The organism is Lentilactobacillus hilgardii DSM 20176 = ATCC 8290 (assembly GCF_000159315.1).
GTDB classification, from domain to species: Bacteria; Bacillota; Bacilli; order Lactobacillales; family Lactobacillaceae; genus Lentilactobacillus; species Lentilactobacillus hilgardii.
Map to the genome: position 1 here is coordinate 286,684 of NZ_GG669992.1, position 43,650 is coordinate 330,333.

Annotated in this window: 48 protein-coding genes and 2 pseudogenes; 34 read left to right on the plus strand and 16 right to left on the minus strand. The window is 39.0% G+C overall.

The features are described from left to right. The 10 genes from HMPREF0519_RS01365 to HMPREF0519_RS13040 all read left to right on the plus strand — a co-directional run. Positions 1 to 470: SDR family NAD(P)-dependent oxidoreductase (locus tag HMPREF0519_RS01365; protein ID WP_003633991.1), on the plus strand; the 470-nt coding region annotated here is incomplete at its 5' end. A gap of 161 nt (positions 471 to 631) precedes the next feature. Next, positions 632 to 1,324, plus strand: a complete 693-nt coding sequence (locus HMPREF0519_RS01370) for a glycerophosphodiester phosphodiesterase (protein WP_003556711.1) — start codon at positions 632 to 634, stop codon at positions 1,322 to 1,324. 297 nt (positions 1,325 to 1,621) lie between these two features. After that, on the plus strand, positions 1,622 to 2,713 hold the full coding sequence (locus tag HMPREF0519_RS01375) for an ABC transporter ATP-binding protein (protein ID WP_003633994.1): 1,092 nt from the start codon (positions 1,622 to 1,624) through the stop codon (positions 2,711 to 2,713). Continuing rightward, positions 2,706 to 3,668, plus strand: coding sequence for a carbohydrate ABC transporter permease (locus HMPREF0519_RS01380; protein ID WP_003633996.1), 963 nt, complete (start codon positions 2,706 to 2,708; stop codon positions 3,666 to 3,668). The genes HMPREF0519_RS01375 and HMPREF0519_RS01380 overlap by 8 nt, the downstream gene beginning before the upstream one ends. After that, a complete protein-coding gene (locus tag HMPREF0519_RS01385) occupies positions 3,668 to 4,498 on the plus strand; it encodes a carbohydrate ABC transporter permease (RefSeq protein WP_003633998.1) in 831 nt (276 codons plus the stop codon). The genes HMPREF0519_RS01380 and HMPREF0519_RS01385 overlap by 1 nt, the downstream gene beginning before the upstream one ends. Next, a complete protein-coding gene (locus HMPREF0519_RS01390; protein ID WP_003634000.1) occupies positions 4,495 to 5,865 on the plus strand; it encodes an ABC transporter substrate-binding protein in 1,371 nt (456 codons plus the stop codon). Before HMPREF0519_RS01385 ends, HMPREF0519_RS01390 begins: the two co-directional genes overlap by 4 nt. Positions 5,866 to 5,945: 80 nt before the next feature. Then, positions 5,946 to 6,638, plus strand: a complete 693-nt coding sequence (locus HMPREF0519_RS01395) for a glycerophosphodiester phosphodiesterase family protein (RefSeq protein ID WP_003556719.1) — start codon at positions 5,946 to 5,948, stop codon at positions 6,636 to 6,638. Between the two features lie 287 nt (positions 6,639 to 6,925). Continuing rightward, positions 6,926 to 7,165 (plus strand): hypothetical protein, encoded by a 240-nt coding sequence (locus HMPREF0519_RS01400; protein WP_003551075.1) that lies wholly within the window; start codon positions 6,926 to 6,928, stop codon positions 7,163 to 7,165. 47 nt (positions 7,166 to 7,212) lie between these two features. Continuing rightward, a complete protein-coding gene (locus tag HMPREF0519_RS13805) occupies positions 7,213 to 7,359 on the plus strand; it encodes a hypothetical protein (protein WP_162255373.1) in 147 nt (48 codons plus the stop codon). Positions 7,360 to 7,435: 76 nt separating this feature from the next. Next, a complete protein-coding gene (locus tag HMPREF0519_RS13040) occupies positions 7,436 to 8,242 on the plus strand; it encodes a hypothetical protein (RefSeq protein ID WP_003634006.1) in 807 nt (268 codons plus the stop codon). 142 nt (positions 8,243 to 8,384) lie between these two features. Here HMPREF0519_RS13040 and HMPREF0519_RS14550 read toward each other — a convergent pair whose 3' ends face one another. Then, a complete protein-coding gene (locus HMPREF0519_RS14550) occupies positions 8,385 to 8,744 on the minus strand; it encodes a helveticin J family class III bacteriocin (protein WP_003634007.1) in 360 nt (119 codons plus the stop codon). Positions 8,745 to 8,785: 41 nt separating this feature from the next. After that, a complete protein-coding gene (locus HMPREF0519_RS14555; RefSeq protein WP_003634008.1) occupies positions 8,786 to 9,352 on the minus strand; it encodes a helveticin J family class III bacteriocin in 567 nt (188 codons plus the stop codon). Between the two features lie 360 nt (positions 9,353 to 9,712). On the opposite strand from HMPREF0519_RS14555, the gene HMPREF0519_RS01420 reads away from it, so the two are divergent. Continuing rightward, positions 9,713 to 10,117 (plus strand): phage holin, LLH family, encoded by a 405-nt coding sequence (locus HMPREF0519_RS01420; protein WP_040472606.1) that lies wholly within the window; start codon positions 9,713 to 9,715, stop codon positions 10,115 to 10,117. A gap of 207 nt (positions 10,118 to 10,324) precedes the next feature. On the opposite strand, the gene HMPREF0519_RS01425 is transcribed toward HMPREF0519_RS01420, so the two are convergent. Further along, the gene (locus HMPREF0519_RS01425; RefSeq protein ID WP_003634013.1) at positions 10,325 to 11,551 is read right to left on the minus strand and encodes an IS110 family RNA-guided transposase; all 1,227 of its coding nucleotides are present in this window, start codon (positions 11,549 to 11,551) and stop codon (positions 10,325 to 10,327) included. 361 nt (positions 11,552 to 11,912) lie between these two features. Here HMPREF0519_RS01425 and HMPREF0519_RS01430 point away from each other — a divergent pair, with 361 nt between their 5' ends. The 5 genes from HMPREF0519_RS01430 (at position 11,913) to HMPREF0519_RS01445 (ending at position 15,681) form a co-directional block, all read left to right on the plus strand. Continuing rightward, positions 11,913 to 12,332, plus strand: coding sequence for a hypothetical protein (locus HMPREF0519_RS01430; RefSeq protein ID WP_003634015.1), 420 nt, complete (start codon positions 11,913 to 11,915; stop codon positions 12,330 to 12,332). Between the two features lie 229 nt (positions 12,333 to 12,561). Next, positions 12,562 to 13,893 carry a dihydrolipoyl dehydrogenase family protein gene (locus HMPREF0519_RS01435; RefSeq protein WP_003634018.1) on the plus strand — a complete coding sequence of 444 codons (1,332 nt, stop codon included), beginning with the start codon at positions 12,562 to 12,564 and terminating at the stop codon, positions 13,891 to 13,893. 69 nt (positions 13,894 to 13,962) lie between these two features. After that, positions 13,963 to 14,232, plus strand: coding sequence for a hypothetical protein (locus HMPREF0519_RS01440; RefSeq protein ID WP_003634019.1), 270 nt, complete (start codon positions 13,963 to 13,965; stop codon positions 14,230 to 14,232). 270 nt (positions 14,233 to 14,502) lie between these two features. Continuing rightward, positions 14,503 to 14,634, plus strand: coding sequence for a hypothetical protein (locus HMPREF0519_RS14560; RefSeq protein ID WP_003634021.1), 132 nt, complete (start codon positions 14,503 to 14,505; stop codon positions 14,632 to 14,634). Positions 14,635 to 14,898: 264 nt separating this feature from the next. Further along, positions 14,899 to 15,681: a CPBP family intramembrane glutamic endopeptidase gene (locus HMPREF0519_RS01445; protein ID WP_040472607.1), complete on the plus strand. Its 783-nt coding sequence runs from the start codon at positions 14,899 to 14,901 to the stop codon at positions 15,679 to 15,681. On the opposite strand, the gene HMPREF0519_RS01450 is transcribed toward HMPREF0519_RS01445, so the two are convergent. The 4 genes from HMPREF0519_RS01450 to HMPREF0519_RS01465 form a co-directional block, all read right to left on the minus strand. Further along, positions 15,678 to 16,313 (minus strand): SAP domain-containing protein, encoded by a 636-nt coding sequence (locus tag HMPREF0519_RS01450; protein ID WP_003634024.1) that lies wholly within the window; start codon positions 16,311 to 16,313, stop codon positions 15,678 to 15,680. The two genes, HMPREF0519_RS01445 and HMPREF0519_RS01450, sit on opposite strands and share 4 nt — an antisense overlap. A gap of 142 nt (positions 16,314 to 16,455) precedes the next feature. Further along, positions 16,456 to 16,854: a hypothetical protein gene (locus tag HMPREF0519_RS01455; RefSeq protein ID WP_003634026.1), complete on the minus strand. Its 399-nt coding sequence runs from the start codon at positions 16,852 to 16,854 to the stop codon at positions 16,456 to 16,458. 65 nt (positions 16,855 to 16,919) lie between these two features. Then, positions 16,920 to 17,762 carry an aldo/keto reductase gene (locus HMPREF0519_RS01460; protein WP_003551139.1) on the minus strand — a complete coding sequence of 281 codons (843 nt, stop codon included), beginning with the start codon at positions 17,760 to 17,762 and terminating at the stop codon, positions 16,920 to 16,922. Between the two features lie 22 nt (positions 17,763 to 17,784). Beyond that, a complete protein-coding gene (locus HMPREF0519_RS01465; RefSeq protein ID WP_003551141.1) occupies positions 17,785 to 18,102 on the minus strand; it encodes a hypothetical protein in 318 nt (105 codons plus the stop codon). Between the two features lie 223 nt (positions 18,103 to 18,325). Between HMPREF0519_RS01465 and hemH the strand changes: the two genes are divergently transcribed. The 6 genes from hemH (at position 18,326) to HMPREF0519_RS01490 (ending at position 23,734) form a co-directional block, all read left to right on the plus strand. Further along, on the plus strand, positions 18,326 to 19,309 hold the full coding sequence (gene hemH / locus HMPREF0519_RS01470) for a ferrochelatase (RefSeq protein WP_003551143.1): 984 nt from the start codon (positions 18,326 to 18,328) through the stop codon (positions 19,307 to 19,309). Beyond that, positions 19,278 to 20,603, plus strand: a complete 1,326-nt coding sequence (locus HMPREF0519_RS01475; RefSeq protein ID WP_003634029.1) for an Nramp family divalent metal transporter — start codon at positions 19,278 to 19,280, stop codon at positions 20,601 to 20,603. Before hemH ends, HMPREF0519_RS01475 begins: the two co-directional genes overlap by 32 nt. Before the next feature lie 16 nt (positions 20,604 to 20,619). Beyond that, on the plus strand, positions 20,620 to 21,426 hold the full coding sequence (locus HMPREF0519_RS01480) for a flavodoxin family protein (protein ID WP_003634031.1): 807 nt from the start codon (positions 20,620 to 20,622) through the stop codon (positions 21,424 to 21,426). Between the two features lie 179 nt (positions 21,427 to 21,605). After that, positions 21,606 to 22,535 (plus strand): nucleoside hydrolase, encoded by a 930-nt coding sequence (locus HMPREF0519_RS01485; protein ID WP_003634033.1) that lies wholly within the window; start codon positions 21,606 to 21,608, stop codon positions 22,533 to 22,535. A gap of 5 nt (positions 22,536 to 22,540) precedes the next feature. Then, positions 22,541 to 22,849 (plus strand): beta/alpha barrel domain-containing protein, encoded by a 309-nt coding sequence (locus tag HMPREF0519_RS14200; protein WP_225429085.1) that lies wholly within the window; start codon positions 22,541 to 22,543, stop codon positions 22,847 to 22,849. A gap of 30 nt (positions 22,850 to 22,879) precedes the next feature. Next, positions 22,880 to 23,734: an oxidoreductase gene (locus HMPREF0519_RS01490; RefSeq protein WP_003634036.1), complete on the plus strand. Its 855-nt coding sequence runs from the start codon at positions 22,880 to 22,882 to the stop codon at positions 23,732 to 23,734. A 7-nt stretch (positions 23,735 to 23,741) separates the two neighbouring features. On the opposite strand, the gene HMPREF0519_RS01495 is transcribed toward HMPREF0519_RS01490, so the two are convergent. The 6 genes from HMPREF0519_RS01495 to HMPREF0519_RS01520 all read right to left on the minus strand — a co-directional run bounded on the left by HMPREF0519_RS01495 (position 23,742) and on the right by HMPREF0519_RS01520 (position 28,735). Beyond that, the gene (locus HMPREF0519_RS01495) at positions 23,742 to 24,431 is read right to left on the minus strand and encodes a GTP pyrophosphokinase (RefSeq protein ID WP_003551152.1); all 690 of its coding nucleotides are present in this window, start codon (positions 24,429 to 24,431) and stop codon (positions 23,742 to 23,744) included. A 129-nt stretch (positions 24,432 to 24,560) separates the two neighbouring features. Continuing rightward, positions 24,561 to 25,478, minus strand: a complete 918-nt coding sequence (locus HMPREF0519_RS01500; protein WP_003634038.1) for an aldo/keto reductase — start codon at positions 25,476 to 25,478, stop codon at positions 24,561 to 24,563. 145 nt (positions 25,479 to 25,623) lie between these two features. Continuing rightward, positions 25,624 to 26,103, minus strand: a complete 480-nt coding sequence (locus HMPREF0519_RS01505; protein ID WP_003551156.1) for a Dps family protein — start codon at positions 26,101 to 26,103, stop codon at positions 25,624 to 25,626. 149 nt (positions 26,104 to 26,252) lie between these two features. After that, on the minus strand, positions 26,253 to 27,581 hold the full coding sequence (locus HMPREF0519_RS01510) for an MFS transporter (protein WP_003634040.1): 1,329 nt from the start codon (positions 27,579 to 27,581) through the stop codon (positions 26,253 to 26,255). Positions 27,582 to 27,851: 270 nt separating this feature from the next. Further along, positions 27,852 to 28,289 carry a YjjG family noncanonical pyrimidine nucleotidase gene (locus HMPREF0519_RS01515; RefSeq protein ID WP_003634042.1) on the minus strand — a complete coding sequence of 146 codons (438 nt, stop codon included), beginning with the start codon at positions 28,287 to 28,289 and terminating at the stop codon, positions 27,852 to 27,854. Further along, a complete protein-coding gene (locus HMPREF0519_RS01520) occupies positions 28,286 to 28,735 on the minus strand; it encodes a MarR family winged helix-turn-helix transcriptional regulator (RefSeq protein ID WP_003634044.1) in 450 nt (149 codons plus the stop codon). The genes HMPREF0519_RS01515 and HMPREF0519_RS01520 overlap by 4 nt, the downstream gene beginning before the upstream one ends. 116 nt (positions 28,736 to 28,851) lie before the next feature. On the opposite strand from HMPREF0519_RS01520, the gene alsS reads away from it, so the two are divergent. The 3 genes and pseudogenes from alsS to HMPREF0519_RS14205 form a co-directional block, all read left to right on the plus strand. Beyond that, positions 28,852 to 30,528 (plus strand): acetolactate synthase AlsS, encoded by a 1,677-nt coding sequence (gene alsS / locus HMPREF0519_RS01525; RefSeq protein WP_190870478.1) that lies wholly within the window; start codon positions 28,852 to 28,854, stop codon positions 30,526 to 30,528. A gap of 18 nt (positions 30,529 to 30,546) precedes the next feature. Then, complete coding sequence (budA, locus tag HMPREF0519_RS01530) at positions 30,547 to 31,257, plus strand: acetolactate decarboxylase (protein WP_003634048.1); 711 nt, start codon at positions 30,547 to 30,549, stop codon at positions 31,255 to 31,257. 411 nt (positions 31,258 to 31,668) lie between these two features. Next, positions 31,669 to 32,864: pseudogene (locus tag HMPREF0519_RS14205) on the plus strand (sugar porter family MFS transporter); the annotation flags it as partial. 8 nt (positions 32,865 to 32,872) lie between these two features. Here the strand turns inward: HMPREF0519_RS14205 and HMPREF0519_RS01545 are convergent. Together HMPREF0519_RS01545 and HMPREF0519_RS01550 are read right to left on the minus strand one after the other, a co-directional pair. After that, on the minus strand, positions 32,873 to 33,163 hold the full coding sequence (locus tag HMPREF0519_RS01545; RefSeq protein ID WP_003634052.1) for a hypothetical protein: 291 nt from the start codon (positions 33,161 to 33,163) through the stop codon (positions 32,873 to 32,875). A gap of 21 nt (positions 33,164 to 33,184) precedes the next feature. Then, positions 33,185 to 33,871 (minus strand): type 1 glutamine amidotransferase domain-containing protein, encoded by a 687-nt coding sequence (locus HMPREF0519_RS01550; RefSeq protein ID WP_003634053.1) that lies wholly within the window; start codon positions 33,869 to 33,871, stop codon positions 33,185 to 33,187. A gap of 263 nt (positions 33,872 to 34,134) precedes the next feature. Between HMPREF0519_RS01550 and HMPREF0519_RS01555 the strand changes: the two genes are divergently transcribed. The 4 genes from HMPREF0519_RS01555 (at position 34,135) to nrdG (ending at position 38,822) form a co-directional block, all read left to right on the plus strand. Beyond that, positions 34,135 to 35,046 carry an ABC transporter ATP-binding protein gene (locus HMPREF0519_RS01555; RefSeq protein WP_003551181.1) on the plus strand — a complete coding sequence of 304 codons (912 nt, stop codon included), beginning with the start codon at positions 34,135 to 34,137 and terminating at the stop codon, positions 35,044 to 35,046. A 6-nt stretch (positions 35,047 to 35,052) separates the two neighbouring features. After that, positions 35,053 to 35,826 (plus strand): DUF2705 family protein, encoded by a 774-nt coding sequence (locus HMPREF0519_RS01560; RefSeq protein ID WP_003634055.1) that lies wholly within the window; start codon positions 35,053 to 35,055, stop codon positions 35,824 to 35,826. 241 nt (positions 35,827 to 36,067) lie between these two features. Next, positions 36,068 to 38,257: an anaerobic ribonucleoside-triphosphate reductase gene (gene nrdD, locus HMPREF0519_RS01565; RefSeq protein ID WP_003634057.1), complete on the plus strand. Its 2,190-nt coding sequence runs from the start codon at positions 36,068 to 36,070 to the stop codon at positions 38,255 to 38,257. Further along, positions 38,235 to 38,822, plus strand: coding sequence for an anaerobic ribonucleoside-triphosphate reductase activating protein (nrdG, locus tag HMPREF0519_RS01570; RefSeq protein WP_003556786.1), 588 nt, complete (start codon positions 38,235 to 38,237; stop codon positions 38,820 to 38,822). The genes nrdD and nrdG overlap by 23 nt, the downstream gene beginning before the upstream one ends. Positions 38,823 to 38,911: 89 nt before the next feature. Here the strand turns inward: nrdG and HMPREF0519_RS01575 are convergent, their stop codons facing one another. Beyond that, positions 38,912 to 40,615: an MFS transporter gene (locus HMPREF0519_RS01575; protein WP_003634059.1), complete on the minus strand. Its 1,704-nt coding sequence runs from the start codon at positions 40,613 to 40,615 to the stop codon at positions 38,912 to 38,914. Positions 40,616 to 40,796: 181 nt separating this feature from the next. Here HMPREF0519_RS01575 and HMPREF0519_RS01580 point away from each other — a divergent pair, with 181 nt between their 5' ends. From HMPREF0519_RS01580 to HMPREF0519_RS14215, 5 genes and pseudogenes are all read left to right on the plus strand, one after another. Next, positions 40,797 to 41,321, plus strand: coding sequence for a TetR/AcrR family transcriptional regulator (locus tag HMPREF0519_RS01580; protein WP_003556790.1), 525 nt, complete (start codon positions 40,797 to 40,799; stop codon positions 41,319 to 41,321). A 33-nt stretch (positions 41,322 to 41,354) separates the two neighbouring features. Further along, the gene (locus HMPREF0519_RS01585) at positions 41,355 to 41,807 is read left to right on the plus strand and encodes a DUF3290 domain-containing protein (RefSeq protein WP_003556792.1); all 453 of its coding nucleotides are present in this window, start codon (positions 41,355 to 41,357) and stop codon (positions 41,805 to 41,807) included. Continuing rightward, positions 41,807 to 42,451: a DUF421 domain-containing protein gene (locus HMPREF0519_RS01590; protein ID WP_003634062.1), complete on the plus strand. Its 645-nt coding sequence runs from the start codon at positions 41,807 to 41,809 to the stop codon at positions 42,449 to 42,451. Before HMPREF0519_RS01585 ends, HMPREF0519_RS01590 begins: the two co-directional genes overlap by 1 nt. Positions 42,452 to 42,806: 355 nt before the next feature. Beyond that, positions 42,807 to 42,872 (plus strand): annotated as a pseudogene (locus HMPREF0519_RS14210) (XRE family transcriptional regulator); the annotation flags it as partial. A 21-nt stretch (positions 42,873 to 42,893) separates the two neighbouring features. Continuing rightward, on the plus strand, positions 42,894 to 43,313 hold the full coding sequence (locus tag HMPREF0519_RS14215) for a hypothetical protein (protein WP_233419302.1): 420 nt from the start codon (positions 42,894 to 42,896) through the stop codon (positions 43,311 to 43,313). The last annotated feature ends 337 nt before the right edge of the window (positions 43,314 to 43,650 follow it).

Consider the following 43,650-nt stretch of genomic DNA (forward strand, 5'->3'; position numbering starts at 1 on the left):
CCCAATCAAAGGCGGCTGATGCGCTCTTTGCCGTGGAACTTAATAAGCGCGGTCAAAAAAATGGCATACATGCTTTTGCGGTTCACCCAGGACTAGTCCCAGGAACTGAACTCAGTCGATATGTTAATCACGAGCCTTTGAAAAGAGCCTCTTCTTTTGCATTGAATCAACTTGAATTAACACACATTATTAATGCAGGACACTCCATTAAAGCACGTTTTCACCGCCAGTCCGAATATGATTATTTCAAAACGGTTAGTCAGGGCGCCGCAAGTACATTATGGGCAGCCACCAGTGATCAGTTGACTGAGCGGGGCGGCGTCTTCATAGAAGATTGCAATATTAGTCACGCTGTTTCTGCTGACAGTCAATCAAAAGTCGGTGTCCGACCATGGTCGATTGACACCGATGATGCTGCTAAACTCTGGCATTTGGGTGAGAAATTAACCGAAACGGTTTTTCCCATTTAAATCTGTTCATTTGTTATAATTAGTAAACAAAATGTTACAAACAAATGCTTATTTAAACTTGAAACTTTCAGATAAGGTGCTAACATGTACCGTAACAACGTGAAAATCTATGAAAATGATTAATAAAACTTGTTTTTGGAAGGAAGCAAATTATAAATACTATGTTAAAGAAAACATTGATCTTCGGTCACCGTGGCTATCCCCACAAATTCCCGGAAAATTCATTAGCCGGGTTTAAATATGCGATTAACCATGGAATTGATGGGTTGGAATTTGATGTCCATTTAACCAAGGACAACGTTCCTGTCATTATGCACGATGAAAAGATTGACCGGACCACAAACGGTACCGGTGAAATTCGCTCATATACATTCTCTGAATTACGTCAGTTCCAACTTAGTGATGGTCAACGGGTTCCAACTTTAAAAGAGTTGTTGGATATTGCTGATAAGCAACCGGTTCATCTCAACTTGGAATTTAAGACCAATGAAATTCATTATGAAAACATTGAAAAGATCGTGTTGGATATGGTGAAAAACTATGATTTGGTATATCCGGTTATTTATTCATCGTTTAACTTGGATTCACTTAAAATCGCTTATAAGATTGATCCAACTCAGCAGTATTGCTTTTTGTCAGAACATGACATCAAGAATCCTCGTGAGCTGGTCACTAAGGAACACTTGGTGGGTCTTCATTTAAGCCATTATGTGCCAATGAAAAATATTAAAGAGCGGATCTGGACTGTTGATGATCCAAAGATTCAAAAGCATTTGTTCGCGCAAAACGTTGCCGGGATTTTTACCAACAACTTTGAAGCTGCTGAAAAAGTACAATCGGGCTCACTTGCTTAATTGAATAATGATTTTAAAAAAGCTAAGGCAAATTAGATTTTTGCTTTAGCTTTTTTGTGTCATTTGTTTTGCTCCACATACTGGATTAGGACTGCTCCAAAAGACTGATTCCTGCCATACAAGGAGCTAAATCCAAGTTCAGGATTTCCCAATTTGACGCCTTATGCTCCGGATGCTAACCACTTTGATCCGCATACTTGTATATTTACATCACTTTTACACTCCTTCAACACAGGTTTTACATTGAACTGCCACAATAGCTGTGTAGTCAAAATAACTAAGTTGAGGTGAGCGGATGTGTCAATTTCGTTAAGAAATGTTCGAAAGGATTATGATCAACAAACCAAGGTGTTGGAAAATGTTTCAGCTGAAGTACAGACCGGCGAGTTCTTCGTGATCGTTGGTCCCTCCGGCTGTGGTAAAAGTACATTGTTACGGATGGTTGCCGGGTTAACCCCAATCACGGATGGTGAGGTTCGAATAAACGATCAAGTTGTCAATGAATTACCACCGAAGGCTCGTAAATTAACGATGGTTTTTCAAAACTACGCATTATATCCATTTTTGAGTGTCTGGGACAATGTTGCTTTTGGGTTAAAAGCCCGTAAGCTTAGTCAATCCGATATTCAGCATCGAGTCGATAATGCCTTAAAAATGGTTAGTCTATCTGATTTTAGTAAGCGTAAGCCACGTGAATTATCCGGTGGGCAACGACAGCGTGTTGCCTTGGCCCGTGCGGTTGCCAGTGATGCAGATATTTGTTTAATGGATGAACCATTATCAAACTTGGACGCACAACTAAGAATTAAGATGCGTCAGGAAATTTACAATTTACAACGCAAATTAGGTCTCACATTGATCTATGTTACCCATGATCAAGTTGAAGCAATGACCATGGCTGATCACATTATGGTTTTAAACGACCAGCATGTTCAGCAAATTGGTACGCCGTCTGAGATTTATCAACATCCCGCCAATGAATTCGTAGCACAATTTTTTGGAACACCGCAAATTAATATTCTGCCCGCAAAACGTTCCACTCAAAACAATCATATTTTGACCTTTGCGACAAATAATATGCAAGTTGCTTTAAACGAAGAGATCCCGATTGACAGTCTGCGGATCGGTGTTCGCCCTGATGAACTAACCGTTGCGCGAGCAGAATCCGTTGATTCAAATGCAGTTGTTAAAAATACTGAATTTTTGGGTAATGAAACAATTATTTACGCAACTTTAAATAGTGGGGATGATGTTCGAGCCGTCTTGTCCGGGCAGGTTAATTTCAGAGGATATGAACCAATTAAAATTGGGATTGGGTCGCATCTCTTATTCTTTGATAATGATGGGAAACAAATTGCTTTAACAAAGGAGGAAGCTGTCCATGCTTAAATCACCAGCAACGCACTCTTCCACGGCGCCAGTCGCTGCAGATCATACAAAGTCAAAAGCTGAAAAAAGCGAAGCCGGTTTTTGGTTAAATGCAAAAGATAAATACTATGCTTGGATTTTTCTTGGTCCGTCATTATTGATTCTGAGTGTTTTCATTTTTTATCCAATGTTTCGGACACTCTACCTAAGTTTATTTTTAACAAATACGGTCGGTAAGCCAACAGTGTTTGTTGGCTTGTCAAATTATATCAATCTGCTTACTTCAGCTGACTATCTCTCCAGTCTAGGGGTAACGATGGTTTATGTATTAGCAGTGACGGCTATTACCATTGTACTGGGATTGGTTTTAGCTAATTACGCTAGTAAACAATTGGCAGGAATTGGTATTTTTCGAACGTTATTCTCGGCTACAATGGGTGTCTCGGTATCGGTTGCCGCAATCTTTTGGTTGTTTATTTTCAATCCTTCTACTGGATTCCTATCACTTGTCAGCACCTGGCTTCATCTACCACAGATTAATTGGTTGACGGATCCTATTTGGGCCATGCTGGCTGTGATTATTACGACTGTTTGGATGAACCTGGGCTTTACCTTCTTAATTCTACTGGGCGCGATGCAGTCGGTTCCGACAACTTTATATGAAGCGGCCAGCATTGAGGGTGCGACACCTCGCTATCAGCTATTTCACATTACGATTCCAATGATTTCACCAACGCTATTCTTTGTATCAATTATTACTTTAATTGAAGGGTTTAAGAGTTTTGGATTAATTGACTTGATGACTAAAGGTGGTCCAACCAACGCTACCAACATGCTGGTTTACCGAATTTATAAAGATGCCTTTTACAGTGGTAACTATGCACAAGCAAGTGCCGAATCACTCATACTAACGGTTATCATTGCAATTTTCACCTTGATTCAATTTAAAGTATTGGAAAAGCGGGTGAACTACTAATGGAAATTGTTGCCAAACAAAAATTGTCACACAAAATTTTAAATTATGTTTTGCTAATTATTTTGACCGTGGTCGTGTTAGGACCGTTCTTAATCGGGCCTTGGACCAGTCTGCTGCCGACGATGGATATTGCAAAAGGGAATTTCCTAAGCCTACACATTTCCCTGACAAATTACGTTGACGCATTCACACAAACACCGATTTTACAATATTTGGGAAATAGTTTATGGATTTCAATTGTGACAACCATTGCGCAATTAATTTTTTGCTCAATGAGTGCCTATGCTTTTGTTTTTTTGAAATTTAAAGGCCGAAAAGTATTATTTATTCTGTTTTTGGCAACCATGATGCTGCCGTTTGAAGCCGAAATTATTCCTAACTTTATGACCATTAAGGCGATGGGCCTTCTAAATACGTATTCTGCTATGATCGTCCCCTTCCTGACATCGGCATTTGGTACGTTCATGCTTCGCCAATCTTTTATGCAGATGCCTGATGAATTAAAGGAAGCGGCCGACATTGAAGGATTGGGACATTTTCAATTCTATTGGAAAATTGTCATGCCATATAATCGAATCAGTCTCATTACTTTAGGAGCCTATAGCTTTTTGGGAGCTTGGAATCAGTACTTATGGCCAATGTTAACCACGTTCAGCAATGCCTTTCGACCGGTTCAAAATGGGCTTCGGCAGTTGCAATCAGAAGAAACTTTTAATGATTGGGGCATGATTCAGGCAACAGCTGCAATCGTCGTGATTCCAACTTTGATTGTGTTATTTGTTGGTCAACACTACTTCAAATCCGGTATGAATGAAGGTGCTGTTAAATGATTAAGAAACTCGCAGCCTTTTTACGCGCTCACATTTTACCGGTTGTTGCAGTTGTGGTGGTTGTGATTGGCGCAGTTGTTTTCACATCTGCTCATAAACAAACCTCAGCCAAAGCCGGAAGGACCCCCGTTGTTTTATGGCACGAAATGGGCGGGCCTGCAGAGGTTGCTTTGGATCAAATGGTGGATAAGTTTAACAAATCGCAAAGTAAGTACGAAGTTATTCCGCAGTATCAGGGTGCCTATGATGAAGCGGTTCAAAAAATCATTCAAAGTCATGGCTCCAGTGCATCACCCGCGTTGTTCCAGTCCTTTGATATTTCAACCGCTCAGATGATGCACAGCAAGTACACAACACCTGTCCAGAAATTTATCGATGAAGATAACTATGATGTTAGTGATATTTCACCGGTTGCTCGTTCCTTCTATTCTAATAAGGGGAAACAACTGGCAATGCCGTTTAATACATCACAACCGGTTCTTTATTACAATGCCAGTTTGCTGAAGAAATATCATATTACCCCACCTGCCAAATCACCAAGTTATAGTGATGTCACTCGGGTAGCTGAACAGCTATACAAACGATCACATCACCAGGTAAAGGGAATGACAATGGAAATTTATGGCTGGTTAATGGAAGAAGCGTTAGCCAATGCTAAAACGTCATTGGTTAATCACGGGGATGGCCATGTCGGTAACCCAACTAAAATTGATTTAAACAATCCGACAACTGTTAAATATCTAAAATGGATCCGAGCGAATATTAAGTCTGGTGATTTTGTTAACTATGGTTCCGGTGCAAGTGCCGAGACAAATGAGATTGCGGCATTTTTGGCCGGTAAATTGGGTATCTTTGTTCAGTCATCAGCCTATATTGGTCAATTAACAACCGGCAACAAAAATAAGTTGGGTATTTCATACTTCCCACATCCAAATGGTCAAAAAGCCAATGGTGTGGGAATCGGAGGAGCCGCATTATGGATTTCCAATGATAAACCGACAAAAGTCCAAAAGGGCGCATTTGAATTTATTAAATACGCTGAGAGGCCGGATAGCCAGGCCAACTGGCAAAAAGCGACCGGGTATTTAGCGTTGAACAGTCAATCTCAGAGTCAGCCTGCTTTGAAGAGTTTATATGCGAAACAGCCTGAAGCCAAAGTGCCCGGCGAGCAGTTGGCTGCTGCCAAGCCAAATGATACAAACTCGGGAATCTTAATGGAGGGGATGCAACTTACTCGGGAAATGGAAGAAACAGCGATGGAGACGGTTTATGACGGCGGTAGTATTCCAAAGGCTTTATCAACAGCGAGTCAAGGGATGAATACAAACCTGAAGACAACAAATAGAGCAAACGGGGATTATAAGTAGTGTGCGAACCAAAGCGGTTTACGTTCGGAGTGTAAGAGAGAAATTGAGTAAAGGTTGATTAGAAAAGGAGTATCCTCAAAATGACAAACGAAACTTTGATTTTTGGACATCGTGGTTATCCATATAAATTTCCGGAAAATTCGTTGAGTGGTTTTGAATATGCGATCGAACATGGCGTAGATGGACTGGAATTTGATGTTCATTTAACAAAAGACAATGTGCCTGTTGTGATACATGATGAAAAAATTAATCGAACAACTAACGGTCGGGGAAAGATCCGGGAATATACCTACCAAGAATTACAACAGTTCCAATTGGAAAATGGTGAAGCCATTCCTAGTTTGAAAGACTTGTTGTCATTGGCAAGACAGAAACCGGTTTATTTGAATCTGGAATTTAAAACCAACAAGATTCATTATCCAAATATTGAACAAATTGTTTTAGATATGGTCGGTAATTATGACTTGGTCCATCCGGTGATTTATTCCTCCTTTTCTCTACAAACCTTAAAGGACGCTTATCGAATTGATCCCAACCAACAATATTGCCTGCTTTCCAACCATATTCTGAGACATCCAAGGGAACTCATGATTGATGCTCACCTATCAGGCCTGCATCTTAGTCACTACCAACCACTGAGAAATATCAAAGAGCGAATTTGGACGATTGACGATCCTAAAAAGCAGCGTGCGCTTTTAGCGGACCACGTTGCTGGAATTATTACTGATAATTTTGAAATGGCCCGGGATGTTAAATCTAGTGTGTTGGTTTAGAAATTGATAATTAGGTGTTGAGTTTTTGTTAATTTTAAATTCCCTGTCAAAAATCTGATGTAGAAAAACTCATTCTTCTTAGTGTAGGAGGTCTGGACAAAAGTAAAAACAGTATTATAATATTCTTACTCCAAAGCGAAAATCCGATAAAATCAGCGTTCTCTGTAAACTGATTTTATTGGATTTTTTTAAAATAATGTTTTTTCGACTTATATTTCAGTCTGTTTTGCTATACTGTTGAATCTGAGCCATCAAAAGCATATTCTAAAACAAAAGAGCGCTTTTAATTGTATAAAATTAATAAGTTTGACAAAATAAAGGGCTTTTATAGGAGTTCAGAGGATGGAAAGCAATTTTCATACTACCTACAAACGGAACTACAAAAGCAGTTAAAGAAACATGCTACCATGGAGGACAAATCATTTAGCAAAGCTTTAGAAGACCTATTGCTAGATCACTACTTAATTGATCAGGAAATTAAGCAAGCGTACAATGAAGGTTATGATAAACGTAATTTGTTGAAGTGATAAAAACATTGATAACACTGGTGTTTTAGTGGTCAGGGAGAATGAAAATGCCAAATAAAGAACAGTTGAAAACAGTTAGAATTGTCAGTTCTATCCTTAAGGATATCAAGATCATTGCAGTAAATGATCATAAAACAATTCAAGAAGTAGTTGAAAAAGCATTAACTAGATATATTAAAGAGAATGGATATTAAATTTCTAACAAAAATAATCATGAATCTACATTTAAAACACATTAGTCGCTATAGTCCCAAAAGATGGAGAAAAATAATGAAAAAACTTTTTTTGTTAATAATTGGCCTAATTATTGGAAGTGGTATTTACGCTAGTTCTCCTGCGGTTGCAAGTTCTTCATATAAGCTAGTCAATATTAAATATGATAACCAGAAAACGCCAAAACATAACGGCCCGCTATATTATGCCAAAAATCCAAAACATTCAGCTGCGGTTTGGAATTTAAACCATAGTAAAATACGACATCATTTAAAAAATTATCCGAACACGACTTGGCTCAGAAATGCGGTTGCAATTTTTGAACATAATGGCAAAAAGTCCGTTTATTATCATGTGAGTCAAGTTGTTGCTGACAATAAGCCTGTAAAGGCAATTGGCTATGTTTGGCATGGTTACTTGAAACAGGGACATAATCCAAATTTTCAGAGCATCCGTACAGTCGATATTTTGAACTTCTACAATAATCACGAGTATCAGCGATATGTTAAATTATCCCCTTCGCAAGTACTAACTCGCAAAGTAATGGCTCTATTCCCAAATAGTACCGTTTCACTTGATTTAGCCAAAGCTGGTTTAGGGTTAAATTCAGCTACGTATAATATAAGTAATATTGCTTTACCATACGATAAAATAAGTAAGTTAAATGACTTTTTGAATATGCATTCTGATCATCTCTCAATTAATCAAAAATATGTAAGGATTGAGCAACTTCTAAATGCGAATGGTTATGGTGCTGCAACGCGCCGTCATAAACTTATCATCGGGATATACCTATCAAATAAATATCTGCCAATTAGCGATGGGCTTAAAGGGCAGGTGCTTGTCATTGGAAAATCTAAGTAACTAAAAATCTAAGCAATCCTAAAATCAATTACTAAAAGATCTCGTAGCGTTAGTTGTTTTTTCAAAACTAATGCTACGAGATCTTTAATTTACCTGAATAATCCTGGTTTTAATTTTTTAAAGATTAATCTGGATACGCACATCATACCGTAAATTCATTCTTTTTAAATACTTGAACTGTATGCTTAGCTTCACCAGTACCATTTTCGTGAAATTCTACACCAACATATACATTATCTCCATAAAGTTGTACCCCCTCTGTTTCTGCATATTGCACATTATCAACTTGTAAGGCAACCGCTTCATATTTACTCCAGTCCCAATTTCCTTTCAAAATATGAGGTGCTTCAACTTTTCCTCCTGCAGTCCATTGCCCCCCGGTAAGATAAACTTTGAGATCATTTGAGAATTCCATTCCTTGCATAGAATCCCACGGAAAATGGTGTGTAAAATCGACCGAACTGACCAAAGCACCACCATCGGCGCCATGTCTGGTCCGCATTTCGGTTTGTCCACAACTAATATAATTTGTCGTTGATTGATTTAATAACTCATCAATAACATTAGTTTCATAGCATGTAATTTGCCATTTGTCCCCTCTGCAAGGATTGTTAAGTAGCGACCATTACTGGAAAGAGCAGCATCCACTCGCCGTAATGAGAAACGTGCCTTATCTTTATCAGCAAGCTTTCCGGCATGACTGATACTAGCTAATCGTTTTAGAGAAGTAAAACTAACGGGACCACTGTTTGGATCAAATTGTAATTTCCCAATCTGAGTTCCCCAATAATCACCTTTGTAAGTGCTATCTGACGCATGCGTTGTAATCCAGAAAGTTGGATTAACACCACTGTTAGGAATCATATCTAAAGTTTCCCCATGACCAAAATCTGATAGAATCATTTTTTCAGCACCATGTTGAAAATCGATAGTTCCTTCTGAAATATGAGCACGGGAAAGCACTGCTTGCTTTGTTGGACGCTCTCCATATAACTGCAAAGCATATACAAAGTTATTTGGGATATCAAAGTAAGCTTTTTGGACTACATGCGTGCTTGGTAAATTGATAAATGTATACTGCTTTTCAGGTGTTACATTCTTTACTGCCATAATAATTACCTCTTTCTAAATTTAATTTTTTGGATTTAAATCTTCTAATTCCAGAATTAAAAGATTTTCTGTATCAAATCGATTTGACGCTTATAGCTTATCGTGAAATTCAATATAAAAACTGCCACTTAGCTGTCAATTAAGTGCCAATTTACTGACAGGTTGTCAATACAAAAGTCCCATTAATCTTTAACACTAAGATTAATGGGACTCTTGTGTTGTTTTTTGGTGGCTTCTTATGATTAACGATAAATAGGCAGTAATGTGGCAGTGAATTGGCGGTTTTTATCCTTTAATTTGTTTTAGACTAACTCTACAAAATTGATGACCTTGGTCGATTTACAGAAAGAAGAGATAACCGTGTTTAGCCAAGTTTTAAAATGGATCCATTGGGCGGATGCTAATGGACTTTTTACTTTTCTAGCGATGTTGCTACTGGCAATTTATCGATTAATTCGTCCGCTGATTAAGGAAAAAATCAAAACCGAACAAAATCATGAAAAGCTTCAGGCTTTGGCACTAGCTGATCAGTTGGCGGCAACCATTATTCCGGAACTAGTAGTTCTTAGTGAATTAACGGGTGATCAGCGAAAAAAAGAAGCCATTAAGTTTGTTAATAGAAAGTTAAAAGTGCTGGGCCTGTCACTAACCGATGAAACGATTGCGGCAAAAGTTGAGAAGGCTTATTCAGTTTATAAAAATGAGCAGAAAGGCAAGCAAACGTCACGTGTCAAAGAATCTTCAATGATAAATAAACGGCATTAAAGAGTAGTTGTAGTCAAATTATGTGAATCGATAACTATAGTTTTCTACGTAAAGTCAAGTATATTAGGACTCTAAAGTTTTAACTTCTGACATATTTGGCATTATTGCTTTAATTGAGGCGTTTTATTTCTAAATTAGGAGCATCACAAAAGGCTTCAAAGAATTTACTTCTTTGAAGTTAACTTAGGCTATAATGAACCTGATCAATTAATTGCGACAAAAGTCTTTTTGATTATTGTTGGCTACGTTGTAATCATACATTTGATCAGTGATAATCAAAATATAGACCGTTCTAAGCAGTTTATGGATTGAAGCAATGGCAATTTTCTTGAACCCCTTCGTTTGAGAAAATTGCTTTTTTCGTTCATAGTAATCTGCTATATGACATGGACTAGTCTTAGCCGCTAGATCGATTTGTCCAATTGCACGATAAAGAATCTTCCGCGCAACGGCATTGCCGTGCTTAGAGATCCTTAAATTAGAATCTTTTTCCCCTGATTGATATCTACCTGGATCAATACCAACAAAAGCATTTATCTTGTTTGGATTACTGAATCTTCTAATGTCGCCTAATTCGGCTAGAATTCGGACAGCAGTTATTTCAGCGATACCAGGAATGCTCATTAAGATTTCTAGATCGCGATTAGGCAAAGTCTTAGCTAATTTAATCATTGCCTCTGATCTCCGCTCGCGATCAGCTGTAAGCCGTAATAATCTATTGGCGTAATAAACCACTTCATCACGCTCCGGGTCGTCTTGATCAACTGCTGGATAAGCTAAATCCGCGAGATGCTTAAGTTTAATAGCTAGTTTTTGAGCACGGTTAATACCATAACCTTTAAAATCTTTAATTTGCTTAGCGATGGTTGATACTTCAAGATTTCTAACATCTTGGCAGTGCGGAAAGAGCTCAACTAAATACCAGTAATTAACACCTCTAGAGTTATTGAAAATGGTTTCTAATTCTGGAAAAGTTAACTGTAAATATTTATGAAGTCGATTCTTGGAAGAAATAATATCGTGAGTTAATTCCTCATAAGCCCGACTTAAAGACTGCAATTGATGATAAACCTCAGGCTCTTTTCGATTAGGTTGATGCTGATTTCGATCTTGAGCTAGTGCCAAATGGTAAGCATCATTGCGATCGGTTTTATTGCGACGTAAGCCCTGATTAATTTCTTTCTTAGCCTTTAAAGGATTAAGAAGAACATAATCATAATCGTATTCATCTAAAAATCTAGTAATTCTGCGTGAATAAACTCCAGTTGCTTCTAAGATGATTTGTGGATGTTCGGCGTATTCTTTTAGATCTATCAACAGAGTTTTAAAGCCGATAGTATCGTTAGTGATCTTATATTCTCGTGTGGCGCCACTCTGAAGTACACAAACACTGGAATCACGACTACTTACATCTATGCCAAAGACAATGCTCATTTTTAAACCCTCCTAAATAGCTGTTAGTGGTTGGAACGTATTTACTAAGGTAATTATTTCTAATTTTCTAAACTGGACATCAAGTGTCGACATTCTTCGAAGAGAATACTAATTACTAAGTAAAACTGCCTGTTTTAAGGACGACGTCAAGCGTCTAAACTTCTTACGGCATATAGTTTCACCACTATTTAAAGTTTAGAACAAAACTAAAATAGTGAATCAAATATCCCGTCGGATAATCGATTCACTATAAAGCTTAGAATGTTTTAAGGGCTTTATACGGAATTTAACTTGCATAAACGAACGAACGTTTGTACAATCAAAAGCAACGAACAAACGTTCAGAAAAAAGGGGGATTATTTTGAGTACTGAAACAATCAATCATCAGATTAATCAGGGAGCAACTATAAAAAAAGCCAAACAATTTTTGAAAGAGTACGACTCATGGCACTTAACAACCCTTAGATTAAGGCAAGCGTCACAAATCAGAGTTTTAAGTCCTGTAGAGGAAAAACAGTTGGCCAAAGCATCTTTTGAATGCCAAGTTCGTCAGAAGACTTTGGATGTCATGCGTGAAACAGATGATGTCAGTAGTCTTTTGGCAGACTTATTAAGGTGGCGTTATTTATGTCATTGGACAGTTCCTAAAATCTGTCAGCAGTTAGCTGACAAGTATCAATTGGGCTATCTTTCAGAAAGGACATATATGCGTTACCAGAATCATGCGATTCTTAATTTTGCCATTCTTTGTCCAATAGATTTGTTAATACAGAAAAACTAAGCATTCTTTTATATGGTTAATTTAGGGAACTATGGAACCTTCCTCACAAAAACAGTGGTAGGAAATCAAAAAAATCAGAAACGCTGATTTAACATGGATATAATTTAGATATATTTAATTTTTGTATCTTACTCTTCAATAGCTTACAATTAAAGAGTGAATTAATTGTGTGCAATAGAATGGTACTTATATCTGATTGATTTCTAATTTTAAGACTGGAGGCAATTTTATGGCAAATCAATACGATTATGATGTTTTATATCTCGGCAGTGGTCACGGGACTTTTGATGGAGCGATCCCCCTTGCGCATTCCGGTGTCAAGGTTGGTATCATTGAAGAAGATATGATTGGCGGTACCTGTCCGAATTATGGATGTAACGCAAAAATCACATTGGATGCACCTGTGGCATTGACTAGGGAAGTTGAACGGCTTCAGGGCGTTGTTGAAGGACAATTATCCATCAATTGGACCAAGAGTGAGGCTCACAAGCAGGATGTCATTAAGGGCTTGCCAGGAATGATTGGCGGCTTACTTAAGGATTCCGGTATTGACGTGATTCATGGGAAAGGGACCTTTAAGGATAATCATACGGTATTAGTTGACGGGCAACCGAAGACAGCTGAAAAAATTGTCATTTCAACCGGATTGCGTCCACACCGTTTGGATATTCCAGGAACCGAATTGGCTCATGATAGTCGTGCATTTATGAGTTTAACCAAATTGCCGAAACAGATTGCTATTATTGGTTCCGGGTACATTAGTATGGAATTTGCGACTATTGCCAATGCCGCGGGAGCCGATGTTGCAGTTCTCATGCATGGTGACCGAGCACTTCGAAACTTCTATCACCCTTATGTTGCCCAAGTTGTCAAAGATTTGGAGAAACGAGGGGTTAAGTTCGTAAAAAATGCCGGCGTTTCTTCGTTTAAGAAATCCGGTGATCAAGTTGAAGTCCATTACGGGGATGATCATGCCTTAACTGTTGATTGGATTCTGGATGCAACCGGCCGAATGCCAAATGTTGAAAAAATTGGTTTGGACGAAATCGGGGTTAAATACAACCGACACGGAATTGAAGTCAATGATTATTTACAAACCAGCGTTGATAACATCTATGCTTCAGGAGACGTGATTGATAAAGCACAACCTAAGTTAACGCCAACGGCCATTTTTGAATCGACTTACTTATCTAAGCGTTTTTCAGGGCAAAGCAATGATCCGATTAACTATCCGGTTATTCCATCCGTTGTCTTCACGTCACCGCGAATTGCCAAGGCAGGCCTTTCCGTAGAAGATGGTAAGGAAAAGGGTTATCAAATTGAAACTAACTACCTACCGGATGATTGGTATCGTCAAGTTGATAATGAGACCATGGGTGATAATTCATTGGTCTTTGATAAGCAACATCATTTGGTGGGCGTGACAGAGGTTAGCGAACAGGCTGAAAATGTCATTAATACGTTATTGCCGGCAATTGAATTTAAGTTTGGACCGGCAGAACTGGGTAGACTGGTCTACTTGTTCCCATCAATTGGTTCCTCTGCATGGGCACAATTGTAATGAGATTGATGTCAACTACAAGAGGGATTAGTTAGGTCTTTTTCTTAACTTGGAAAGGAAGTTGTGGCGATGGCACTATTTGATAATCGTAGGGTTGATGGGATCATGGCAGATCGTGGATTAAGCGACCTGAGTGAAGAAACTAAAACCCATGTTGAAGCGATTTTAAGCGAACTTGATAGTAAAAAATTATTGCGAGACAGTGACACTGCTAATTTTACCGATCGCTCAAATCAAGAAAAAATTGGTTTTTTACGTGCAATTATGGAACAAAACTGGATTTTGATTGCGCAGAACGAAAAGCTTTTGAAAGTATTGAATAAGGGTAAAACAAGTTAATAAAACCAGAACAAAAAGCTGCCGGTGATTAACGCCAGCAGTTTTTTGATTGAAAGACTGATGATTATAAGAAATAGTGGTTATTAGCGGACTTCTTTAATGACATATAATAGTTTCCGCCCTTTGATAGTAAATTAAACTTAGAGATAAAATATGACGGGCAAAGTAAGGGATTACCCTCAACCTCTTTTCTTTTGTTTAAGCCTATAGGCAGTTCTCGCAATATGCGGTACGCTTCTTTTAACTTATTATAGAGGGAGTTGGCAAGTCTTGGCACAAAAAGTGTGGTTTATAACCGGAACTTCAACCGGTTTTGGAAAGAGTCTGGTGGATGAGTTGATTGCTCAAAATGAATTGGTTGTAGCGACTGCTCGAAATAGTCAAAAAATCGATCAGTGGTAGGGTAATTCAAATGTTTTAATCGCTCAATATGATGTTGAAACGTGGCGACAGTTATCTGCCAGTTTGGATTATGATCACGAGGATGATTGGAAATAAAATTTTTTCGATTCGTGGGTTAATGGGTTACGACTAGAGGCAATTATTTTGCGGCCCTTTTTGTAACCTCAAATCAGTTTGAATAAGAAAATACTGTTATTTGTTTCTTAATTAATCACAAAAGCGATAAAATTTAAGCAAGTAAATTAGAAAAGAATGTGACTCGTAGTGAAAAAGCAGAATTGGGTTAACATCATCATTATAATCGGGTTGACGTCATTAATAATAATCGCTTTACCAATATTAACTCGGCCGTTAATGCACCAACTTCAAGCGTTGGACTGGTTTTGGGTGGTTGGTTTACAGGAGTTACCGACAGTTGTTATTGCGTGGATACTTAACTCCTTCTACATAAAACAGGCTGTTTTTTATCGGCCTTCCGGGTCCTTTAAAAGTCTTGCTTTTATTTCAAGTCCCATTTTGATCCTTCTTCTGGCCATTACTTGGTCAATCACGTTTTTCTATCAAATATCTTTTAAGTCCTTAATAGCATTGTGGCATATTCTAATCGGGACCACCTTTATTGGTATTTCTGAAGAATATCTCTTTAGAGGACTCATTTTTCCCCAAATTCTTAAGGCAATCGGCACTTGGACACATAAGGATCTCTATTCAGCCATTGGTATCTCCAGCCTCTTGTTTGCCCTTATCCACGTTTTGAATTTAACGGGTCAGGATCTAACTGCCACGGTTATTCAGATGGTTAATGTTTTTTCGATAGGGTGTCTGTTTTGTGCCATCTATATTCGATCGGGTTCACTATTATTGCCGATTGTTTTTCACAGTCTTTGGAATTTTGGTATTTTCGGTTTAGACGGCGCGATATTGACACCGAGATCTATTTTCTGGATGATTATCTTTAACACTATTTTATTAGCAATTACGACATATGATTTGCGTGAACAAAAGTTAAGTCAACGTGATATCTGGATTGAAAAACTGGTGAGTTAATGATTCTTTATATGATAAGGCTTAATATCTTCAGAAAACTGATCCAATAAGCGGTCATGATACTGTTTGGACCCTGTAGAATGTTTAACGTGATGCCAAAGAATGGCTGCAACTTTCATTTTTCTATTAAGTTCATGGCTTTTCGGGCTGTTACAGAAGCCCTTAACAAAATTATTCCATTGATAAGTCTGTTCTTCTGGAAGGTCCTTTAACCAAGTTTGTTTTGAATCCGTCATTTCTTTAGCCCGATTAATCAGGTCACCTACTGTGATTGATAAATTCTGATCGGCTTCGGCTTTTCGTTTAATAACAGCCATTTCTTTTGTGAACGAAAATTTTTTGACATTAAAGTAGGTCGCAAAAAATTGTCGAGCCTCATTGTTAAATGAAAATCCGGACCCAACCAGTGGTGTATCCAGGCTGATTTCAGACATTTTAAGCGAAGGCGCTTTTTGATAAGTTCTTGCTGGCTTTATCTGGTTAGCAGGGATGCCGGATAAGAAGCAATCAATGTAGTGATTTAGTTCAGCCTTAGTTCCTTGGGTCGGCAACCCGTAGTTTCGACAGATCTTCACTAAATCAGTTTTATAAAAATAAGTTTCTTTAAATGTTTTTTGTGTGAGTTTGGTCATAATATCCTTTCAACTAATGATTGGCTTAACAGTGTTGATACCCTATTATAGCTTTTTCAACAGCACAAAAAACCAGGAATCCGAATAAAACGGGTCCCTGGTTTTAACACAAACAATAGAGAAGAGAATGGAGTTTCCCTTCTTATTTGGCTCTCGTTAAACTAACTGTTAACACATTATTTTTAGTCGTATTGTAACTTGCCAATATACCGTTAACGACATCGGATGCCGGTCCATGGGTCGAAGTTGAACGGTGATACGTATTAATCCAAGTTCCCAATGCATCAAGTCCAAACTCGAATCCTTCGAAGACCTGCATGTAGGTTGAAGATTGAGGAGCAGGTGTGATAATCGTGATCTTTTCAACCCGTTGTTCTTTAATTTCCATAGTAAGATTGATTTCATCCGTATCAAAGAAAATTATTTCCCCATCACCGGACGTGGTTGGCAATTTATAATTTTCAAGCCGCATGTTTTCATTATAAACACGTGAAACGTAGTCGTAAGTTCCGAGGTCGGTTGTTCCTAATTCCTGTGCCATTATAAAGGCCCCCTTTTGGTGATTATTATAAGGGAGCTAAGACAAATTAAGGGATAAATCGACTTCTATTCAAACTCTTCATAGACATTTGGATCTTGTCCGTCAACTCGACCGTCCTGCTTATTCAGACCATTGATTTCCTTGACTTCTGCAGGTGTTAATTCGAAATCAAAGATAGCCAAATTAGCGCGTTGATGGTTTAAATTTGTTGATTTTGGAATTGGCACAATTCCCCGCTGAACGTGCCATCTTAAAATGATTTGACCAACATTTTTATTGTATTTTTGAGCTAATTTTTGAATGATTGGTTCCTTTAGAGCGGCACTGCCACGACCTAACGGACTCCATGCCTCAGTGAGAATACCGCGTTTTTTATCTTCTGCAAGCATTCTTTCCTGAACCCAGTAAGGATGAATTTCAATTTGATTAACCGCCGGTGTGACACCTGTTTCCTTGATAACACGATCAAGATGTTCCGGCTCAAAGTTTGAGACGCCGATTGAGCGAATCAAGCCCCGCTTTTTTGCATCGATCATTGCTTGGAAGGCTTCAACGTAATGATCACGTTTAGGTAGTGGCCAATGAATCACATACAGATCAAGATAGCCAACGCCTAAGCGATAAATTGATTCCTGGATTGCCTTGGTGGCCTCATCATATTCATGGTACTTGCCCGGAAGTTTTGATGTGACAATGAATTGCGAACGGGGAATACCGGATTCACGGATCGCTTCACCGACAACGCCTTCGTTATCGTAATTAGTAGCTGTATCCAAAGCACGGTAACCGTCTTTAATTGCGGTAAGAATCTGTTGGACGCCTTCACCGCCACGGATTTGGTACGTTCCCAATCCAAGTGCCGGAAGCTTGTAGCCATCGTTTAATGTAATATCTGGAATTTTAGCCATAAATGATTTTCCTCCTAATAAGTTAATGTGTGTTTTTTGGATGATTATTCGAATTTGGATCGTTGTGGTCTTCTGATGACTGATCGTCTTTTGATGGATCGGCTATTTTTCTAACAGTCAAATACCAGCCAACCTGCATCGATTGGTTTGGATTAATGTATTCAGCGCTCAAGTGATAGTATTTGGCATATGGGCTTTGATCTTCTAATAAGCGTTTAACGGTTAGCGCATCTGAGCGACTATCGAAACGTAATTCGCTATTAGTGCTGTAATTACTATGCTTATCGGGTTCGTTATAAGCCTTGTTAAAAAAGTCCAGGAACTGTTCGGATTTATTCACAATTGATCACGTCCCCCCTCTATATCTACCATTGTACTCAACAATTCAGGTGAATGCGATGGATAAGTCATGATTCTTGAAAACAATCTTGGAAATTTTCACTTCCCGGCTAAAATAAAATTGTAATCGTTTTTGCTTAAGCATAGAATTCAAGTATGCAATAGAATTCATAAAAGCGTGTTGAAGCAGTACCACTTATACTATACGAAAGGGGCGTTTGATAATGGTTAAAAAGGGGTTGCTATTGGTAAACTTGGGATCACCGGTTTCGCCCTTGAATAAGGACGTTAAAGCCTATTTACAGGAATTTTTAAGTGACCAGCACGTTGTTGAATTGCCGAAATGGTTTTGGCAGCCTTTATTAAGGGGGATTATTTTACCAACCAGGACTTGGCGTTCAGCTACCTTTTATCAGCACATGTGGCGAAAAGGCGGGTCGCCGTTAGTGATTTATACAAAGATAATGTGTGAGAAAATTCAAAAAGAGCTTACTGATTGGGATGTTCAGTATGCGATGACGTATGGAAAACCGGATATTGGTCAGCAGTTACATAAAATGAAAGAAGCCGGTGATGACCAGATCGTCGTCCTGCCGTTGTTCCCCCAATATACAAAAAGTACGCATGGCGGCATTATTCAACAAGTGGCCGATTCTGGGATTAAAGCAACAATTATCAAGAGCTTTTATCAATATCCGCAATATCAAAAGCTATTGGCCCATCAAATCGATCAATCCTATCAGCAAAAAAATTACGATGCAGTGATTTTCAGCTATCATGGCATTCCTACAGCCATGGTTAAACATGGAGATCCCTATTTAAAAGAGTGTCGTGAAACAACGGCGGCAGTTACAAAATTTTTACAGTTACCTCATGAAAAAATCAGGATGACTTTTCAGTCCAAATTCGGACCAATGCCGTGGCTAAAACCATACCTCAAAAATACGTTGATGCAACTAGCGGCGATGGGAAAGCGAAACGTTTTGATTGTGACACCGTCATTTGTTGAAGACTGTTTGGAAACAATCGAAGAAAACAATGTTCAGAACTATCAAACCTTTCGGGCAAGCGGCGGTCGGGTATTTGATGCGGTGCCACCCATGAATGCCAGCGATGCATTTTGTAGCTTCCTTGCAGAAATCAGTAAGAATCAGTTAGTGCAGGATGGGGGTGGCTATGATGAACGAGCAAAAGAAAAAGAGTCTTGATGAAATTAATGAAAGTGTCGATGTCCCTAGTGTTTATGAAACATCTTTTGTGCAAAAGTTTTTGGCGTATAGTGGTCCCGGCGCGTTGGTTGCGGTTGGTTATATGGATCCCGGTAATTGGCTGACCTCATTGTCAGGAGGTAGCCAGTATCGATACAAACTGCTGTCTGTCCTATTGTTATCAATTTTAGTGGCGATGTTTATGCAAACGCTGGCCATAAAACTTGGTGTCGTAGCTCGGCAGGATTTGGCACAGGCTATTGCGGTAAAAGTACCGAAGCTTGTCAGATACGTTCTATGGATTATTAACGAAATTGCCATGATGGCCACTGATATGACCGGAGTCGTCGGAACTTCAATTGCGTTACGGCTTCTTTTCGGCCTGCCATTAGTTTATGGTATTTTATTGACTATTTTGGACGTTTTAATGGTCTTGTTATTTTTAAGGTTTGGTATTCGACGGATCGAATTTATTGTGCTGACAGCTATCATGATTGTCGGTGTTATTTTTGGTATTGATGTTTTTCGGGCGCATCCGGCGTTTGCTGGCATTTTAAATGGTCTGATTCCAAGTCCACAAATTTTAACAACTCACCGTGAACTGATCTTAAGTCTTGGTATTATTGGGGCAACGATCATGCCCCATAATATTTATCTGCATTCGTCACTGGCTCAGAGTCGCCGTTACGATCACAATAACCCTAAACAGGTTAATGAAGCATTACGGTTTGCAAAATGGGATTCCAATGTTCATTTGGTAGCCGCCTTTTTAATTAATGCTCTGTTGCTAATACTGGGAGGGACGTTATTCTTTAATAAAGGTAATCAGTTGACTGCTTTTCGCGATGTTTATGAGGGGTTAAAAAATTCAGCTATTGTCGGTTCACTGGCCAGTCCACTGATGAGTACCTTGTTTGCGTTTGCGCTTTTAATTACCGGAATGATTTCTTCGATTACCAGTACGTTATCAGGCCAAATTGTTATGGAAGGCTATTTAAACATTCGCTTGCCGCTGTGGGAAAGACGGTTAATTACCCGATTTGTGACATTAATTCCGATTTTGGTGATTGGTTTTATTGTAGGGTTCAGTGAACAAACTTTTGAGGCAATGATTGTATTTGCCCAAATTGCATTATCGATTGCACTGCCATTCACGCTTTATCCAATGGTGGCATTAACGAGCAATCGAAACCTTATGGGAAGCCATCGTAATCCGGCATGGATAACAATATCAGGATATGTATTAACAACGATCATCATGGTTCTAAACGTTGAGTTTATGTTCAGTATCTAACAGGTTTACTTTGTAATTGGAAACTGAGAGAATTGAAATAAGTGACTGGGGGGATTGTTTTTTGAAAGTGTTAGGAATTCTGGGTGCCCATCGAAAGGATGGTATTACCGAGAAAATGTTGGCGACTGTATTGGCTGGTGTTGAGGCCCCGAACCAAACAGACATTATTTACTTAGAAGATTACCCGTTTAAACCGGATCGAAAGGACCAGCAGGATCCGGTATTAAATGAGTTGGAACAAAAAATGCTCAATAGTGATGTCTGGGTTTTGGCGGCACCGACTTATTGGGGTGGCCTGGCAGGAAAAATGAAAGATTTCTTTGATTGTATGAGAGAACGACTGGTTCGGATTGATCATTTAGGCGGGACGCATCCTGACCGATTTAAGGACAAACATTATTTAAACATAACGGATTGTTACACCGGCGCATTCGAAAATTGGGTAACAGGTGTGACCGATCAAAGTTTTCGGACAATTGACAAGGTCATGTCGGCGGCCGGTGTCATTAAATTACATGAACTGGTGCTGACAAACACGTATGGCATGTCAGAACTGCCTGAAAGTAAAAAACAGACATGTCTCGAATGGGGCAAACGTCTGAATTCTGTTAGAAAAAGAGATGATAGCACTGTGAAAAGATACATTGAATTATTCTTTATGATTGCATTTATGGCATTTGTCACAATGGGGATCCAGTTTGGGTTTCATTTAGTTCCACGTCAGGGCTTTTGGATAAGTTATCTGTCATTTGTGTTGATTTTCTATGTTTTGTTAGGATCAATTCTGCATTTCTTCACGGTCGTTAAGCATCGGCGCCGATAACAATAAGTTAACTGTATGAACGGTTACATTCAGCTTGAGAACTGTTAGTGGGGGCAGACGATGCTTTCAAAAATAACAGATTCTCAGGCTATTTATTTATCGCTTGGAAACTGGGCATAGGATAAGGTATGATTCTCATAACGGGATGTTACTGGATTTAACAACTAGGAGGGGTTCTTTTGAAAAATGTTTATTTTGATCATGACGGTAATGTTGACGACCTTGTTTCACTATTGCTATTGCTTCAGATGCCGGATGTTCATCTGACCGGTGTTGGTGTAATCGATGCAGATGGTTATATCGAACCGGCTGTTGACGCTTCTAGAAAAATAATTTCCAAATTTGGCCGTCATTCAAACGTTAAGGTGGCGGCTTCGAATTCTCGAGCGGTACACCAATTTCCAAAAGAGTGGCGGTTGAGTTCATTTTCATTTGATGCGTTTCCGATTTTAAATGAACATGGTTCTGATAAGGCACCGATTGCCGATAAGCCTGCACATCTGGACATGATCGATAAGATTCAGCAGGAAGATGAAAAAACAACTTTAGTTATGACTGGACCGTTAACGGACTTGGCTCGGGCTTTGGAAGTTGATCCAACAATTGTTGATAAGATTGAGCGACTTTATTGGATGGGCGGCACAATGAGAACCCAAGGAAATGTTTTGGAGCCTAAGCACGACGGCAGCGCAGAATGGAACGCTTACTGGGACCCTTATGCTGTCAAAACAGTCTGGGATTCAAGGATTAAGATGCAGATGGTAGGTCTCGAGAGTACCAATCAGGTGCCACTGAATGCCGATGTGCAGCAACACTGGGCTAATTTGCGTCGATATCCGATGATGGACTTGATTGGTCAAGGATATGCACTGGTTTCGTCTTATGAAGCTAATTCAACTTATTATCTATGGGATGTTTTGACAGCCATTGCCAGTCAATATCCTGAAATTGTCCAGACTAAAGATGTTAAGGGCGACGTAATTGTTAATGGACCAAGTGCGGGTAAAACGTATGAAAGCCAAAACGGCCGACCGATTAATTTAGTAACCGAGGTTAAAGCCAAAAAGTTTTTTGATAAGATTGATGCCTTGTTAACACGGGAAGCGTAATGTTAATGAACTATTTACAAGTATCAAAAGTCATTACCTTACCGTGTGGTGTAACGATTAAAAATAGATTTGTAAAAACTGCTTTAAGCGAGACAATGGCAACGGATGACCATCAGCCTAATCACCTATTTAATCGTCTATATCGTCAGTGGGCTATTGGTGGTGCCGGTATCGTTATCACAGGAAATGTTATGGTCGACCGGCATGCATTAGCAGAACCGGGAAATATCGTGGTAGATAGTGACCGGGTATTACCCAAATTGCGTCAATGGGCGGCAGATGGAACGATCAATGATACACAATTATGGATGTAGCTAAATCATCCAGGACGGCAATCTCCTAAGATGTTTTCAAGCCGGCCGGTTGCTCCAAGTGCCATTCCCATTACCGGAAAGAACCGGCGTGCGTTTGAGTCGCCGCGGGCGTTAACAGCAAATGAGATAAAAGAACTGGTTCAAAAATTTGTTAAAAGTGCTGTTATTGCACAAAAAGCGGGTTTTACCGGTGTTCAACTTCACGGTGCATTTGGGTACCTGATTAATCAGTTTTTATCGTCAAAGATGAATCATCGAACGGATGATTATGGTGGTTCAATTGAAAATAGAATGCGATTTTTGACCGACATCTATCAGGGGATCCGTGAGACCTGTGGTCCAAAGTTTCCTATCAGTCTCAAGCTGAGTTTAACGGATATTGATGTGACCGGTTTTACTCAAAGGCAATTCGAAATGGTCATTAAGAAGATGGCAACTTTGGGAATTGATATGATTGAAATTGCCGGTGATGACTATGAAAATTCTCAAATTGGGTTTTCCGGTCAGGTCCACTTTATTAATCAGTTGGTAAATGTGCCGATCGCATTAAGTGGTGGCTTTCGGCACATCTCGGCAATGGAGGAAGCATTGGGGAGACAAGATGCCTCATTAATTGGTGTATGTACACCGATGGCCTTTATGACGGATATGCCAAATCAAATCCTAAGGTCAAGGTATCAGCCATTTGTGCTGCCGCTGTCAACGGGAAGTAATTGGCTGGATGATAAATTAAAGTCCATAATTGTGACCAGTTATTGTGAAGAGCAAATTAGACGCATTGCTGAAGGAAAGCAACCGAAACTTTATCGAAATGCTTGGTTATCAATGTTGGCTGGTATTCAATTACACGGAATAAAAGGATTGAAGCCAAGACGCGCACAATAAACGACTATCAATGACTTTGAAGATCGCGAAAAATAGACTGCATACGAATTTCAATATCGTTTAATTCCTTTGCATAATCTTTTAAGTTATTAGCATGTTCTTTAACTTTTTTAGGATCGGCATCTGTTTTATAGCTGAGTTGGTGCTCCAAACTTGCCCACATATCCATACCGATCGTTCGAAACTGAATTTCAACCGGTACGTCAAAGACACCTTTGGATTGGAAAACCGGTACAGAAACAACAAGATGCAAACTTCGGTAGCCGCTTTCCTTTGGGTTTTCAATATAATCTTTGCGTTTTAAAACCGTTACATCAGACTGTTCGGACAGTGCTTCTTCAACGGTGTAGATGTCGTCAATGTAATTGGTAACAACTCGAATACCGGCAATGTCGCGAATGTGGTCGCGAACGTTTTCGATTGTGAGCGTGTACCCTTTGCGCTTTAATTTTTCAAATAAACTCCCTGTTGATTTCATGCGTTCTTCCATGTGATGAATGGGATTATGATCGTAGTTCATTGAATATTCGTCGTCAAGGTTTTCCAGTTTGGTACCAATCTCATTTGCCCCGGAATGGCAAAGCTGATAGATGTTGACCAACTTTTTTAAGTCAGGAATCTGGTCTTCGAATTTGGTTTGTTTGAGCTGTGCTTCAATTTGTTTAACATCCATAAAATTTCGTCGTTCAAGAATCATTTGTAGACCACCTCATTCATTTATAGTTAGTATTTATTTATTAGTTAAACAGTTGATATGACAGAAGCGAGGCTGGACAAAAGTAAATTTTGTCCAGCCTCGCTCTTTTGTCATTATGGATTTATAAATTTAGAACTGTTTAAATAATTGGTCGATTTGTTTGAACTCATCATCGCTTATTGTAATGTCCATGGCTTGAGCGTTGCTGTGAACCTGATCAGCTACTCTGGCACCGGGGATGACGACACTGATATTCTGATTCTTAATGTACCAAGCCAATATCGTTTGTGCAACCGTTGCCTGGTGGGCAACCGCAATTGCCTTTACTTTTTCCAATGCAGCCATGATGGCTGTATATTGCTTGCTTGAGAATCGACTGAATTTGCTGTTATCGGCCGGTGTATATTTACCAGTTAGTAGACCGGATGACAATGGAAAGTAAGGAACAAACGAAATTTGATGTTCCTTTAGATATGGGAATTCTTCCTTTTCAGCTTCGCGATGAACGAGGCTGTAGTTATCTTCGACGATATCTACTTGATTGTCGGCATTAGCTTCTTTAATTTGATCCAATGAAAAATTTGAAACGCCAATTGCTTTAATCTTACCGGCTTTTTTCTCTTCAGCCAATGCTTGAACAGCCTCAGCCTTGGGTGTCTTGTCATCCGGAAAATGAATATAGAAAATATCAATATAGTCTGTTTGCAGGCGCTGCAATGCATCATCAACCGACTTCTTTAAGAACTTTGGATCATTGTTGGGTTTTAAATCATTATTCGGATCTTGAGCAGCTTTGGTTGCGATCACGAATTTTGAACGATCGTAATCTTGTGTAACGTTGCCGATAATCTCTTCTGATTTGCCGAGTCCATACATATAAGCCGTGTCCAATAAGGAAATACCATCTTCCAAAGCGGCTTTAACGACTTCAACACCATCTTCGTCCTTTAAACCGTCAAATAAATTATGACCGCCGACTTTGTTGGTACCTAAGCCAAGGGGCGTTGTGGTAACTGTACTTTTACCGATTTTAATTCTTTGAGCCATTTTGGTTCCTCCTAATTTATCTGAAGAATTAAAAATAAAGAGACCACATTTGAAAATGCCAGTCTCTCTAAATTGTAAGCCAAATTGATATTAATAGCCAAAATTATTAATAGTTTCTGCTAATTATGATCATTCGAAACGGAATTTATTCATCGTAAGGCCCCTTGCCCAAATAAGCATTAATCATCCAAATATTTTTATCAATCGCTTCTTTAAACCCATTTAACATATCTTGAGTTGGAAAGTCTTTTTCAATGTCAGTTATTTCGATTCCCTTTTGATACTGATCACGCAGGTACTTAAACTGATCTGATAGTCGTTGCATAAAGTCACGCATCGTTAATTGATCCCAAGTGACTTTCTCGTCAGGAAGGCCGGTGTGTTCAATAAATTCATGGGTGGTTGAATAGGGTGATCCGTTAATTGCAATTAATCTTTCAGCGATATTGTCCAATTGGTCAGCTAACTGATCATTATAATCGTCCATTAAAGGATGTAACCTGAAGAAATTTTCGCCACGCATATACCAATGGGTTTGCTGAATATTGGTTTGTAACTGACTTAAATCAGCTACCAATTGATTGAGTTGTTCACGGGTCTTTGGAAAATCGTAATTGCTTGCCATAGATAAAAACCTCCTATAAAAGTAAGTCAATAATAAATCCGTTTACATACCTAGTTTATCTATTATTGGAAGTGTTATGCAAGTGAAGTGATTACCAATTTTAAATCGCTTATGATCAATGCCGCTAGTGCCGGTTTATAGCGTTAGAATTAATCAGTAATGTGTTCAGAGTCATTGCTGGTTTCTGCCGGTTGTTTAGTTGGTTCATTCAAAGTTGAATGCTTTGAAGTTTCCAACATTCGAACATAGACCAATAGGCTGACAAAAGCTGCCGCCGAGAAGTAGTAAAAGAACCAATTTTCATGGCTGATATTTTTTAACCAGAGGGCAACGTATTCAACGGTTCCACCAAAAATTGCGACTGTTAATCCATAAGGGAAGCCAACACCCAACGCACGGATTTCAGTCGGAAAAAGTTCTGCTTTAACAACGGCGTTAATTGAGGTATAGCCGCTTACGATTAATAACCCGGCCATCATGAGCAGAAAAGCACTGAATTCATTGTCAAAGTATTGAAGCCCCAGAAAGATTGGAACTGTGAGCAGGGTTCCACCAATCCCAAACCAGTAAAGTAATGGTTTGCGGCCTATCTTGTCTGAAATATGACCAAATAATGGTTGCAGCCCCATAAAAATCAGTAGTGCCAAAAAGTTGATCAGGGTAACAGATTTCGTTGGTAGCCCTAACGTGTTGATCATGTATTTTTGCATGTAGGTTGTATAAGTGTAAAAGGCAATTGTGCCGCCAAAGGTAAGTCCCATTACGGTTAAAACCTGGCCGGGATACTTTGCCAATTTACGAAGCGTACCACGGGTGGTATTTGTTTTTTCAGCACGTTTGAATTGGTTTGTCTCATCCATTGACAATCGAAGATAGAGCACAATCAAGGCACCAACAGCACCAAGTCCAAATGGTATTCGCCAACCAAAGCTTCGGAGTTGAGAATCCGTTAGAATGGCTTGAAGACCGATTTGAATAATCAAGGCCAGTAATTGCCCACTAATCAGCGTGACATATTGAAATGAAGCATAGTAGCCGCGTCGATTGGATGTTGCCATTTCGGAAAGGTAAGTTGCCGAAATACCGTATTCACCGCCAAGTGACAACCCTTGAACCATACGAATCACGATTAATAATAACGGAGAGAAAATGCCAATGGTGGCATAGGTTGGGATCAATGCAATTAGTAACGAACCACCGGCCATGATACTGACGGATAAGGTCAAAGCGGCTCTTCTACCGCGTTGATCGGCGTATTTTCCCATAATAAAGCTTCCAAATGGTCGCATTAAAAAACCAACCGCAAAGACGGCCGCGGTGCTTAGGAGCTCGACAGTCTGATTACCATCAGGAAAGAATGAACCAGCGAAATAAATTGCAAATGATGCATAGATATACCAATCGAACCATTCGACCATATTACCAAGTGACCCTTTTATAATATTGCTTGTGATTCGCCTTTGGTTTAATTCCTGCATAAAAAATCAACTCCCTTAATGGTAATGTAACGTCATGATAGCGTTATCAATGATTTCAATGCTATATCATAATCAATAAATTTGAATTAAAAATCGTTATTAGCATAAAGCTTGTGAAAATCTCATTGTTCTCATATTATAATTTAATGAAATCTTGTGTGCAAATATTATTGTTATTTATTTTGACCACAAGTTAAAAAACCGCCAATCAGGCAACGTGTCTGATTGGCGGTCATATCGTATTTAAATTAGGTATTAAAGGGGATTAAGTTAATTCACAATTGTTTTCAGTGTCGTCAGTGAATCAATTTCAAAGGTGGGTTCAGCAGGTGTTGAATTATGAAGATGTGCCGGATTGAACCACACAGAATCCAGTCCGTAAGTATTTGCTCCGAGAATTTGATCATGCCCTTCGGCTAGGAAACTTCGGTATTGCTTTTCGATTGATGCACCGTCGATATCTTCACCAAAATGTCGAAAAAGCAGTGTAAAACGGTTGTTTAATAACTGATTTCTAGTTACGTTACCCTTTTCGTAATGTTGCCAAAGAGTCGCGTTTAATTGACGGTAATAATCAGCAATCTCTGATGTTAATGGTCTGTTCAGGTGCATGAACAGTTTTTCTAAAGCCCGTTTTTCAGATGCCTGAAAATCCAAAATGGTATCGTCTATATCAAATAATAGTGTTGTGTAGGGCAAAACGATCACTCTAAACTTTCACTTACAATTGAATTAACGACTTTTTCTATGGCAGAAATGAGTGGGCTGTCAGGCTTGATTCCTGTTTCACTAAACCGGGTTTCCCACCATTGTTTACGGATATTTTGAATAACGGGTACAATTTTTTGCCCAGTATCCGTCAAGTTTAAAATGATTGATTTACCAACACCAGCTGTTTTTGTAAGATAACCTAAATTCTGCATTTTTTTTATTTCGCGAGCTGCAAGCCCTTTATCGATGACTAAAGATTTTGCGACTTGATTTTGGTTAATGTACTGGTTGTCTTTAATTGTTAGTAGAATACAAGCCGCCGTCGGATTCAACTGATGTTTTTTAAATAATTCACCGGTATCTTTATAATACTGTCGATGGAGTATTGAAATGTCTTGTGCAAGGTAACCGATATCTTTCAATGTTTTTATCCTTTCAAACAAAATGATCTATTCAAAGTGAAACTTTAGCATTTTTTAGTTGACAATTCAACGTAAGGGCATTAACCTTTGAAAGTAAGTTGAATTGTCAACATAGAAAAATGAAGAGGTGTCAAGCTATGGCTACTAAAAAACGTGGTTCTCAAGCTTTAATTCAATCAATGATCAATCAAGGAATCAAGTATGTTTTTGGTATTCCTGGTGCAAAAGTCGACCAGTTATTTGAAGATTTACAATATAGTGATGATCCAAATGCACCAAAGTTAGTGGTTGCCCGGCACGAACAGAATGCTGCATTCATCGCGGCAGGTATTGGCCGTCTTACTGGTAAACCGGGAGTTGTCGCAACAACCTCCGGCCCCGGTGTTTCCAACTTAACGACTGCTTTAATGACGGCTACTGCTGAGGGGGATCCGGTTATTGGGCTTGGCGGTCAAGTGCCCCGGGATGATCTTTCCAGATTGACACATCAAAGCATTCCCAGTAAAGAACTGATGAGTTTTGCAGCAAAAAGCAGCGTTGAGGTTCAGGATGCTAATAATTTATCTGAGGCATTCATGAATGCTTATACAGCTGCTGTTTCTCCAAAAGCGGGCGCTGCTTTTATTTCTTTACCTGCAGATGTTTTAAGCGATGATGTTGATCGGCCGGTCATTAAGACTTTAACAACGCCGCAAGCCAGTCAGGCATCTGAAAAAACACTGGATAAAATTGTCACGTTGCTAAAAGCTGCAAAGTTACCGGTTATTTTAGCTGGCATGAGAGCCTCTTCCGAAGAAGTAACAACGGCCTTGCATCAATTATTGGCAAAGGTCTCACTGCCAGTGGTTGAAACCTATCAGGGAGCCGGGATTATTTCCCATGAATTTGAAAAGGATTTCTTCGGTCGGGTTGGTTTGTTTAGAAATCAAATTGGCGATACATTATTAAAGCAGAGCGATCTGGTTTTGGCGATTGGCTATGACCCTGTGGAATATGAGGCCAGAAACTGGAATATTGAGCATAATGATGCCGTTATTAATTTAGACAGTGTAGCACCGGAATTAAGTAATGATTATCAACCCGACATGGTCATTGAAGCAGATATTGCAGAAACGATTACGGCTTTAACAAATAAGATTCCTGATGATTATCGACTCTCAGATCAATCAGTTGCACATTTAAACACGTTAAAGGAAGAATTCGAAGATGAGAAGTTGGTTGAAACGGAAGCAAAACCCGGCACGGTCCATCCACTTTCGATTATTAATGAATTGCAACAACGAGTTGATGATGCAACAACGGTTACGGTTGATGTTGGCAGTCACTATATTTGGATGGCGCGCCATTTTAGGAGTTATCGCCCACGTCATTTACTATTTAGTAACGGTATGCAAACGCTGGGTGTTTCACTTCCCTGGGCAATTGCCGCAAAACTTGTTCGTCCAAACGAAAAAGTGGTTTCCGTTTCTGGTGATGGTGGTTTTCTTTTTTCCGGTCAGGAACTTGAAACTGCGGTTCGGTTAAATCTGAATATTGTACAATTAATCTGGAACGACGGTTATTATGATATGGTCAAGTTTCAAGAAGAGGCCAAGTATGGTCGATATGCAGGGGTTGAGTTTGGACCGGTAGATTATGTGAAATATGCAGAAAGTTTTGGCGCTACCGGATTGCGGGTTTCCGATCCAACTGAGTTGGGAAAGACGCTTGATCAGGCGTTTTCGACAGAGGGACCGGTAATTGTTGACATTCCAGTGGATTATAGTGATAACATTAAGTTGAAGTCTGCGTTATTAAAAGATATTTTAAACTAGGAATAAGGAAGTTATAATATGGCGAAACATACAACTTTATACCAGCATGGAACGCTGGCATTACTGGTTCCCGGCCTTTTAAAAGGAACAATGACGATGGGGGAACTTTTAAAACACGGTGATACCGGAATTGGTACAGGTGAGGGACTCGATGGTGAGTTGATTATTTTGGATGGCAAACCTTATCAAATAGATGCCAGTGGGAGAGTTAATGTCGTTTCCAACTCATTTACGATGCCTTTTGCAAACATTCATTACGCACGTTATTCACCATTGGCCGAGTTGGAAAATGTTTCCCAAGATGATCTCAATGAACAAATTGTTTCTCTGAGTAAAGCGGAAAATACTTTCTTTTCGGTTAAAATTACCGGTACTTTTTCAAATATTAAAACCAGAGCTGTCAGAAAGTCGGAACCACCATTTTACACACTTGCTCAAACGGCCAGTCATCAAAGTATCTTTACAAGGGATCAAGTTGATGGAACTTTAATCAGCTATTATTCTCCCGAACTGTTTGATGGTGCAGCCGTGGCCGGCTTTCATCATCATTTTCTGTCCAATGATCATCAATTTGGCGGTCACGTCTTGGATTTCCAATTGGATAAGGGTGATGTTTCCTATCAGCTGTTTGACACGTTTGAACAACACCTGCCTGTTAATGATAAGGAATACATGCAGCACGATTTTTCGTCCGACGATATTGTTGGTAGTATTCATACAGCTGAGTAGAATCGGCTATGGTCATCAATCTGACTACTTGATTATTAAAGTGAGTCACTCGATTAATGATTACTAAAACGCACTAAAAATTATACTAATATTACTAAAAAATAGTTTTTGCCTTAAACGTTGAGGTGAAAGCTTTTTTTCTATATCAAATAAAATATTTGTCAGATAATAATATCTTATGGTTGATTTATCCGTATAAATGTTATAATATACCAACGTGTAAACGCCACAAGTTTATTAAATGCATAAGAGAGACGCAATGATCAAATTTGTAAACGTTGTTATAATAAGATCCGCTTCAGAAAGCCTATTATAAAAATAGTTAACAATTTGTTTGATTCGTTATGTAACCCCTTTCGCCATTTGAGATGGGTTGGGATTGCTAATTAAGGAATTTATATGTTAAGGAGAATGGAAAATGCTGCTACAGAAAAGAAGATCTCAAGCAAGTTCATCTATTTCTTTGGTTCGTTTGGTGGAATCTTGTTTGGCTACGATATTGGTGTGATGACGGGGGCGTTACCATTCCTACAGATTGATTGGGGGCTTCAAAATGAAGCCGGATCGTTGGATGGATCACTTCTTCGGTTATGCTTGGTGCTATTTTTGGTGGTGCAATCGCCGGTCAGTTGTCGGATAAGCTTGGTCGTCGAAAGATGATTTTGCTTTCAGCTATTGTTTTCACGATTGGTTCATTACTTTCCGGTATTTCTCCAAATCATCAAGGTGAGTATTATTTAATTGCCGTTCGGGTATTTCTCGGATTGGCCGTTGGAGCTGCTTCGGCACTGGTACCGGCTTATAGGAAATGGCACCTGCCAAGGCACGAGGAAGCTTGTCCGGCCTTAATCAGACGATGATTGTGAGTGGTATGCTTCTATCTTATGTGATCGACTTCCTGCTAAAGGATTTACCTGAGAATTGGGCATGGCGATTAATGCTAGGGCTCGCTGCAGTACCGGCCATTATTTTATTTTTTGGTGTTTATAAGTTACCAGAATCACCACGTTTCCTTGTTAAATCAGGACGCACGGCGTGTTTTAAGCTATATTAGAACAAACAATGATGAAATTGATGAATTAAATCAAATTAAGCAAACTGCAAATGAAGAAAAAATGGCTGCAAAGTCAACTTCATGAGCAACTGTTTTCAGTGGTAAGTATCGTTACTTGGCGATTGCCGGTATTGGAGTTGCTGCCTTCCGGCAATTCCAAGGTGCCAACGCAATCTTCTACTACATCTCATTAATTGTTGAAAAAGCAATCGGTAAAGCCGCCAGTTCTGCATTGTTGTGGCTAATTATTCAAGGTACTATCCTAGTTATCGGCTCATTGGTTTACATTGCAATAACTGAAAAGTTCAACAGAAGAACCTTGCTTGTTCTTGGTGGATCTGCAATGGGGCTTTCATTCCTGTTGCCAACGATCATTTACTTATTAATGCCTAATGCAAGCCCAATGATGATTGTTGTCTTCCTGAGTATCTACGTTGCCGCTTACTCATTCACATGGGCACCGTTAACCTGGGTACTTGTTGGTGAAGTTTTTCCATTAGCAATTCGTAGTCGCGCTTCAGGTGCAGCATTATCCGCTAACTGGATTGGTTCCAGTTAACTTTATTTTTTTCTTTGGGAGAATATAAAAACCGAGAATAAATAAAAGATACCAATGATAATTGCCAAGATACTGATAATGATTGAAATCACTAAGTCATAGAATGGTTGGATCAGGAAATAAACGCCTAGTCCATTAGAAAGTAGGCCGATAAGTGCCAGGACAATGATTAGAAAATAATATAAAATTTGATGATTAAAATAACTGACTCTTTTAAGAAGACCCCAAAGAATAAAGCCAACAACAGTTATTCCTATCAATAAAAAGAAGTGGTGATCATTCCAAATAGTCACAAGAATACCCCCTGGTTCCGGTTATTTGAGCAGGTCTTTAATAACGGCTTCGCCAACAGCAGTTGCGGAATTTGGATTTTGACCGGTGATTAAATTTCCGTCGATAACGACATTTGGTTTGAAAGGATCACCCTTTATAAAGTTTGCGCCAGCTTTCTTCAGCTCATCTTCCGGTAAAAACTTTACTTCGCTGGTTAACCCGTTTAAGGCTTCTTCGTCATTAGAAAAGCTGGTTAACTTTTTGCCGGCTGTAAAGCGTTTGCCGTCTTTTGTGCGCATTGCAAGAAGTGCGGTAGTGCCCACGCAGTTTGCTGATACAATGCCATTATTTGCGATGATTTGCTGTGCAATTTTAGCAAGATTCTTATTTTCAGGGAAGTCCCACATGGCACCGTGGCCGCCTGCAAAATAAATAACTTGATAATCTTCGGCAGTGACTTCTTTCGGGCTTAATGAGGTTGCCAAGTAGTGATTTCGAAAATGATTATCCAGATAAAAATCCCAATCAATATTGTCCATACTATCACCTGAAAGGCATAACGGATCAAGGGGGATATAACCACCTGTCGGGCTTACATAGTCGATGTCGATTTCGTTATCCTGTATCACCTTATGAAAATGGGTTGCTTCGCGTAACCAAAGGCCTGTCGCTCGATTCACATTATTAAACTTAGGTACATTTGTTGCTACAATTAAAGCTTTTGTCATAAATTATGATTACCTCACTTTGGAATGGTAATAATGAATTTGAACATATCACATATGTATTTTAGACCTTCTGAGTAATAGAGCAAGGATAGTTTGTCTACAACCAAATTACGAAAGGGCATTGGCGATTCTTGTGAAGATATGTTACTATCAACACAGCTTGTCGTGATTGATTATAGAAAGTTAACTAATAATCAATCACGGTGAGCCAATATTATACTATCTAGGTGCGTGTATAAGTATGATCTTGATTGGAGGATAACATGGCAGATACAATTTTAGATGTTGAGGGACTTACAAAGAACTTTGGATCCAAAAAAGTCTTAAAAAATGTCTCTTTTTCTGTTGAAAAGGGACATATTGTTGGGTTGGTTGGACCTAACGGTGCCGGAAAGTCAACGATTATGAAGGCAATTTTGGGGCTGTTTAATTATCCAAGCGGTAAAATTACGCTTGATGGCCAACCGGTTTCACAAACAAGTCATCAAGCTTTGGAAAAAGTTGGTGCGCTAATTGAATATCCGGGTATTTATCCATTTTTAAGCGGGCTACAACATCTTGAACTTTTTTCAAATGACGGCGTTTCTAAACAACAGATTATGGACGTTGTTGATAAGATGAAAATGGGGTCGTACATAAAGAGAAAAGCTAAAACGTATTCTCTTGGAATGAAGCAAAAGTTGGGAATCGCATTGGCCTTGGTGAATCATCCTGCCTTAATTATTTTGGATGAACCAATGAACGGTCTTGATCCGCAAGCGAACAAAGATCTACGAACGATTATTTTGGATTTAGCCAAACAAGGAACGACGTTCTTAATTTCCAGTCATATTCTAAGCGAATTGGAAAAATTAATCGATGATTTAATTGTCATTGATAAGGGACAAATCGTTTATCGTGGTGATATGGCGACTTTGGAAAGCGGCAGCACGAGATCAATGGTTCTTCAGACCTCTGATGATGCTAAAGCCAAGGATATCCTATCTCAAAACGGATACAAGTTAATCGATTCTGATCATGTTAGTGTTGTTGAGGATGAAACGACCAAAATGGCCGATATTATTAAATTATTGTCAACTAATAATATCGAAATCGAGGATGTTAAACACGTTCATAGTGATCTTGAGACTTCACTGCTTGATTTATTGAAGAATGACAAAGTGAAGGAGGGCTAATCTGATATGGTAACGTTAGTTAGACAAGAAATATTTAAATTGGTGCATAAAAAAAGTACGTGGGCAACATCAATTATCCTGCTGGTGATAATGACTATCTTTGCTGTGATTAGTCGGAATCATCCAAACACAATTGACCCCAAGGCAATATTTGTCAGTTTATTTACTGGTTTTGACTGGATTGTATTATTTATGATTGCTGCTGCCAGTTCAATTATTTCGATGGAGTTTCAGTATGGCACAATTAAAGAATTGCTTTATCGAAAGTATTATCGGGGAGAAATTCTCGTTAGCAAATGGCTTGCAATGGTTCTTTACTCAATCTACTTTATTGCGTTGGCATTTGTTTATTCGTTGATTTTAAAATTGATTCTTTTTAATGGAACATTTCAGCTCAGCGAAACATACGGCAATAAGCATAGTATCTTAGTTACGGCTCTTTACACGTCTTTATCAGGATTTGTTGCATTGTGGTTGGTTTTAAGTCTGGTTTTGCTGTTGGCAAATCTGTTTAAGAGTTCTGCCGCAGCTATTTCAGTTGGTATTATTGGCTACTTTGCAATTAATGTGGTTTCTTCAATGTTAATCATAGCTATTAAGAAGTGGACTTGGTTAAAGTGGAATCCGTTAAACATGATGAATTATCCTAATCAGGTTATTAGCCCAAGTCTAAAACACATGACGCTTTTATCAACAAATGAATTGCTCATTGGCAGTCTGGTTTATATGGTGATCTTTTTGGGAATAAGCTACTCTGTCTTTAAGCGTCGAAACGTTTAGTCAAAGAAATTGGCCGATAAAAATTAATAATTAATTGAGCATTTAAACCGTCAGACATGTCCTTGAGATGTGTCTGACGGTTTTATTATGAAATTGTTGGCAATTTTATGGCACAGCATGTAGTGTATTGGTAATACATAACACATATATATTGTGCTTTAAAGTCTTTTTTTCAAATAATTTTCAGCTATACTAAACAATGTTAACTATATTTTCGAGTTTACCCAAAGGAAGGGATTCTATGGATTACATTAAGACTGAAGCAACAAATCAAAACGATACTAAACTTCGCAGTCTAACTGTGATCAAGGCTGACGGGGAAAAGTGTTCTTTTTACCCGTATAAAATTAATTTGGTCATTGAAGCACTTACCGATGAGACGGATGTGCAGGAAAAATTAAAACAGCAAATTTTTGAACGACTTTCATCCTTCGAAGAAGAACTGACGTCAAAGGATATCAGAGATAGTTTTAAAGCAGTTCTTTCAGAAATGGACCGTGGTGATTTGGTTGCCAGTTATGACCAATATCGCTTAAAAGATGAAGCCAAGTGGCAGGCAGCGATTAATCCTTCAACCAAGCTTAACCAGTTGTTTGATAAAAGTGACACTGTTGTTCACGAAAACGCAAACAAGGACAGTAATGTGTTCAGCACCAGGCGAGACTTGACTGCCGGAATGGTCGGTAAATCTCTTGGTCTCACGATGATGCCTGAAACTGTTGGTAAGGCGCATTTGCGAGGGGATATCCATTATCACGATCTGGATTACTCACCGATGACTGAAATGACTAATTGTTGTTTGATTGATTTTAAAGGCATGCTGAACAACGGATTTAAAATCGGAAATGCCGATGTCGAGCCACCTAAGTCGATTCAGACAGCAACCGCGCAAATGTCTCAAATTATTGCGAACGTTGCTTCCAGTCAATATGGTGGCTGCTCAGCAGACAGGACAGATGAGCTGCTGGCACCATTTGCTAAATTGAATTTTGAAAAACATCTGGCAGATGCCAAACACTGGATTGCCCCTGATAAGCAGGAGGCTTTTGCAAAAGAAAAAACTAAAAAAGATATTTATGATGCTATGCAGGCACTGGAATATGAAATCAATACATTATTCTCATCGAATGGTCAGACGCCGTTCACAACGGTTGGATTTGGTCTTGGAAGATCATGGATTGAACGCGAAATTCAAAGTGCTATTTTGAAAGTCCGGATTAAAGGGCTGGGGAAGCAGCATCGGACAGCTATTTTTCCGAAATTGATTTATACCCTAAAAAAAGGATTGAACCTCAAACCCGATGATCCCAATTATGATATAAAGCAACTCGCCATTGAATGTGCCACCAAACGGATGTATCCGGATATCTTGATGTATGACAAGATTATTGAATTAACAGGTAGTTTTAAAGCGCCGATGGGCTGTCGAAGCTTTTTGCAGGGATGGCATGATGAGAACGGAAAAGAAGTTAACAGTGGCCGAATGAATTTAGGCGTTGTCACAATCAATTTACCAAGAATTGCGATTGAATCCCATGGGGATAAAGCTGTTTTCTGGGAAATCCTGCAAGACCGATTGGAAATTGCTAAAAAGGCTCTTCTTAATAAAGTTGATCGTTGTAAGCAGGCAAAGCCCAAAAATGCGCCCATTTTGTATCAGTACGGTGCCTTTGGTAAACGGTTAAAAGATACGGATTCCGTGGATGAGTTATTCACGCATCGGCGGGCTACGGTGTCATTGGGTTACATTGGATTATACGAAGTCGGAACTGAATTTTATGGACCGGATTGGGAACATAATCAAACAGCCCACAAGTTTACCGTATCGATTGTAAAATGCCTACATGATTATTGTGCAAAGTGGGAAGATCAATACGACTATCATTTCAGCGTCTATTCAACACCGGCTGAATCATTGACAGATACCTTCTGTGAGCTGGACACTAAAAAATTTGGGAAGATCAATGACATTACATCTAAAGAGTACTACACAAATAGTTTTCATTATGATGTACGAAAGAATCCAACACCGTTTGAAAAGTTGGCTTTTGAAGAGGCTTATCCAAAATATGCGGCCGGTGGTTTTATCCATTACTGTGAATACCCTAATTTGAAACAGAATCCGGCTGCTTTGGAGGCCGTTTGGGATTGGGCATACGATCATGTTGGCTACCTTGGAACCAATACGTCAATTGACCACTGCTATAAATGTGGATTTGATGGTGATTTTAAACCAACCGCCAAGGGATTTGAATGTCCGGAATGCGGAAATCGTGATCCCAAGACCTGTGATGTTGTTAAGAGAACCTGTGGCTACCTTGGTAATCCGCAAATTCGACCAATGGTGCACGGCCGACACGAAGAAATTGCATCCCGAGTTAAAAATATGAGGTTAGGTGATATGAACGATGGCGGAAACTCGAAAAATTAGGTTACCAAATGACCCGAAGCCCAAGCAGTGGTTGGCAAAGGATCGCAGCCATCAGTACATCGCCAGTTACAAGCCCTTTAATATGGTGGATGGTGAAGGCGTTCGCTGCAGCCTGTATGTTTCCGGCTGTCTATTCAACTGTCCCGGTTGTTATAATAAAGTCGCCCAAAACTTTCACTATGGTCACCCGTATACTAAGGAATTGGAAAATCAAATCATTAAGGATATGTCTGAAAGTTATGTTCAGGGATTGACATTACTTGGTGGAGAACCCTTTTTAAATACTCAGGTCTGCATTAAGTTAGCAAAAAGGATTCGAGCAGAATTCGGGCATACAAAGGATATTTGGTCCTGGACAGGCTATAAATGGGATGAATTAATGAAGGAATCTGATGACAAGCTGGAATTGCTAAGCTATTTGGATATCTTGGTTGATGGGCGTTTCTTATTGGCTAAGAAAGACCTGACACTTCAATTTCGTGGCAGTTCAAATCAGCGAATCATCGATGTACCCAAATCATTAGCAGAAAAGAAAGTTATGATTTGGGAAAAATTAGTTAAATAAAAGCAGCAATCGGTCAAAAACGCCATATGATGATCAACACTATTCGTTGATGCTCATATGGCGTTTTATTTTCTATGATAAATGATCATCTATTTGAGATAATCCCGTTTTCTTTCAAATAAGAAGACAGAAAGTGCGGCAATCATGGTAAAAGGAAGTGCCATTTTGTATCCTTTCGTAAAGGCATCCGTCATGTGTTGTTTAGTATCTGACCTAATGACTTTAGCAACTGCTTTGATTTGAGTATTTTGTTTCGCAACTGCTCTTTTAACAAGTTTAGAGATTTTAGCATGAATCAAGGCTTTTTGCTTTTGCGGCATCAGTTTGGTATTTGGCATTTTTGCAATCGTTTTTTGATAATTAGCTTGAATCAGTTGATTGGTTTTTGCAGGAGTAATCCCCTGTTTACTGGTTGAATCGGTTGTTTTTCCATTGTCCGAAATGGCTTTTCTAACATTAATCGCAACATCCGTTTTTGCTTTGGCTGATAGCTGGGTTGTCTCTATTCTGGTGTTTGCCTGAATAATGGACTGATGTCTTGCGGTAGCCAGGTTAGCCGTGAGGGCAGAGACAAATATCGCTACTGCCAGCAACGTACCGATTTGACGAAATACGCCAAGGACGCTTTGGGATGCAGAAAGCAGCTTTCCGGTAAAGTTTGATGCACCCAAAACAACGAGTGGTCCGGCGATAATTCCAAAGCCACCACCGATTAATAGTAAACTGATAATGGTTTGGCCATAATGGGCGGGGTTAACAATCGAAAGAATCATATAGCCGGCAATTATTTGAAGGAACCCCACGGAAACAAGTAGTCGTGGCCCAATTTTATCATTTAATATACCGCCAATTGGTGAAAAGATGAAAATCATAAACGAGGTTGGCGTGATCATAAAAGCAGCAGTTAGTTCAGATTTATTGAGGATATTAGTGAAGAAGGAGGGCATTATGACTAAGACAGCTACCAAGAAGATTTCTGTCAAAATAGTAACTAAGGAAGCACCGGTGAATTGACGACTTTTGAATAAGCCTAATGGCACCATCGGATCTTTAGTGACGTGTTCAGCGACAATAAAACAGGCAAGTGACACGATAGCTGTCGTGAATAGTCCAATGATAAGGCGGCTGGACCATCCCCAGTCATTACCCTTAACCAAGGCTAAAGTTAAAGCTAATAATGTGCTCATTGAAAAGAGCATGCCCCAAAGATCAATTCGAGCTTTAAAGCGATGTTCATTTTTTAGTGGCAATAATCCGCAGCAGAGAATGAGGACAATTAAAATTAAAGGCAAGTTAATTAAGAAAACATAACGCCACCCCAAATATTGAGTGACAATACCACCGATGGTTGGCCCAAAGGCTGAAGCAAATCCTTGAGTCACACCCAAGGCGGCCAAGACACCGGTCCGGTGTTTAACATCGGCTGTTGAAATACCGATGGTCATACTTGCGGGAAAAATAATTGCTGCGCCCAGGCTTTGAATCCCTCGGCCGATAATTAAGAATTCAGCACTGTTGGCTGACCCGGATAGTAGGGATCCCAGTGCAAAAAGCACTAGTCCAACTAAGTATGTCTTGTTTCTCCCGATAATATCGGCAATTCTCCCAAACGGGATGGTAAAAACCGCAAATGTGATGGTATAGATATTTAAAGCCCATGATAAAGTTCCCAAATTTACATTTAGACCGCTTTGGATTGCAGGCAGTGCGATATTCATGACGGTCGTATCCAGCATACATAAGAAGATACCGATCATCATGGAAAAGATGATTAATTTTTGTTTGATACGCATGATAAAAACTCCTTTTTTAGTTTAAAATAACAATATGGGTAATTATGTTGGGCTTGGTTATTGTCGACAAATAACCTGGGCCCAGATGTTTTCATTACCCTTCAATCGCTTGCTTTGTAGATTATCATGGGGTATCTTAATTAAGAATCTTTTGTTGACAAAAGGAGGGATTTTGTAAACGATGTCACCTAAGGAGTTAAAGGACCAGAAATTGACCGATATCTTTAAAGCTTTAATGGGCTTGCTAAAAGATCAGTCATTCGAGGAAATTTCAATTACGGAACTCGCAAAACGAGCAGGCGTGTCCAGAGCGTATTACTACAAAAATTTTGTGACACTGGAGGATATTGTTAGCCAATATGAAATGTTGCGAATCATTAGCTACTTACGTCAGCTTCCGGATGGATCGAGATTAACGCTGCAAACGTTAATGACACATTATTTTCAGCTTGTTTTGGATGATCAGAGGGATCAGTTAATCTTAATTTCTGCCGGTAAAGAACAAGTTTTAATTAAAACATTTCATACCGTTTTGGTATATCTACTTAAAAATAAACTGATTCCATTGACTGATCGAACGACTGATTCTTATTGGGGTGACTACTTTTCCGGTGCAGTTATTAACTTATCAATTAGCTGGCTTAAGCAGGGAGCAGTAGAACCACCAGAGTATATGGGTAAAAAGGTTGAAAACTTTGCCAATTAAATTAAAAGAGGTTTCTAGGGGGATTTTTCAAAGATGATTTTTTATACTTATGATTATTTACATACATCACAAAATACTTGGCAGTATGCGCGGATTGTGATCACATGTGTACTGGTTTTGGCTTTTCTCTTATTTTTGATTCAGTATTGGCGGCATCGATTTGATATAAAATATAAGGATTTAAGTATCATTTTTGGGACGTTGTTACTGTTGATTTTGGGGATGCAATATAACGATTTTAGTAATATTCAAAATTCGATTAAGCAATCGGGCCAAATGACAACAGTTGTTAAAGAAATTGCTAAACAATTAAGAGTATCTAAACAGTCCATCAGTGTTAATTCAACAACACCAAATGATAATGTGTTGGTGAAAACACCCAAAGGATTCTTTCGAGTTGACTATAATACCGATGGTTCTCAATTCGTTTTAGAGCAGGTAATTCTGCATGATTCAGATGCTGTTAAGGTTGAGGGGGAAAAATAATGTTTACGTATTCTGATGTTATGTTGAAATTAATAGTTGGTTTTGTTTTTATTACGCTACTGATTAATTTGACTGGAAAAGGGAATTTAGCACCTACTTCGGCAATGGATCAGCTTCAGAACTATGTATTAGGTGGTATTGTCGGAGGCGTTATTTACAACCCGGCAATTACAATAGCCCAGTTTATTGTTATTTTGTTGCTGTGGTCATTATTGATCATGGTTACCCGATATTTAAAAACACATATTCACTGGTTCGGTAAGTTTGTGGAAGGTGATCCGATTACAATTGTGAGAAATGGGAAATTACTTGTTGAAAATTGTTTGAGGGCAAATCTGTCAGCAAAAGAAGTCGACTTTAAATTAAGGACCGCTGGTGTATATGATATCGCTGAGGTTAAACGGGCAATTGTGGAACAAAACGGCTCTGTCACGGTCCTAAGATTTGGGGCGGGAAGCATTCGATATCCTGTGATTATTGACGGTCAGGTTGATCCGGATGTACTTGATATTATGGATAAGGATCAGTCTTGGTTGGATACTGAATTGAAGCAACATGGGATTGATAACATTAAAGATGTGTATATGGCGACGTTTCGGAATAGTAAGTTGGAAATTGTTAAATATGATCAAAAGGATGAGTGAACGTGACAATCAGTTGCTTTAACTCTAGGTGTTTCACATGAAACAGCGAAGAAAGCATTTATTAAATAAGGAACGGAGCGCTTTAACAAATAAAACGCTCTGTTCCTTTTTTGAATAGTGACTAGATCTTATTGGATATTTAGTTAAGAAAAATAATTAAAAACTCAACTATTACACGTTATAGTTGATGATAATCAAGAAAAAGAGACGTGAATTTAGTTGATGTAACAGGACGGTTGCTCGACAAAAGGATATTCCCACATTAAATTTAAGTGTATAGACGAAAGGAGAATTAAATGGATTTTGGAGAGCAGCTTCAAATACGACGCAAACAATTAAATTTAACTCAGGCACAATTAGCACAAAATTACATGTTACCAGACAAACGGTTTCACGTTGGGAGAACAATGCAACGTATCCTAATTTGGATATTTTAGTTGAAATGAGTGACTTTTTGGACCTTTCGCTTGATAAATTATTGAAGGGATCTGATTCAAAAATGGTTGATACGATAAGTAAGGATGTCAGGCTGAAACAACGTTACCGGAAATGGTTGATCAGTATTGGAATCTTGCTTTTGCTACTTCTAGTGTTTCTCGGTGTATTAAGCTGGGGTCGTCATAGTCAAAATGAAATGATCGACCGGTTTAATCCATTTTTGAAAACAACATATGGATATGCATTGTTACCGGAGAAAACGCTAACTAAACGGGAAAAATTAACAATAACAGAGTCAGATGGAAAAAAACACCAAAAGTGGATGAACGTTCCACAACCTGTTAATGATCGTGTAGTAACAAATCCATTTGGTGACGGTGAATGGCTGAAATTTCAAGTAGGGGCGATTCCGGAAAAGGGATGAATTACGCTGTGGTCTTGCACAAAGGATCATATGTAAAGTGGGCAAGGCTGGTAACCAGGTCGGACATTCCGAGTCTGATTCGATCAATCATTGGACAGAATGATCAGTATATGCCATATACTTATAAACTGTTCGGCCCCAAAGGTTCTTGGAACTTATTTCACTAGGATGGTTAACTGATACTAGGAATCAAATTGAACCAATGATGACTTACAGTCAAATAAATTAAGAGCATACTAAGGATAATTGAAATTGCTAAGGAAATAAGGCTTGACCACCAAAGAGGACTTTTGAACGTTCTGTGCGATTGCTGCCATATCGCGAAAAGGGATGTCAT

Coding starts and splice junctions, on each gene's coding strand:
- HMPREF0519_RS01370 (WP_003556711.1), top strand. CDS start 632: ATGTTAAAGAAAACATTGATCTTCGGTCACCGTGGCTATCCCCACAAA.
- HMPREF0519_RS13040 (WP_003634006.1), top strand. CDS start 7,436: ATGAAAAAACTTTTTTTGTTAATAATTGGCCTAATTATTGGAAGTGGT.
- nrdD (WP_003634057.1), top strand. CDS start 36,068: ATGGATTACATTAAGACTGAAGCAACAAATCAAAACGATACTAAACTT.
- HMPREF0519_RS01460 (WP_003551139.1), bottom strand. CDS start 17,762: ATGGCTAAAATTCCAGATATTACATTAAACGATGGCTACAAGCTTCCG.
- HMPREF0519_RS01435 (WP_003634018.1), top strand. CDS start 12,562: ATGGCAAATCAATACGATTATGATGTTTTATATCTCGGCAGTGGTCAC.
- HMPREF0519_RS01380 (WP_003633996.1), top strand. CDS start 2,706: ATGCTTAAATCACCAGCAACGCACTCTTCCACGGCGCCAGTCGCTGCA.
- HMPREF0519_RS01590 (WP_003634062.1), top strand. CDS start 41,807: ATGTTTACGTATTCTGATGTTATGTTGAAATTAATAGTTGGTTTTGTT.
- HMPREF0519_RS01385 (WP_003633998.1), top strand. CDS start 3,668: ATGGAAATTGTTGCCAAACAAAAATTGTCACACAAAATTTTAAATTAT.
- HMPREF0519_RS01500 (WP_003634038.1), bottom strand. CDS start 25,478: ATGGCTCAAAGAATTAAAATCGGTAAAAGTACAGTTACCACAACGCCC.
- HMPREF0519_RS14550 (WP_003634007.1), bottom strand. CDS start 8,744: ATGCGGACCAGACATGGCGCCGATGGTGGTGCTTTGGTCAGTTCGGTC.
- HMPREF0519_RS01550 (WP_003634053.1), bottom strand. CDS start 33,871: ATGACAAAAGCTTTAATTGTAGCAACAAATGTACCTAAGTTTAATAAT.
- HMPREF0519_RS01585 (WP_003556792.1), top strand. CDS start 41,355: ATGATTTTTTATACTTATGATTATTTACATACATCACAAAATACTTGG.
- HMPREF0519_RS13805 (WP_162255373.1), top strand. CDS start 7,213: ATGCCAAATAAAGAACAGTTGAAAACAGTTAGAATTGTCAGTTCTATC.
- HMPREF0519_RS01580 (WP_003556790.1), top strand. CDS start 40,797: ATGTCACCTAAGGAGTTAAAGGACCAGAAATTGACCGATATCTTTAAA.
- HMPREF0519_RS01450 (WP_003634024.1), bottom strand. CDS start 16,313: ATGACCAAACTCACACAAAAAACATTTAAAGAAACTTATTTTTATAAA.
- HMPREF0519_RS01455 (WP_003634026.1), bottom strand. CDS start 16,854: ATGGCACAGGAATTAGGAACAACCGACCTCGGAACTTACGACTACGTT.
- HMPREF0519_RS01390 (WP_003634000.1), top strand. CDS start 4,495: ATGATTAAGAAACTCGCAGCCTTTTTACGCGCTCACATTTTACCGGTT.
- HMPREF0519_RS14215 (WP_233419302.1), top strand. CDS start 42,894: ATGAGTGACTTTTTGGACCTTTCGCTTGATAAATTATTGAAGGGATCT.
- HMPREF0519_RS01490 (WP_003634036.1), top strand. CDS start 22,880: ATGTTTTCAAGCCGGCCGGTTGCTCCAAGTGCCATTCCCATTACCGGA.
- hemH (WP_003551143.1), top strand. CDS start 18,326: ATGGTTAAAAAGGGGTTGCTATTGGTAAACTTGGGATCACCGGTTTCG.
- HMPREF0519_RS01575 (WP_003634059.1), bottom strand. CDS start 40,615: ATGCGTATCAAACAAAAATTAATCATCTTTTCCATGATGATCGGTATC.
- HMPREF0519_RS01505 (WP_003551156.1), bottom strand. CDS start 26,103: ATGGCAAGCAATTACGATTTTCCAAAGACCCGTGAACAACTCAATCAA.
- HMPREF0519_RS01495 (WP_003551152.1), bottom strand. CDS start 24,431: ATGATTCTTGAACGACGAAATTTTATGGATGTTAAACAAATTGAAGCA.
- HMPREF0519_RS14200 (WP_225429085.1), top strand. CDS start 22,541: ATGAACTATTTACAAGTATCAAAAGTCATTACCTTACCGTGTGGTGTA.
- HMPREF0519_RS01440 (WP_003634019.1), top strand. CDS start 13,963: ATGGCACTATTTGATAATCGTAGGGTTGATGGGATCATGGCAGATCGT.
- HMPREF0519_RS01475 (WP_003634029.1), top strand. CDS start 19,278: ATGATGAACGAGCAAAAGAAAAAGAGTCTTGATGAAATTAATGAAAGT.
- HMPREF0519_RS01425 (WP_003634013.1), bottom strand. CDS start 11,551: ATGAGCATTGTCTTTGGCATAGATGTAAGTAGTCGTGATTCCAGTGTT.
- HMPREF0519_RS14555 (WP_003634008.1), bottom strand. CDS start 9,352: ATGGCAGTAAAGAATGTAACACCTGAAAAGCAGTATACATTTATCAAT.
- HMPREF0519_RS01555 (WP_003551181.1), top strand. CDS start 34,135: ATGGCAGATACAATTTTAGATGTTGAGGGACTTACAAAGAACTTTGGA.
- budA (WP_003634048.1), top strand. CDS start 30,547: ATGGCGAAACATACAACTTTATACCAGCATGGAACGCTGGCATTACTG.
- HMPREF0519_RS01395 (WP_003556719.1), top strand. CDS start 5,946: ATGACAAACGAAACTTTGATTTTTGGACATCGTGGTTATCCATATAAA.
- HMPREF0519_RS01560 (WP_003634055.1), top strand. CDS start 35,053: ATGGTAACGTTAGTTAGACAAGAAATATTTAAATTGGTGCATAAAAAA.
- HMPREF0519_RS01510 (WP_003634040.1), bottom strand. CDS start 27,581: ATGCAGGAATTAAACCAAAGGCGAATCACAAGCAATATTATAAAAGGG.
- alsS (WP_190870478.1), top strand. CDS start 28,852: ATGGCTACTAAAAAACGTGGTTCTCAAGCTTTAATTCAATCAATGATC.
- nrdG (WP_003556786.1), top strand. CDS start 38,235: ATGGCGGAAACTCGAAAAATTAGGTTACCAAATGACCCGAAGCCCAAG.